General features: G+C 71.0%; 42 protein-coding genes and 10 pseudogenes (1 of these 52 running past the window's edge). 20 read left to right on the forward strand and 32 right to left on the reverse strand.

Translation table 11 applies throughout. The annotated features are described in order from the left end of the window. The 5 genes and pseudogenes from ACZ3IG_RS24500 to ACZ3IG_RS24520 form a co-directional block, all read left to right on the forward strand. Window positions 1–595: pseudogene (locus ACZ3IG_RS24500) on the forward strand (IS5 family transposase); the annotation flags it as partial. A gap of 19 nt (window positions 596–614) precedes the next feature. Beyond that, window positions 615–980: pseudogene (locus tag ACZ3IG_RS24505) on the forward strand (transposase); the annotation flags it as partial. Window positions 981–1106: 126 nt separating this feature from the next. Next, window positions 1107–1331 (forward strand): annotated as a pseudogene (locus ACZ3IG_RS24510) (Atu4866 domain-containing protein); the annotation flags it as partial. A 159-nt stretch (window positions 1332–1490) separates the two neighbouring features. Next, window positions 1491–2249, forward strand: a complete 759-nt coding sequence (locus ACZ3IG_RS24515) for an SDR family NAD(P)-dependent oxidoreductase (protein ID WP_467434926.1) — start codon at window positions 1491–1493, stop codon at window positions 2247–2249. Window positions 2250–2418: 169 nt separating this feature from the next. Continuing rightward, window positions 2419–3186 carry an SDR family NAD(P)-dependent oxidoreductase gene (locus ACZ3IG_RS24520; RefSeq protein WP_467434675.1) on the forward strand — a complete coding sequence of 256 codons (768 nt, stop codon included), beginning with the start codon at window positions 2419–2421 and terminating at the stop codon, window positions 3184–3186. 224 nt (window positions 3187–3410) lie between these two features. Here ACZ3IG_RS24520 and ACZ3IG_RS24525 read toward each other — a convergent pair. Together ACZ3IG_RS24525 and ACZ3IG_RS24530 are read right to left on the reverse strand one after the other, a co-directional pair. After that, a pseudogene (locus ACZ3IG_RS24525) lies at window positions 3411–3745 on the reverse strand (Tn3 family transposase). A gap of 53 nt (window positions 3746–3798) precedes the next feature. Then, complete coding sequence (locus ACZ3IG_RS24530) at window positions 3799–4365, reverse strand: TetR/AcrR family transcriptional regulator (RefSeq protein WP_467434676.1); 567 nt, start codon at window positions 4363–4365, stop codon at window positions 3799–3801. A 143-nt stretch (window positions 4366–4508) separates the two neighbouring features. On the opposite strand from ACZ3IG_RS24530, the gene ACZ3IG_RS24535 reads away from it, so the two are divergent. Continuing rightward, window positions 4509–5456 (forward strand): TIGR03564 family F420-dependent LLM class oxidoreductase, encoded by a 948-nt coding sequence (locus tag ACZ3IG_RS24535; protein WP_467434677.1) that lies wholly within the window; start codon window positions 4509–4511, stop codon window positions 5454–5456. A 294-nt stretch (window positions 5457–5750) separates the two neighbouring features. Next, complete coding sequence (locus ACZ3IG_RS24540) at window positions 5751–6143, forward strand: VOC family protein (protein WP_467434679.1); 393 nt, start codon at window positions 5751–5753, stop codon at window positions 6141–6143. Between the two features lie 479 nt (window positions 6144–6622). On the opposite strand, the gene ACZ3IG_RS24545 is transcribed toward ACZ3IG_RS24540, so the two are convergent. Then, window positions 6623–7576, reverse strand: a complete 954-nt coding sequence (locus tag ACZ3IG_RS24545; protein ID WP_467434680.1) for a zinc-binding dehydrogenase — start codon at window positions 7574–7576, stop codon at window positions 6623–6625. A gap of 64 nt (window positions 7577–7640) precedes the next feature. Here ACZ3IG_RS24545 and ACZ3IG_RS24550 point away from each other — a divergent pair. Beyond that, window positions 7641–7820, forward strand: a pseudogene (locus tag ACZ3IG_RS24550) (TetR family transcriptional regulator); the annotation flags it as partial. Between the two features lie 292 nt (window positions 7821–8112). Further along, a complete protein-coding gene (locus tag ACZ3IG_RS24555; protein WP_467434927.1) occupies window positions 8113–8376 on the forward strand; it encodes a TetR family transcriptional regulator C-terminal domain-containing protein in 264 nt (87 codons plus the stop codon). A 263-nt stretch (window positions 8377–8639) separates the two neighbouring features. Here ACZ3IG_RS24555 and ACZ3IG_RS24560 read toward each other — a convergent pair whose 3' ends face one another. Beyond that, window positions 8640–9434, reverse strand: a complete 795-nt coding sequence (locus tag ACZ3IG_RS24560; protein WP_467434681.1) for an SDR family NAD(P)-dependent oxidoreductase — start codon at window positions 9432–9434, stop codon at window positions 8640–8642. An 85-nt stretch (window positions 9435–9519) separates the two neighbouring features. Here ACZ3IG_RS24560 and ACZ3IG_RS24565 point away from each other — a divergent pair, with 85 nt between their 5' ends. After that, the gene (locus tag ACZ3IG_RS24565; RefSeq protein ID WP_467434682.1) at window positions 9520–10371 is read left to right on the forward strand and encodes a helix-turn-helix transcriptional regulator; all 852 of its coding nucleotides are present in this window, start codon (window positions 9520–9522) and stop codon (window positions 10369–10371) included. A gap of 75 nt (window positions 10372–10446) precedes the next feature. Next, window positions 10447–10632: pseudogene (locus ACZ3IG_RS24570) on the forward strand (IS5/IS1182 family transposase); the annotation flags it as partial. A 155-nt stretch (window positions 10633–10787) separates the two neighbouring features. Here ACZ3IG_RS24570 and ACZ3IG_RS24575 read toward each other — a convergent pair. From ACZ3IG_RS24575 to ACZ3IG_RS24595, 5 genes and pseudogenes are all read right to left on the reverse strand, one after another. After that, a pseudogene (locus tag ACZ3IG_RS24575) lies at window positions 10788–11432 on the reverse strand (alpha/beta fold hydrolase); the annotation flags it as partial. A gap of 42 nt (window positions 11433–11474) precedes the next feature. Further along, window positions 11475–11831: a hypothetical protein gene (locus ACZ3IG_RS24580; RefSeq protein ID WP_467434683.1), complete on the reverse strand. Its 357-nt coding sequence runs from the start codon at window positions 11829–11831 to the stop codon at window positions 11475–11477. Then, window positions 11828–11950, reverse strand: a complete 123-nt coding sequence (locus tag ACZ3IG_RS24585; protein ID WP_467434684.1) for a hypothetical protein — start codon at window positions 11948–11950, stop codon at window positions 11828–11830. Before ACZ3IG_RS24585 ends, ACZ3IG_RS24580 begins: the two co-directional genes overlap by 4 nt. Before the next feature lie 266 nt (window positions 11951–12216). Beyond that, window positions 12217–12657, reverse strand: coding sequence for a RidA family protein (locus tag ACZ3IG_RS24590; RefSeq protein WP_467434686.1), 441 nt, complete (start codon window positions 12655–12657; stop codon window positions 12217–12219). A gap of 2 nt (window positions 12658–12659) precedes the next feature. Continuing rightward, window positions 12660–14183, reverse strand: coding sequence for a monooxygenase (locus ACZ3IG_RS24595; RefSeq protein ID WP_467434687.1), 1524 nt, complete (start codon window positions 14181–14183; stop codon window positions 12660–12662). Between the two features lie 65 nt (window positions 14184–14248). Here ACZ3IG_RS24595 and ACZ3IG_RS24600 point away from each other — a divergent pair, with 65 nt between their 5' ends. Next, window positions 14249–14917, forward strand: a complete 669-nt coding sequence (locus tag ACZ3IG_RS24600) for a TetR/AcrR family transcriptional regulator (protein ID WP_467434688.1) — start codon at window positions 14249–14251, stop codon at window positions 14915–14917. 938 nt (window positions 14918–15855) lie between these two features. Here the strand turns inward: ACZ3IG_RS24600 and ACZ3IG_RS24605 are convergent. The 4 genes from ACZ3IG_RS24605 to ACZ3IG_RS24620 all read right to left on the reverse strand — a co-directional run bounded on the left by ACZ3IG_RS24605 (window position 15856) and on the right by ACZ3IG_RS24620 (window position 18493). Then, the gene (locus ACZ3IG_RS24605; protein ID WP_467434689.1) at window positions 15856–16452 is read right to left on the reverse strand and encodes a transposase family protein; all 597 of its coding nucleotides are present in this window, start codon (window positions 16450–16452) and stop codon (window positions 15856–15858) included. A 32-nt stretch (window positions 16453–16484) separates the two neighbouring features. Beyond that, window positions 16485–16724, reverse strand: coding sequence for a transposase family protein (locus ACZ3IG_RS24610; RefSeq protein WP_467434690.1), 240 nt, complete (start codon window positions 16722–16724; stop codon window positions 16485–16487). A gap of 629 nt (window positions 16725–17353) precedes the next feature. Beyond that, complete coding sequence (locus tag ACZ3IG_RS24615) at window positions 17354–17542, reverse strand: hypothetical protein (protein ID WP_467434691.1); 189 nt, start codon at window positions 17540–17542, stop codon at window positions 17354–17356. Between the two features lie 39 nt (window positions 17543–17581). Next, window positions 17582–18493 carry a tyrosine-type recombinase/integrase gene (locus ACZ3IG_RS24620; protein ID WP_467434693.1) on the reverse strand — a complete coding sequence of 304 codons (912 nt, stop codon included), beginning with the start codon at window positions 18491–18493 and terminating at the stop codon, window positions 17582–17584. 106 nt (window positions 18494–18599) lie between these two features. On the opposite strand from ACZ3IG_RS24620, the pseudogene ACZ3IG_RS24625 reads away from it, so the two are divergent. Further along, window positions 18600–18749 (forward strand): annotated as a pseudogene (locus tag ACZ3IG_RS24625) (pirin family protein); the annotation flags it as partial. A 95-nt stretch (window positions 18750–18844) separates the two neighbouring features. On the opposite strand, the pseudogene ACZ3IG_RS24630 reads toward ACZ3IG_RS24625, so the two are convergent. The 10 genes and pseudogenes from ACZ3IG_RS24630 to ACZ3IG_RS24675 all read right to left on the reverse strand — a co-directional run. Beyond that, window positions 18845–19021 (reverse strand): annotated as a pseudogene (locus ACZ3IG_RS24630) (transposase); the annotation flags it as partial. Between the two features lie 934 nt (window positions 19022–19955). Continuing rightward, a complete protein-coding gene (locus tag ACZ3IG_RS24635; protein WP_467434694.1) occupies window positions 19956–21023 on the reverse strand; it encodes a serine hydrolase domain-containing protein in 1068 nt (355 codons plus the stop codon). Between the two features lie 82 nt (window positions 21024–21105). After that, complete coding sequence (locus ACZ3IG_RS24640; RefSeq protein WP_467434695.1) at window positions 21106–22044, reverse strand: DUF6895 family protein; 939 nt, start codon at window positions 22042–22044, stop codon at window positions 21106–21108. Continuing rightward, complete coding sequence (locus tag ACZ3IG_RS24645) at window positions 22041–22769, reverse strand: hypothetical protein (RefSeq protein WP_467434697.1); 729 nt, start codon at window positions 22767–22769, stop codon at window positions 22041–22043. The genes ACZ3IG_RS24640 and ACZ3IG_RS24645 overlap by 4 nt, the downstream gene beginning before the upstream one ends. Before the next feature lie 63 nt (window positions 22770–22832). After that, window positions 22833–23027 (reverse strand): hypothetical protein, encoded by a 195-nt coding sequence (locus ACZ3IG_RS24650; protein WP_467434698.1) that lies wholly within the window; start codon window positions 23025–23027, stop codon window positions 22833–22835. Between the two features lie 121 nt (window positions 23028–23148). After that, a complete protein-coding gene (locus ACZ3IG_RS24655; protein WP_467434699.1) occupies window positions 23149–23610 on the reverse strand; it encodes an RICIN domain-containing protein in 462 nt (153 codons plus the stop codon). Window positions 23611–24168: 558 nt separating this feature from the next. Then, on the reverse strand, window positions 24169–24627 hold the full coding sequence (locus ACZ3IG_RS24660) for a MaoC family dehydratase (protein ID WP_467434701.1): 459 nt from the start codon (window positions 24625–24627) through the stop codon (window positions 24169–24171). A 33-nt stretch (window positions 24628–24660) separates the two neighbouring features. Continuing rightward, window positions 24661–26205, reverse strand: coding sequence for an acyl-CoA synthetase (locus tag ACZ3IG_RS24665; protein ID WP_467434702.1), 1545 nt, complete (start codon window positions 26203–26205; stop codon window positions 24661–24663). An 11-nt stretch (window positions 26206–26216) separates the two neighbouring features. After that, the gene (locus tag ACZ3IG_RS24670; protein ID WP_467434703.1) at window positions 26217–27104 is read right to left on the reverse strand and encodes an amidohydrolase family protein; all 888 of its coding nucleotides are present in this window, start codon (window positions 27102–27104) and stop codon (window positions 26217–26219) included. Window position 27105: 1 nt separating this feature from the next. Beyond that, window positions 27106–28017 (reverse strand): SDR family oxidoreductase, encoded by a 912-nt coding sequence (locus ACZ3IG_RS24675; RefSeq protein WP_467434704.1) that lies wholly within the window; start codon window positions 28015–28017, stop codon window positions 27106–27108. Between the two features lie 165 nt (window positions 28018–28182). Between ACZ3IG_RS24675 and ACZ3IG_RS24680 the strand changes: the two genes are divergently transcribed. Both ACZ3IG_RS24680 and ACZ3IG_RS24685 read left to right on the forward strand, forming a co-directional pair. Continuing rightward, the gene (locus tag ACZ3IG_RS24680; RefSeq protein WP_467434706.1) at window positions 28183–28638 is read left to right on the forward strand and encodes a MarR family winged helix-turn-helix transcriptional regulator; all 456 of its coding nucleotides are present in this window, start codon (window positions 28183–28185) and stop codon (window positions 28636–28638) included. Between the two features lie 203 nt (window positions 28639–28841). Beyond that, a complete protein-coding gene (locus ACZ3IG_RS24685; RefSeq protein WP_467434707.1) occupies window positions 28842–29711 on the forward strand; it encodes a PaaX family transcriptional regulator in 870 nt (289 codons plus the stop codon). Between the two features lie 7 nt (window positions 29712–29718). On the opposite strand, the gene ACZ3IG_RS24690 is transcribed toward ACZ3IG_RS24685, so the two are convergent. Continuing rightward, on the reverse strand, window positions 29719–29850 hold the full coding sequence (locus ACZ3IG_RS24690; protein WP_467434708.1) for a hypothetical protein: 132 nt from the start codon (window positions 29848–29850) through the stop codon (window positions 29719–29721). A 1164-nt stretch (window positions 29851–31014) separates the two neighbouring features. Beyond that, window positions 31015–32321, reverse strand: a pseudogene (locus ACZ3IG_RS24695) (MFS transporter). Window positions 32322–33102: 781 nt separating this feature from the next. Between ACZ3IG_RS24695 and ACZ3IG_RS24700 the strand changes: the two are divergent. Both ACZ3IG_RS24700 and ACZ3IG_RS24705 read left to right on the forward strand, forming a co-directional pair. Then, the gene (locus ACZ3IG_RS24700; protein ID WP_467434710.1) at window positions 33103–34125 is read left to right on the forward strand and encodes a zinc-dependent alcohol dehydrogenase family protein; all 1023 of its coding nucleotides are present in this window, start codon (window positions 33103–33105) and stop codon (window positions 34123–34125) included. A gap of 197 nt (window positions 34126–34322) precedes the next feature. Beyond that, the gene (locus ACZ3IG_RS24705) at window positions 34323–35360 is read left to right on the forward strand and encodes a 3-dehydroquinate synthase family protein (protein ID WP_467434711.1); all 1038 of its coding nucleotides are present in this window, start codon (window positions 34323–34325) and stop codon (window positions 35358–35360) included. A 1-nt stretch (window position 35361) separates the two neighbouring features. Here the strand turns inward: ACZ3IG_RS24705 and ACZ3IG_RS24710 are convergent, their stop codons facing one another. Both ACZ3IG_RS24710 and ACZ3IG_RS24715 read right to left on the reverse strand, forming a co-directional pair. Continuing rightward, window positions 35362–36273 carry an ROK family protein gene (locus ACZ3IG_RS24710; protein WP_467434928.1) on the reverse strand — a complete coding sequence of 304 codons (912 nt, stop codon included), beginning with the start codon at window positions 36271–36273 and terminating at the stop codon, window positions 35362–35364. After that, on the reverse strand, window positions 36270–36704 hold the full coding sequence (locus ACZ3IG_RS24715; protein WP_215166779.1) for a type II 3-dehydroquinate dehydratase: 435 nt from the start codon (window positions 36702–36704) through the stop codon (window positions 36270–36272). Before ACZ3IG_RS24715 ends, ACZ3IG_RS24710 begins: the two co-directional genes overlap by 4 nt. A 218-nt stretch (window positions 36705–36922) precedes the next feature. Between ACZ3IG_RS24715 and ACZ3IG_RS24720 the strand changes: the two genes are divergently transcribed. The 3 genes from ACZ3IG_RS24720 to ACZ3IG_RS24730 all read left to right on the forward strand — a co-directional run bounded on the left by ACZ3IG_RS24720 (window position 36923) and on the right by ACZ3IG_RS24730 (window position 39997). Beyond that, window positions 36923–38089, forward strand: coding sequence for a DegT/DnrJ/EryC1/StrS family aminotransferase (locus ACZ3IG_RS24720; protein ID WP_467434930.1), 1167 nt, complete (start codon window positions 36923–36925; stop codon window positions 38087–38089). Then, on the forward strand, window positions 38086–39228 hold the full coding sequence (locus ACZ3IG_RS24725; protein ID WP_467434712.1) for a Gfo/Idh/MocA family protein: 1143 nt from the start codon (window positions 38086–38088) through the stop codon (window positions 39226–39228). The genes ACZ3IG_RS24720 and ACZ3IG_RS24725 overlap by 4 nt, the downstream gene beginning before the upstream one ends. 139 nt (window positions 39229–39367) lie before the next feature. Further along, complete coding sequence (locus ACZ3IG_RS24730; protein ID WP_467434714.1) at window positions 39368–39997, forward strand: HAD-IA family hydrolase; 630 nt, start codon at window positions 39368–39370, stop codon at window positions 39995–39997. Window positions 39998–40070: 73 nt separating this feature from the next. Here ACZ3IG_RS24730 and ACZ3IG_RS24735 read toward each other — a convergent pair whose 3' ends face one another. The 5 genes from ACZ3IG_RS24735 to ACZ3IG_RS24755 all read right to left on the reverse strand — a co-directional run. Further along, complete coding sequence (locus ACZ3IG_RS24735; protein ID WP_467434715.1) at window positions 40071–41255, reverse strand: cytochrome P450; 1185 nt, start codon at window positions 41253–41255, stop codon at window positions 40071–40073. Between the two features lie 69 nt (window positions 41256–41324). After that, window positions 41325–42560, reverse strand: a complete 1236-nt coding sequence (locus ACZ3IG_RS24740) for an LLM class flavin-dependent oxidoreductase (protein ID WP_467434716.1) — start codon at window positions 42558–42560, stop codon at window positions 41325–41327. 84 nt (window positions 42561–42644) lie between these two features. Next, window positions 42645–43403: an arylamine N-acetyltransferase family protein gene (locus ACZ3IG_RS24745; protein ID WP_467434717.1), complete on the reverse strand. Its 759-nt coding sequence runs from the start codon at window positions 43401–43403 to the stop codon at window positions 42645–42647. Window positions 43404–43479: 76 nt separating this feature from the next. Further along, entirely contained in the window at window positions 43480–51858 is an 8379-nt protein-coding gene (locus ACZ3IG_RS24750; protein ID WP_467434718.1) for a type I polyketide synthase, read from the reverse strand. Then, window positions 51855–57671, reverse strand: partial view of an SDR family NAD(P)-dependent oxidoreductase gene (locus ACZ3IG_RS24755; protein ID WP_467434719.1) — the 3' portion only. 627 nt of this gene lie beyond the right edge of the window; only the last 5817 of its 6444 coding nucleotides appear in the window; its start codon lies beyond the right edge, outside the window — the gene reads right to left on this strand; its stop codon occupies window positions 51855–51857. The genes ACZ3IG_RS24750 and ACZ3IG_RS24755 overlap by 4 nt, the downstream gene beginning before the upstream one ends.

The following is a 57671-nucleotide window of genomic DNA, read 5'->3' on the forward strand; positions in this document are numbered from 1 at the left end:
GCACGGACGAAGACGTCAGCTGGGCCGTGTCGGTGGACTCCACCATCGTGCGCGCTCACCAGCACGCTGCCGGGGCCCGCAAAAAGGGGCCCCGGCCGGCGAACCGGACGACCACGCCATCGGCCGGTCCCGCGGCGGACTGACCACGAAGATCCACCTCGTGGCCGACGGACGGTGCCGGCCGCTGGCGTTCCACCTCACCGCCGGTCAGGCCGGTGACGCACCCGCCTTCACCGACGTCATGGCCCGCCTGCGCGTTCCCCGTCGGCGAGGACGGCCCCGCACCAGGCCGGACCTGGTCCTGGCCGACAAGGCGTACTCCTCCCGCGCGATCCGCGGCCACCTGCGCCGACGCGGCATCCGGGCGGTGATCCCCGTCCCCGCAGACCAGCGCGGACACCGGCTACGTCGGGGCAGCCGCGGCGGCAGACCACCGGCCTTCGACCGCGAGACCTACAAGCAGCGCAACACCGTCGAGCGGTGCATCAACCGCCTGAAGCAGTGGCGGGGTATCGCCACCCGCTACGAGAAGACCGCGACCATCTACCTCGCCGGACTCCACATCGCGGGCATCTTCCTCTGGTCAGCGCGGTGATCCAAACGAAACTGCCTAGTTCCTGATCACACTCGACCAGGAGATACCGGCGGACCTGGACGTGCACCTGGTGCTGGACACCTACGCCACCCACAAGACCCCAGCTGTCAAGACCTGGCTGCTGGCTCACCCCCGCTTCTACCTGCACTTCACGCCCACCGGCTCGTCCTGGCTCAACCTGGTCGAGCGGTGGTTCGCCGAGCTGACGAACAAGCAGCTACGGCGAGGCGTCCACAGAAGCGTCCAGGCGCTGGAGAAGGACTTCCGGACCAGGATCGCCGCATGGAACACCGATCCCAAGCCCTACGTCTGGACGAAGACCGCAGACGAAATCCTCGAACGCCTCGCCAGCTATCTGAACAGGATTCCTGACTCAGAAGACTAGGAGGCGTGCCGGTGGGCTGCCCGGGTGTGGTGCACCCAGGGTGCATGCGTCCTGGTTGGTCATCGCTGATCTGCGCAGACTCGGTGGAGCGGGGAGGGACCGCACCGTTCGAGGGAGGGGGCCGCCATGGCCGCGATCGAGGCCGGCAACTGGGATGTGGTCGGTGCGTGGTGACTGAGGACGAGCACCTCCCGCAGGAGCTGCTGCCGGACGGCCGTTACGACAAGGCGCGCGGCAAGCGGGCCAGTGCGTACACCGGCCGTTACACGGTCACCGGTAGTCGCTGCACTACGTCTGCGACACCGGGTTCATTCCCGCAGGGGTATCCGCGACGGAGTGCTCCACCGGGAGCAGGGGTCATCGTTGCGGGCGACGAGCGTAGCGGGACAACGGGGTTCGGACAACAGCCGCTCCGGCCAGGGAGACCCACTCCTCGTGGGAGCGGACTGGCTGCCGAGACGGGCAGCAGTAGCGGGCAAACATGTCAAGCGCAAGGAAAGGACCGCATTCATGATCGGTGCACGTCTTGAGGGCAAGGTGTCCCTGATCACGGGAGCGACCGGGGGGATAGGTGCGGCGACCGCGGAACTCTTCGCCCGGGAGGGCGCGCGGCTGGTGATCACCGATGTAAGGCGGGAACCCCTCGAGAAGCTGGCGCGGCGCATTGAGGCGGGTGGCGCCGAGGTGACCACCATCCCCCTCGATGTCTCCTCCGCGCGGGAATGGGAGGAGGTGACGGCCCTCGTACGCGATCGTTTCGGAGTGCTGGACGTGCTGGTGAACCTCGCCGGAATCCTGGGCTGGCCGGGTATCGAGGACACGCGGGAGGAGGTGTGGGACCGCGTGATCGACGTGAACCAGAAGGGCACCTGGCTCGGTATGAGGGCGGCGATGCCGCTGCTGCGAGCGAGTGGCAACGCGTCGGTGATCAACACCTCGTCGGTGCTCGGCCTGGTGGGCAGCGGCGCGGCCGCGGCCTATCAGGCATCGAAGGGCGCTGTGCGCCTGCTGAGCAAGACGGCCGCGGTCGAGTACGCACGGCAGGGCATACGGGTCAACTCGATACATCCCGGAGTGATCGCCACACCGATGATCCAGGATCTGCTGGACGAGCAGGGCGACCAGCAACCGGACATCCAGCGCACCCCCATGCGCCGAGCCGGCCGCGCCGATGAGATCGCCTCCGCGATGCTCTTCCTCGCCAGCGACGACTCCTCCTTCGTCACTGGCTCGGAACTCGTCGTCGACGGCGGCCTCACCGCACACTGAACGACCCGCGCGCCGGGTCTCCACGACGTCTCACGCCTCCCGTGCCCACGCACGACACGCGCGCTCAACGCCTGTGCCGTCTGCCTCGTGGGTGCGTGCCCCCACAGCAGCCCGGACAGCCGGCGCGGAAAACTGCGCGCGACCCCGATCTTTACGAGAGGACCTCATCATGACGCCCACCGCCCCGTCTGCCGAAGCATCCGAGTTCGCCGGGAAGACCGCCCTGGTCACCGGGGCCGCGCGCGGCGTAGGCAAGGAGACCGTGGCACTGCTCCATGCCCGTGGTGCCCGCGTCATCGCCGTCGACTTGCGTCCCGACGTCACGATCCTGCAGGACGAATTCCCCGGCGTACTCGCGATGCGGGGCGACATCACGCGAGAGGAGACCGCCGTCCACGCGGTCCGCTCGGCGCTGGACACCTTCGGAGGACTGGACATCCTGGTGAACAACGCCGGACGCACCCTGAACAAACCCGTCTCCGAAACCACCGCCGAAAACTGGGACACCGTGATGGCCGTCAACGCCCGCGGATCCTTCCTCTGCGCCCGAGAAGCCTTCCGAGTGATGCAGAGCCGGGGCGGCGGGAGCATCGTGAGCACCGGGTCCTACGCCGGCACGGTCGCCCTGCCCGAAGGCGCCGCCTACAGCGCGTCCAAAGGCGCCCTGGCCCAACTGACCAAGGTGCTCGCCGTCGAAGGCGGACCCTGGGGCATCCGCGCCAACCTCGTCGCCGCTGGCGTGATCGAGACCGACTTCCTCGACGCGATCCGCCCTGACAGCCGCGCCTACCTGGCATCGTTCGCCGATGCCCAGCCCCTGGGCCGAGTCGCACAGCCCGAAGAGATCGCCGAGGTTCTCTGCTTCCTCGCCTCGCCACGCTCCAGCTTCATCACCGGAGCCGTGGTACCCGCAGACGGCGGTTTCACCGCCGTCTGACGTGACGGGGCCGATCAGCCATCGCTCGGACCCACCACCCTGCACGCCGGACGGCGGGTTACCGGAAGTTCGTCATCGCGTGCCCGCACGTGATCGACCGCTGGTGCGTGTCGCGCCACGGGCTCGGGGCACCGTGACCCCGGTTCGGCCAGGACCTGCTGTACCAGCAGGGCGTTGATGTGCATGAGCGCGGACTGGAGCACTGCAGGGCGCGCATCGAAATCTCAGCGTGCTCCTTGTCCTGGCCGGTCAGCGCCCTCCTTCCCGTAGTGGAGCACGGTGTTCGCGCTGTCCCGGTTCTCCGCGACCTGAAGCCCGCCGTGGATGTCGCGGCGCAGGCCAGGACTGGCCAGGTAATCGCAGGTGAACGCCGCACGAACTGCGCGGCCGAGTTCTTCGAGAGCCGGTAGGCCGGGTGCTTGGGGCCACCGCGGGTGAGGCGCCGCAGGACCTGCTCTGCTTCCGCCGTCCCGAGCCAGAGCGCCATGGCGTACTTCACTCTCCGGCCGTACCGCTGCTCGATCAGGTCCCAGCGGATCGGCGGCGTCGCCGACGTCACCCTGACGAGCCGAAGTCAGTAGGCCGCCGCCGTGTCCGCGCTGTTCGGTGACGTCACCAGGTGCGGGCGGTGCGGTGCAGATCGTCAAAGCTTGCGTGGAGGTGTTGCCCGAACGTGCCGTGCTGCGGATCGGCCAGCCACCGGGCTGCGGCACAGTGGTACGCGGTGACGGATACGGCTGCGGTGAGCGTCGCAGCAGGGTCGGGAACGCCCCGTGCGCGCAGTGCGCCGGCGATCGCAGCGGTAAGGGCCGCCAGTTTCGCCCATTCACGCTCCCGAAGGTCAGAGTGTGCGTCGAGGATGTACCTGCGGCGCTGTGCCGCGCTCCGACGCTGGTCGAGCCAGTCACTGCCAGCAGTGAAGACCGCGCGGATCGCGTCGAGCGGAGACTGCTCTGTGGGTGCCCTGCCGAGCGCGTCTCGTACCCCGGCGATGAACGAGTCCTGTCCCGGAAAGAGTACTTCGCGCTTGTCCGCGAAGTGGTTGTAGAAGGTGCGCTCGGTCAGACCTGCGCGCGCCGCGATCTCGGCCACGGTCGTGCGTTCGTAGCCGCGCTCGGTGAACAACTCGATCGCGGCTTCCTGCAGTCGTTCCGGCGTGCCGCCCGGCCATCGTGCCATGACACGCAGAGTAATGACTGCAGAGCCTGCAATCAAGTTGTACAGTGATTGCAGAATCTGTAATCACTACTGTGCGGGACGATGCAGGCCGCGGTGGTGGAGCCGACGGGCCCTGCGGCCCCGACCAGGCGAAGGAGCTGGTGATGAACACTGTCGGGAAAAGGATGGGAGTGTTTCTGGGAGGCACGTTCGCACAGGACCCCGGCCTGACCAACCTCGTGGACCGGGCTGTGGAACTCGCGCACGAGGTGGCCGACGCCGGGATGCGCACGGTGTGGTTCGGGCAGGCGGCGGATTACGACGCGCCCCAACTCGCCGCGCTGGTGGGCCGGGCGGAACCCAGAATCGGCGTAGGCACCTCGGTCGTGCCGACGTACCCTCGCCACCCGCTGTTGCTGGCGGCGGCGGCGAAGACCGCACAGGCGGCTACCGCGGGGCGTTTCCGGCTCGGCGTCGGGCTCGGCGCGCGCACGGTGCTCGAGCCGCAGTTCGGCCTGCCGTATCCGCCGCAGATCCAGCACCTGCGCGAGTACCTCATCGCGCTGCGTCCACTGCTGGACGGCGACGACGCCGCCTTCGTGGGACAGACGCTGTCGTCGCGCCCGGCCGGCCCGACGGCCGTGGCCGGGGCCGTGCCGCAAGTCCCGGTCCTGGTGGCCGCGATGGGGCCGCGGGCCCTCGCAGCGGCGGGAGAGCTGGCCGAGGGGACGATTCCCTTCCTCGCCGGGCCCCGCACCCTGGCCGAACAGATCGTGCCGGCCATCACCGAAGCCGCAGCAGCGGCCGGACGGCCGGCCCCGCAGATCGTGGCCGGCGTGCCCGCGGTGGTCACCGACGACGCCGCGGCCGCTCGCAGCCGCGTCTCGGCCGCCCTCGGCTTCTACGACAGCATCCCGTCCTACCAGAAAGTCATCGCAACCGAAGGACTGTCCAGCGCGGCGGACCTGCTGATCGCCGGCGACGAGGACACCGTCACCGCCGGTCTGCGCCGCTACTTCGACGCCGGGGCCACTGAAGTCATGATCACCCATACCGACCTCTTCAGCGCCCAGGACCGTGCTCGCACCTGGGCCACCGCCCGGAACCTGTGACCCGGGACCACATCGTCCCTACCTCTCCCGCTGCGATCGCCGTACGGTCCCTGGCCACCAGCCCACCGCGCCCGTGGGAAGGCAAAGGCACACCGACCCGGCTCCGCTTCGGGCCCGGACTGGCGGCAGTTCACTCGACCATCGCCGACACGATGCCGGCTTGATCGGGAACGGCCCCAACGATGCCGATCCCCGGCATCGCCCCGCGCAACCAGCCGGGAAGCAATCTGTGCACCGGCCCACCAGCAAGACCATCAAGGGCGCTGTTCCGCTCACGTTCCCCAAGGAGGCAAAATGCCCAATGAGCTGAACCACATCATCGTCCACTGCCGTGACCGGCGGGAGTCCGCCGCGTTCCTGGCGAAGTTGTTGGGAGGACCATCCCCGCGCGACTGGGGTCTGTTCACCCAAGTGGATACAGCGAACAACGTCGGCATCGACTTCGCCGACGCCTTGGTCCCGCCGGACCGCATCAACGAGAGCCACCTCGCTTTTCTCGTGGCCGACGACGAGTTCGACGGCATCCTGGCGCGCCTGAAAGATCAGGCAATCACGTACTGGGCAGACCCACAGAAGTCCGAAGAGGGCGAGATAAACCATTTGTCCGGCGGACGCGGGGTCTATGCACTCGATCCCGGCGGCACGGTTCTGACTGAATTCATCACGGCCCCCTACCCCTACTGCTGACTGAGGGCTTCCACACCATCTGTCGAGCCGCGAGAGTGACGAATGGAGCGATCTCAAAAGTGCTCTGATCGTCGGGCCGGCACCGCATGCTGGCGTCGGCAGGGCCAAGACGTCGCCTTCGGCGCGCGCCCGCATCCTGCGACCGGTGCCGGCGGAGTCGGCGCCCTCGTCCAGGACATGGACGAGGGCCAGCGGCGGGCTCACTGCGTTCAGCGCGCCTGCGAGCGTCCTGTTGTCGCAGCACCCGGTCGACTGGAGTCCGCCGCGGCTTCGCCACACCCAGCACATGGCCGCCCGCATCGGTCACTGGCTCAGGTGACACGAAGACGACCACTACTTTCTCCAAGACATCGCCGACCTCGAAGGAACGAGCCTGGCCACCGTGCGTCTCGCGCTGCTCACGTACGGCTTCCCGCTGGGAACCTCCGTGCCTCGGACAGGTCGTCCGAGCAGGAGACCCCGAGCCGGCGGCGGGCGTGTTACAGGAGGATGACGGTGCGTTCGCCGGGTGCGTCCTGGTGGGCCCAGGCCGCCTCGACCTGGTCGAGCGGGAAAGGGTGCGGGCGCACGGCCATGCTTCCCGCGGCGATCGCGGCGACGAGTTCGGTGAGCTCCCGCTGCATGACGTCGATAGGAACCGCTCCGATGCCGCTGCCCAGGACGCGGAATGCGTTGGAGCGCATGGCGTGTCCGGACAGCATGATGGTGTCGCCACCCATGCCGCCGATCTGCACCCGGTCGAGCAGACGGGTGTGCTGGGTACGCGCCTCGAGGACGGCACGCATGGCGAGTTCGGTGGGCGGCCCCCACACGTAGTCGAGAACCACGTCGACCTCCGCGGCGGCTTCGGCGAGTGCGGCCGCGGTGGCCTCCTCGCCGGGGACGAGTTGCACGGTGGCGTCCGCGCCCTGGTCCAGGAGTTCGTCGAGGCGGGCGCGGTTGCGACCGGCGGCGATCACGCGATCGGCTCCAAGGTGCTTGGCGACCTTGACGGCCATCGATCCGGCGTTGCCGGTCGCGCCGTGCACGAGGACCGACTGCCCGGCCCGAAAAGTCACCCGGGTGCGCAGCGCGGCCCACGAAGGCAGGGCCGGGTTCATGGTGGCGACCAGGAGCGCGGGATCGGCTCCGGCTGGGACGGGGATGGCGGTGGCCGGGTCGATGGCGATGCGCTCGGCCAGAGAGCCCGCGCCCATTGGCATGACGAAGGCGAGGCTGCCGTCGGCCCGGCGGACTACGGCGTCGGCGCCGGCCAGGGCAGGCAGTGTCTTGGGGCTGGTGTAGTGCTTGCCCGCGGCGATTCCCTTGGTGGCACGGTGCACGCCGACAGCGAGGACGTCCACCATTTCCTGACCCGGAGCGGCCTCGGGTGCGGGGATGGAGCGGAAGTGCGGCGGCTCGTCGAATGACTCCACGAGCGCGGCATTGATCATGGATGTGCGCGTTTCCCTTGCTTGACACACAGCGCCGGTAAGATACGCAAGCGGATCCAACAGCATGGCCAAAGCCCATGAAAATCGACATACAGGGGTGCCGGCGAGCGAGCAGCGTGGAGAAGGCACCCCCACCCGGCGCAGGGGCGCCACCCTGGAGAACGCGATCACCGATGCCGCCTGGGACGTACTCGTCGAGCACGGCTACAACGGCTTCACCTACGAGGCCATCGCAGCCTGCGCCAGAACCAGCAAACCGGTGCTCTACCGGCGCTGGCCGCAGCGCGAGGACCTCCTCATCGCCACACTCACCCGGTACTGGCGCCCCCTCGGCATCCCCGACACCGGCAGCCTGCGCCAAGACGCCCTCACCCTCCTACGTACGGTCAACGCCGAGCGGGCTCGCACGGTGATACTCCTGCGCATCCAACTGGCGGACTACTTCCGCGAGACCGGCACCACCTTCCAAGACCTGCGCAGCCGCCTCCACCCCACGGACCAGCAGCCCCCCCTTCGCGACGCTCGTCGACCGCGCCATCGAACGAGGCGAGCTTACGGACGTACCGCGACCCGATCGCGTGGTGCACCTGCCCTTCGACCTGGTGCGCCACGACATGCTGATGACCATGGGCGCGTTGCCGGACGAGAAGATCGTCGAAATCGTGGACAAGGCGTGGCTCCCCCTGCTCGGCCTATCACCCCACGCCACGCACGCGGGACGTCAAGCCCACAAAGGCGACTCGTCGTCTGGTTCGACAACTATGCCCGCTGCCGCCCTCACCCTGGAGCGTCAACGCTGAGAACGCTCAGTCCACGGCCAGACGCGTACCTCGTCCAGGCCGAGGTTCTGCCGGGCGGTCGACTGCTGGTCCGTCGAGACCCGCTTGGAGACCAGGTTCGCCACCGAGGGGCGTACAGCTGCCGCCCGGCAGTGCCCGGCCTGGGGGCTGAGGGCGCAGGTCTGCGCGTCGCGGAGCCCGCTGGGGTTGCTGGGCGGTTCTTGCGGAGTGACGGCTCGGGGCCGTGAGGGTGGGCCTCGGCGGGTGGCGTCGGGCTGTCCTGGTCAGGCGCCGGCGCCGCCGTCGACCGGCAGGATCGCGCCGGTCACGTACGAGGCGCGGTCGCTGAGCAGCCATGCGGCCGCCTCGGCGATCTGCCGGGGCTCGCCCATCTGACCGAGCGGGATCGACTTGGTCATCTGCTCGACGATGCCGGGGGTCGCCGTCTCCCAGGTGTCGATCATCTCCGTGGCGGTGCCGCCGGGGGTGATGCCGTTGACCCGGATACGGTCACCGGCCCAGTTCACCGCGGCGGTCTCGGTGAGGCTGTTGAGCGCGCGCTTCATGGCGCCGTAGGCGGGCAGGGCCGGGTTCGCGCGGCGGCTGCCGATGCTGGAGGTGTTGACGATCGCCCCGCCGCCGTGCTTGCGCATGAGAGCGGCCTCGGCGTTCATGGCGGTCCAGTGCGCGCGGAAGTTCACGGCGAACTGCTCGTCGATGTCCTCGTCGCTGGTGGTGTGGACCGGGCCGAACTGCTGCTGGGGGACCGCGCCGTTGTTGAAGGCGCCATCCAGCCGTCCGTGGAGCTTTTCGACCTGGGCCACGGCGGTGCGGATGCTCGCGCTGTCGGCGAGGTCCAGGGTGACGGCGTCGGCAGTACCGCCGTCGGCGCGGATCTCCTTCACGATAGTCTCCAGGGCGTCGGTGCTGCGGGCGGCGAGCACGACGGCGGCGCCCTCGACGGCGAAGAGCCGGGCCGCGGCCGCCCCGATGCCACGGCTGGCGCCGGTGATGAAGACGACCTTGCCGGTGAGCAGGCCGACGGGAGCGATCTCAGGGGTGTTCGTGTTGTTCGTCATGGCAACAGCGTCCGGCCGGCCGCCGACCGGATACAGGCACAACCAGTACTACGATCCGCCGCCGGGTGGCGCGCACACTAGCCGTATGGACAAACAGGAACTCGGGGCGTTCCTTCGCAGCCGCCGCGAGCGGCTCCGCCCGCAGGACGTGGGCCTCCCCGCCGGCCCGCGACGCCGCACCCCAGGTCTGCGCCGCGAGGAAGTGGCCGTCCTCGCGCACATCTCCACCGAGTACTACATCCGCCTCGAACAGGGCAGGGCGCCGCGCCCCTCAGGCGACGTCCTGGCCGCGATCGCCGACGCCCTGCGGCTCACCGACGCCGAGTCCGGCCACCTCCACGTCCTCGCCGACACCGCGCCGAACCGCACCGGACTGCACCGGCGCGACGTCCGCCCCAGCATCCTCGCGCTCCTCGAACGAATGCCGCAGACAGCTGGTTTTGTGATGTCCGCCGCCTGTGAGGTCCTCGCCTGGAACGATCTCGCGGCCGCCCTCATGGAGGACTTCGCCCCGCTCACCCCCGACGAGCGCAACCTCGCTCGCCGGGCCTTCTCCGGACCGCAGCACGCCGATGAAACGCTCTACGGAATCTCCGACGCCGCCGACTTCCGGGCGAACGTCGTGATGCAGCTCCACACCACCCTCGCCCGCTACCCCACCGATTCCGCGGTCACCGGCCTCGTCGACGAACTCCGCGACACCAGTCCCGACTTCGCCCGGCTCTGGGACCGCCACGACGTACAGCCCGCACCGACGCTCACCAAGACCTTCCGCCACCCCGTCGTCGGTGACGTCACCGTCGACTGCGACACCCTTACCCTCACCGACCGCGACCAGCACCTCGTCCTCTACAGCGCCCCGCCGGGATCCCCCGGCGCCGAGACGCTGGCTCTTCTCAACGTCCTCGGAACCCGGGCGAGCGACTACCTGCCCTGAAGGGTGTCGCAGAAGGCCGTGAACTGAGCATCGCCGTTGCGTATGCCTGGGGTGTTGAGGGCCGAACGGGTGTGAGTGGCAACGTTCACCGGCCGATGGGTGGATCAGTCCGCTCGGCTGCTGAAAGCAGTGCAGGAACGCGGTGGCGAGGGGTGTGGGTGAGGCCGACCGTGGCGGCTTCCGCTGGCCAAGCGGGTGCTGCTGGTGGGCGTGCGCTACCGCACGAACCTCACCATGCGGCAGTTCGCGATTCGACCGGCCGTGAGGGGCTGCGGCGGTCGTACAGCGGCGCCACGGCCCAGGCGCTCCGTCCTGTGCGGGGTGAGGATGGCCCGTCGGCGCGGACGGTCTTCCTGACGGTGCGGGCGGGGTCCGCCAAGACGACGGACCCCGCACCCTGACGAGGGGCTGACTCCTCAGCCGGTCCGGCCGAGCACGGCCATACGCGCTCGGGGTCGGTGACGGGTGCCATATGGGCGGCGCCTTCGACGGTCAGGAGCCGGGCCCCGCGCCGGCGCGCGGTCTTCGCAGTGCCGGCGAAGAAGGGTGACTCTCCGCACCATATGTACGTCGCCGGTGGCCGAGGCCGGCCGTACACCGGGCTCGGCAGGGGTTCCTCGTGGGTGGCCCGGCTCATCGGCCGGGCCTGCGCGCTCACCCACTCCAGGTCGGCCGCCGTGAGACCCATGCATGGTCTCGAAGCCGAAGGGAGGGACCAGCCATGCCTCCTGCTCCGGCCGCAGAGCGGCAGCGGCATCGCAGGCGTCGCGCAGGACGGGGTGGAGGCCGAAGGCCGACTGGCCCGGCGAGGGGAAGAACGCGTCCAGATAGACGAGTTGCCGGACGCGCCGCGGCCGCTCCTGTCCGGCGCCGGTGATGACCATGCCTCCGTAGCTGTGGCCCACGAGGATCACGTCGGTGAGGTCGTGGCGGTCGATCAGGCCGACGATCTCGGCGATGTGGGTGCGCAGTCCGACGCCGGGTTCGGCCGGGGTGAGCGAGGGGCACAGGACGGTGTGGCCGGACGCTCGCAGTCCGGGGGCGACCCGCTCCCAGGCCCAGCCGCCGAGGCCACGAACCGTGCACGAGAACGAAGGTGGTCATCACCCCTCCGCTCCGGCCTTGGCCGCCCAGGCGGAGCGGATGTCCCGCAGCACCCACTTCAGACGGTCGTCGGGGATCAGGAAGCCGCCGACCCCGGACGAGAACAGCACGTCGTAGACGCGCTGGGACACCTCGGTGAGCCGCTCCTCGAAATCCTCGCCGTGCTCCGGTTCCGCGGGGAGCAGGATGACGACGGTGTCCTCCCGCTGTTCCACTGCTTCGACGGCGAAGTCCTCGCGCGGGTGGTGGCCCGACTCCTCGCACAGCACCGCTTTCGGGTCGGCGAGGAGCCTCTCCCGGTAGGAGCTGTCGTTGACGAGCCGGAGGGTGTGGCGGGTGCCAGCGTCGTGTTTCATGTGCTGCTCCGTGTCGTATCGGTGGCGGTCCGGGCCTCGTAGAAACCTCGGCGCATGGCCGGGAGTTCGGTCTTGAGCCGCTCGGGCAGCAGCCAGACGAAGTTGTCCCCGCTGGTCACAGGTCCATGAGGTTCACGGGCTCACTGCGGTCCGGCTCCTCCGGTCGTTTCGAGGGTGGGAGGACGTAGTACAGCGTGGCGCGTCTCTGTAGCCTGACCTGCACCTTGACCCCCGGGGCCGGGCGCACCCCCATCGACGCCAGGGCCTCCAGGGGCTCGCGTTCCAGTCGCGCGGCGAAAGACGGGTCTTCCCAGGCCCGGCGGGTGAGTGCCGTTTCGAGATCCTGGTCCCCGTCCGTCTCGTGTGCCCTGGCGGGCTCGCCCGCCTAGGTGCCGGCGTCGGCCGGTACGGCCCGGTCCTGGCTCCCCTGCCCGGGGAGCGCGGCGACCACCTTGACCTCCAGGAGGAACCCCGGTGCGAAGAGCGCGGACACGCCCACCAGCGTGCTCGCGGGTGCTTCCGCGACACCGGCCCGCAGCGGCCCGAAGATCGCGGGCAGCAGCTCCGGGGTGTAGTCGACGACGTAGATGGTCTCGTCGACGATGTCGTCACGGGTGGCGCCGACCGCGGCGAGCGCGGCGTCGAGGTTACGGGCGATCTGTGCCGCCTGGGCCCCGTGGTCACCGAGTCCCACGGGCCGTCCTCGCTCATCCCAGGCGACCTGCCCGGAGAGATGCACGAGCCGCCTTCCGTCGATGGTGACGACCTGGGTGATCTGGCCGGACGGGTTGTGCACGGACGGTGGACTGACGCGGGTCACCGACATGATCAGCTCCTCGAGGAGGGCGTACCCGCCCAGGCGGTCAGCGCCTGGGCCCGCTCGTCGCGGCGCGTGGCGTGGTCGGCGGTCCGGGTGGCCCACGCGACGTGCCCGTCGGGGCGTACAAGCACTTCGGCGACCCCGTCGAGGTCGGCGTGCTCGTCGTACTTGTCGACGGATACGGCCGTGACCCGGGAGGCCCGGTCCGCGCCGACGGCCTCCCGCAGGAAGGGGCCCTTCGCCAGAGCGAGCAGAACGAAGCGGCCGCGGGCGAGGAGTTCGTAGACCCGTGTCGCCGTCGAACCGGCGGCGGTCAGTCCCACATCGGGCATACGCCGTCCCACCAGCGGGTCGGCACCCGGGTCCGCCGGCGGGTAGTGGGTGCCGAGCGCGGAGACCTGATCGGCGAGCCGGTGGTTGACCTCCGCCATGCCCAGCAGCTGGTCGAGAAGCGACCGCAGGGCCGCAGCCGGGCGCTGATACCCCGAGATCAGCGTCAGTTCCGCCAACAGCGTCTGGACCTCGGTGTTCTCGGTCACCGACTGGCCGGCCGGTCGGCGCTCCGCGTCGTAACTGTCCAGCAGCCCGGGCGGGGCCCAGCCGTGCACCGCGGCGGCCAGTTTCCACCCCAGGTTCATGGCGTCCTGGAGCCCGGTGTTGAGCCCCTGGCCCGCCGCGGGGAAGTGGATGTGGGCGGCGTCGCCCGCCAGCAGGATCCGTCCTGAGCGGTAGCTCTCCGCGAGCCGCGTGGCATTGCCGAAACGCGACAGCCAGTCGGGCTCGGCGACCCCGCAGTCGGAGCCGGTGATCCGGGTGAGCGACGTACGGAACTCCTCCAGGGTCACCGGCTCCCGGGACGGGACCCGCATCCGCTCCGGATCCAGGCAGACGAACCGGGTGAGCCCGCCCTCCAGCGGCGCGACGATCACGCCGCGGGCCCGTGCCGCATCGAGGGCGCCGGGCCGCGGGTCGACGACCGCGAAGTCCCCGAGTATCCCCGTCAGGGTCTCGTCCGTGCCGGGGAAGCCGATCCCAGCGGTCCGCCGTACGAGGCTGCGCCCGCCGTCGCATCCGACCGCGTACAGGGCATGTACGGTCTCGGTGCCGCCGCCGGGAACGCGGGTCTCCACCTCGACCCCGTCGCCGTCCTGGCTCATGCCGAGAATCTCGTGTCCCCGGCCGATCTCCACCCCCAGCTCGTGTGCCCGCTCCCCGAGGATCGCCTCGGTGCGCGCCTGGGCCAGGAAGAGGGTGTAGCCGTGCCGCGAGTCGAGGGCACCGAAGTTCAGCTGGGTGGGCAATCCCGCGAAGTGCCAGCCCGGCACGGTCCGGCCGAGCGGGAGAAACCGGTCGAGCAGTCCCCGTTGGTCCATCAGTTCCACGCTGCGCGGGTGCAGGCTCAGCGCCCGCGAATGGCGCCGCGGTTCGGTGCGGCGCTCCAGGACCCGGGTCCGTACGCCCGCCAGTGCCAGCTCGCAGGCGAGCATCAGCCCGGTCGGGCCGGCGCCTACGACGATCACGTCGGTGTTCATCAGGGATGACCTCCTTCATTTAGTGAACAGCGTTCACGTGAACGGTGTTCAGTATAGTGAGGCCCATGAGCACACCGTCAAGCCCGGCCAGGGGCCGGCCCGCCCGACTCAACCAGGCCCGCACCGTCCGGACCGCCCTTGACCTGCTGAACGAGTCCGGGCTCGACGCGCTGACCATGCGCAGGCTCGCCGATGCGATGGGCGTCCAGGCCGGTGCGCTGTACCGCTACTTCGCGACCAAACAGGACCTGCTCACCGCCATGGCCGAGCACATGGTCGGCGGCGTCGCCGCCGTCCCCGGCCCGGCCGGGGACGGCGACTGGAGCGAGGGAGTGGCGCGCCTGGCCCGAGCACTGCGCACAGCCCTGCTCGCCCATCGCGACGGCGCCCGCGTCTACGCCGGTACACACTCGACCGGCCCGAACACCCTGGGCTTTGCCGACGGCCTCATCGGGGTGCTGCGTGTGGCGGGCTTCAGCGACGGTGAGGCGGCGCGGGCGCTCTACGCGGTGTCCCACTTCACCGTTGGCCATACCCTGGAGGAACAGGCCGTCCTCCGGCCGGAGGACGGGGGGTCCACCGACGCGGGGGCTCTGCGCGACGCGGTGGTGGAGGCAGGGACGTATCCGCACCTCGCCGCCACCCTGCCGGTGCTCACCAGTACGGACTTCACGGCACACTTCGAGTTCGGGCTGCGGCTGCTCCTGGACGGACTGCGTGCCGTCCGGCGGTGAGCCCGGCGGCGGTGCTCCCCGCCGCGGCCTCCCTGCGGGGAGCGAGCGTCGGGGCCGGCGGATGCTCGTCCAGGAGTCGATGCGGCTCCTACACGGTGACAGGCCGATCGGACTGCGGATAGGCGGCCCGCTCCATCGAGGCGCACGGTCGCAGCAGCCCCGACCTCAAGTCACCTCTCCCTGCGTTGCCCTGCAGAACGTGCCGAGCCCTTCATATGGTTGACCTGCCCAGGAGTGCCGGGTGTGGCTATCAATCCTCTGCTACTTGTGGCTTGCGCCGATCGGCCGCCCGGCACCCCACGACGACCCGGTTGCCAGTTAGGAATTGCGAATGATCGCTCCGTAGGGAATCGACAGCGAGGTCGTCCGTGGGAGGTACCAGCACCAACATCACGGAGGCACCAGCATGGTCTCGATGGGCCGGAATCGACGCGAGAAGGCCCCACCACCACTATGTGCCGATCGACGAGAGCGGCCGCCGACTGCTGCCCCGGCGCATCGCCAATGACGAGCCCGAATCGCTCACACTTCTCGCCGATGTTCAGTCCCTGGGTGACGAGGTGGCGTGGAGGACGGCGTGCCCAGGCCCATGCCGAAGCGAGGAGTTCGTGCGCCGGGCTCCGCCGCCGTGAACGACTCACCCCCGGCCGCCCGACCTCGCGCAGCCGGGGCAACGTCGACCAGCGCCGCCGCGACCTGCGCGGCCAGCTGCGCCCCGAGCCGCTGAGACAATGCAACACACACTGCGAGCCGATGGTCCGATCGCTGGCCGCACAGCGGTTCTTCGACTTCCTCGACGACCACGTCGGCCTAACCAACTCCTGACGTATCCACACTCTGCGCCGCACCCACGGAACCCTGACCATCCGCCGCGCCGGCAGATACCGTGCTGCCCACCGCTGCGGCGGGCAGTGCGGTACGAACCGTCCTCAGGCCGATCACGATCGCGCCAAGGCAGACCTGTCCGGCGTTCCATCGTCCGGCGCTGACGAGTTCGTGCCCGATAGGCGGTGAGACGTCGCCAGGTGGGTGATGCCGTGCTCGACCCGGATCCGGAGTGAGGAGCGTGCCCTGCGCTGGCGTTCGTGCATCTCCTCGTCCCAGTCGGGGGCGTTCTTCTTGAACTTGCGGTGCGGTGGCGTCACCACCCGGCCACCGGTCTGGGCGCCCAGGCCCTGGTAGCCGGCATCGGCGAGGATCTCGACCGCGGGCCCGTCGGGCAGGAGCTTGACCGGTCCTAACTGGCGGGCTTGGGTGATGTCCGCGTAGCTTGCGGGCCGTGCCGGGCTGTACCAGAGCGCGCGGCCTTCGCCGTCTGCGACGACCATGGACTTGACGGCGTTCTGCTTGTTCTTGTCGGGGGTGAACTTGTCGCGGTCCTTGCGTCCGGCGGCCGGGCGGCGAACCCGGATCTCGGTACTGTCGATGACGCCGGTCGTCCCGCTCGAGCCGAGATGGTCGATGACCTCGGCCAGAGACCGCAGTCGCACGTCGAGGCTGACGGTGCAGCCTCGCTCGGCGAGCAGGGGCCGCACCTCGCTGATGACTCGGGTGATGGTGGAGCGGTCTAGCCGAACCAGCAGGCCAGCACGTCGTGGGTGACCCCGCAACGGAATTGGACGAGCGTGGCCAGGAGCCGGTCGACGAACACCAGCCGGTGCCTCGCACCGGCGCCCACGGCCCGCTTACGCGATCGAGCGGCGAGTCTCGCTTGGTGACGCTCCTGACACGAGGGGCCGATCTTTTCGACGAGTTCGGCGATCACTCCGGCTGTCAGACCCGTGATCTGCCGATTGGTGACGGTCACCGCACGCGTTGCGTTCCCCACCACCTGACCATGATCAACCATCCAGGCTCGACGTCTCACCGCCTACCGTGCACGAGCTCCTTAGCCCAGGCATTCCTGGCACAGTCGCCAATCGGCGCCCGCTGGCGAGGCACGGCGAAGCCAAGGCCGGGCGAGTGGTGCAGATACTGCAACCACCACGGGTCCACCGAGACTTTCCCGCCCACCTCGTATGGCTGGTCCGGCTAATGGGACGCGATCGTCCGACTGGCGTCCCCTGCCACTTGTTCTAACCACTCCGGGCCCTACCGATGGTCGAACCCGCGCCGTCTCGCGGGTCGTGCAATGTGCAGCACGGCAGCTGGAGCAACGAAGACCGCGCGGATGCCGCGCCTTCGCTTCGGCCGTATCTGCCAGACCGGTACTCCCCGACCTCTCCCTACGTTGCCTCACGTGACCTTCGCGCCCGCAAGGCCGATACTGCCCCTGTAGAACCCAGGAGATACTCATGAGGATGCTCATCAACGTCCTGCGAACGACTGACAGACGGCCAGCATCTGCATGGACCTGACAGCAGACCACTGTCAGGCCATCTTGCCGTCTCACTGCCCAACCGAGAATCCTCGATGAGGATCCGCTCCCCGAACCTGCTATGCAGTGAGTTGATAATTGAGGACGGCTGCGGCGGTGCTGAGGCTGCCGGGCATGAGGTGTCGGTAGGTCTTGAAGGTGACGTCGATGTTCTTGTGGCCGCCCATCCATTCGGCGACGTCGGTGAAAGGGGTGTTGTGGGTGAGGCAGTTCGAGGCGAAGAAGTGCCGGAAGCTGTAGAGCACCATGCCCTCGGGGATGTCCGCGTCGCCGGCCCTCTTAATGCGTCACCATTGGTTGTTGAGGTAGTAGTGCGGGAACGGCCGGACCGGGTTTTGGGGATGGCGGAGTAGGTAGCCGTCGGTGGTGCCGTGTGTGGCGGCGTACCGCTCGATCGTGTTCCTGACGCGGGCGGGCAGGGGTACGTCGCGGTATGCGCCGGTCTTGCGGTGTTTGAGGCGGGCGCAGTGGCCGGTGGTCTGGTTGACCTGTTCGGTGATGCGGTAGACGTCGTCGGCGACGATGTTGCGGAGGTTGACGGCGGCGGCCTCTGCGTTGCGCATGCCGCAGCCGCTCATCAGGTCGCTGATCAGCCGGAAGCGGTCGTCGCCGGCTGCGCGTATCTGCCGTAGTTGTTCGGGTGAGGGGATGACCGCGCGCTTGGGGTCGTACTGGGGCGGTTTCACGCCCGCCAGGGGATGGTCCTCGAAGAGGCCGAGACGGTGGGCGTCCAGGAGGATCGCCTTGAGTTCGTCGAAGGCGTTGGCCTGGGTGGCGAGCCCGACGCCGGCGCGTTCCATGGACCGGACGAAGCCGTCGACGACCTTGTGGTCGAAGGTGTTCATCCGCCGGCTGCCCAGCAGCGGGAGCATGAGGTGCTCCAGCAGCGAGTCCAGGTGCCTCACCGAGGCCGGGCCGAGGTCACGCTGGCCGGCCTTCCACTCGGCCGCGTACTGGGCGAACCGCATCGCCCCGTAGCGTGAGACCCGCTCCGCCTCCGCCTGCCCCCGCGGCGTGGCCTTCTTCGCCTTGTAGACATCCGTCAGGCGTTCGATGGCATCGTCCTGGGTCGCGAACCCAGACTCCTCCACCTGCCGCCCCGCCACCGACCGGTAACGGATCTTGTAGGAGTGCGGGCACTTCGACCACCGCGACTGCGGATGCTCACACTCCTTGAAGAACGACCGACCCCATCCCACGAACCAACGCATCCCGGCCCATGGCTGACCGACTCCCACGACTGAAGCTGACAGTTTGCTGACGGTCAGGCATCCGACACGCCGTTGAGCTGCTGAAACGTCGGTGAAGCTCGCTATGTGGTGGAACTTCATCGGACGGTCACATGAGGAGATCGTGCAGGCTCGCTTCGGCGAGGTGCACGGCTACGACGGGGCACCGCTGCCCGCGCCGGAACTGCCGAACGCGTCCTTGAAGCCGCGACGAAGGGCGCGCTGACCTGCGGATACGGCGCGCCGCACGTCGACAGGCCGGATCGCTGCTGCGCCTGCTCGGTAACGCGGGAATCCCGCAGCCCCACGTCGGCTCCAGCCGTGTACGTGCCTCTGAAGCTGCCTGCGACTCCCGATGCGTGGGCATCTGTGGGCAGCTCTAGCCGAACACGACTTCCGCCGACCATCCAGCATCAGACCACGCAGATAACACGCACCCCATCGCCGCTGATCCGGCCGCGGCAACGACTCGAACACATCGGCGACGAACTCCGCCAGCTCCCACGAGCCCGCGAGCGGCCGTCGACCGCCTCGGGGTAGCGCGGCGGCCCCGGACGTTGCCCTCCACGGCGACCTGACCTCGCTGGTCAGCGCGGAGCCCGTCGCCTGATCCGCCGGCGGGCGCCGAACCCGCGATACGGCCGTCCGGCGGGACGCCCCCGCATCTGCTCGTGCTCCAGGTGCCGGAACCAGGTGCCCAACGGCCGTACCGGCCGTTCTCCGGGACGGCATGGTGAGGGGACTTCGTGTTCTGGGACGGATCGGGGAGAGTCCGGGCGACGGGTGGGTCCTTCTACGAGGGGCCGCCGCCCCGGATGTCCGAAGGGATTGAGCCGGACGATGGGTACCGTGACGTATCGAGCACCCTGGGCGGCCGGTGGGCGGATCACCGGGGACGCCACAGCGCCCGAGGGGGCCGTGGAGGCCCTCGCAGCCGACGGCATCGCGGCCACGCGGGAACAGGGGGACCTGCCCGCATTCATGCGCCTGCAGATCCGTCCGGCGCCTGGCCCTTGGCCGCGCCGCTGGGCGGGGAATGCCGGCGGGCTCCGGGGGAGCCTGAAATGTGCGACTACGCGCGATGCCTGGCGCTGGCTCTGGCCGCCCCAAGCGGGGACAACCCCTGCCGGTGCCCGCGGTGCGGCACCGCGCACGCCCCGGCGGCGTGACGCGCTCGCACCCCCGAGCCGGGGCGACCGGGTTCACCGGGGCTGGGCAGTCCGGCGTAGGCGATGCTGAGGACCGTGATGGTCCGGGTCTGCTCCCCGATCAGGAGCACGACGGCAAGGCCGCCCGAGGCCCACAGCCTGAGCGCGTCATCCCCCCCAACACCGCCGCCGCTGCCCGAACGTCCCGGTGGAGGTCACGTTCGCTCGGTAGCGGCGGCGGAAGAAGACCGGTCATCGTCGCGTCAGCGGAAACCTCACAGCAGTCACTGCGCGCTGCAGCCCACTGGGCGGTCCAGCAGTTCTCTGAGTGTGTCGTAAGCGCTTTGTGTGAACGTGCTGCGTGCCGAGGGCGCGGTGTTGGCGAGTGCGGCGAGTGCGGTGTGTCTCTCGGGAGCGAAGCCGGTGAAGCATACGAAGCCGCGGGTGGCTCCGGAGTGGAAGTACAGGGTGTAGTCCTCGAAGCTGCGGGTGTTCCAGATCAGGGCTTTGCGGGTGCTGCCGCGGGGTTGTTCGGGGTGATGGCGCACTGTGTGCAGGGCGTTGGTCAGGGTGGTGTGGCGGGGGTCGAGATGGGCGTCGAGGTAGCGCAGCAGGTCCTGGGGTGTGCTGTGGATGCCGGTGGCGGCGCTCAGGCCGATGGACCGCATCGGGGGTGTGGGCCGGCGTCGGTAGTGGCCCTGGGCGAGATGGTGGGGGATTGGACGGTTCGTGGGGGTGGGCTTGGGGCTGGGTGCCGGTGCTGCTGTGGTGTGGGTCAGTGCCAGGGGTTGGCAGATACGGCTGCGTACGAGCTCGGCGTACGGGACGTCGGCGGCGCGGGCCAGGAGTTCGCCGAGGAGTCCGACGCCGAAGTTGGAGTAGCGCGTGCGGCGGCCGGGGGCGGGATGTGGCCGCGTGTACACGGCGGCGTGCAAAAGGTGCTCGGTGGTGTAGGCGGCGTAGGGGGCGGTGAACCAGCGTGGCAGCGCTGTCAGGTAGAGGTTGCGTGGCAGCCGCGGCAGGCCGGAGGTGTGGGTGGCCAGGTGCCACAGGGTGATGTCGGCGGTTGCCCGGTGGCGGGTGGGGTGCGAGGCGGGCAGGTAGCGGATGACGGGATCCGAGAGAGCCACCTCCCCGGCTTCGTGCATGTCCGCCAGCAACAGGCCGGTGAAGGTTTTGCTGAGGGAGCCGATCTCGAAACGCGTGAGGGGGCTCGTCGGTAGGGCGTCGTGAGCTTGGCTGAGCCGGCCATGGCAGGCAAGGGCATAGTGGGGGCCTTGGATGGCCACGATGGCCATGGCTGTCGCCGATCGCGCCGTCGACGTTCGCGCTCTTGCCGCGAAACCGTCCATGCGGCGTGTCAGCTCGGGTGAGGGTCGGCGCCCGTCTGCCACCGGTGACGGCGCCTGACGGTCTGCCGGGGGCGGGGCGGTGTCAGGGGCCGGGGGCGTGAGCACGGGTACCGTCCAGGGCGCGGGAAAGGGCGACGGTGCCTGCCATGACAGCCACGACGGCGGTGTGGCAGTGGTCTTCGTAAGCCGTGCGCGGGTCCTGTGACACCGGCTGGTTGTCGAAGGGCACGAGTCCGTCGCTGCGCTGGGCCGCGCACAAGGGCAGCCAGCTGGCGGCCGTGCACGCTGGTTCGGGCAGGCAGGCGTCGGTGAGCAGCAATTCACCCACGAGGTCCCATTGTTCGACTTCGCTCCAGACCTCGGTCCACACCGGGAGCCAGCGGTGCAGGTAGGCTTGTAGCTCTTCAGGCAGGTCATCGGGACGGGCGCCCCAGTCGGTGAGGTGGAAGACGGTGTGCGTGACGTCGTAGGCGCCCAGCCAGTCCAGCACCCACGGTTCAGGAGTGGAACCGAGCCAGGTGGCCGTGGTGGCGTCACGGCGGTCGTCACGGGTCGCGATGCCGACGACCCGGGCGGCATTGGCCACGCCGAGCCTGCGGTTGGGGAGCAGTTCGGCCGCGCGGACGGAACGCATCCCGAGCAGGTGCGCCAGGAGGCGTTCCAGTGCGGGGTGCCGATATCCGCCGGCACGCTTGAACGGCGCGTACGCTTCCAGCGGGTCGGTCAGCAAGGGATGACGCAGCTGCCGTTCGTACAGCAGGTCGCCATGGTCGAACTGCTCCCATGCGTGGCCGAGCAGGGTGCGTGCGGCCGCGGTCTCTTCCACACCGCACACGCCTTCGCGCAGCACGATCGAGGCGGCGAGAGCGAGTTCCGCGAGGGGTTTGTATTCCTTGTCCGGTTCCGGCAGCGAGGCGGTGGCCGGTGCGGTGAAGGACCCGTGAGCGTGATGAGCTTGCAGCCATCGCAATGCTCGTGACGTCAAAGTCTGGAGGCTGCCGAGAGCCGGCGGGTCGTTCACGCCTTGCTGCTTTCCGCCAGCGAGGTCCGTCTGGCCATTTCGAACTCCAGGGCGGTGCGGACGTCGGCGGTGCTGTTGAACACTGACAGGTGCTCAAGCACCGGTTCGGTCTCAAGCGCCAGGGCCACGCCCGCTGCCTCCAGGTACACCAGCCAGCGTACGAGACGGGTGGCGACGGCGTAGTCCCGGCGCAACATGGCCCACGTCGTGCCGCGCGCCAGGGCGAGGGCGCCCTCGCGGGCTGCTGCGTGCACGGGGCAGTCGAGACCTGGTGCGACGAGGCACGACAACTGCGCCATTGCCGTGCACCAGAACTGCCAGGCGGCTGCGTGGTCGAACGAGCGCGGTCCGGTGTTCCGTGGCATGGGGCACTCAGGCGCGGATCGGTCGGCCCGGCGCAGGAGTTCGTGGGTGGCCCAGTCGCGCCACCCAGCGGCACCGGCCGCCCATGTGTTGTGTTCGGCGAGTGCGGCTCGCGGGAATCGGTGCAGGGAGTCGATGACGGCCTGGACACCGTCGTGGCTCAGCGGCGCGCCGGCCAGTGCGAAGGGTGCCAGCGCGTCCGGACCAAGGATGCGTACGGCCGCCAGAGCGGCCGTACTGTCCAGGGACCGGCTGACGAACTGGGCGAGCGGATCGGCGCCCTGCGGTTCCTGGAGGGCGTTCAGAAGCTGGAGCGCGAGTTCCTCGGCAGCCTGCGCGTAGCGCGCACGTACCGTGCTCATGCTGGCCGCACCTGCCTTACCCTCGGCAGCCGGACTCTCTTACGTGCCTCAGTCACCGGGACGTCAGACCTTCTTCGGCTTCTTCGGCTCCTTGGGCTCCTTGGGCGCCGCTACGATCAGGCCCAGGAGCAGCCCTTTGGACGCCATCCGGGGCGTGAACAACGGAGCGTCACTGACCGGGCTCACCTGGCAGGTCATCAGCTGTGCCACGGCCTCCTGCTCGGCAGGTCCGGCCGCAGTCTGCAGTGTTTGTGTCACCAATTTCTTCCTCCTTGATTCTTTGATTCCTTGGGAAACCGGCCGCTGAGCCGGATACATTCCGGCACTCGGGCGTCAATCATCAAGATCAGCTGTCGCCATGGGGTGTGCCGGGAAAACGTCAGCCCGTTTCAGGCGGGTCCTCGGTCGACCACTGCTGCCTTTTGTCCAGCGGGTTGGTTCGCAACAGGACAGCAGGATTGTTGTTCCCCGAGGCTGCGAGCGCGTAGTCGCGGTACTTGTCGTTCTCGAGGAAGGCGTAGGTGTTCTCGACCAGTGACACGTGCCATTTCTGCGAAGTCCGGCCACTGCATGGCTGCAATCGGATCACGTATCCGTCCCCCTTCGCCTCCGCGGTCATACACAGGTTGGGGGAGGCGATGCTGCGCAGGCTGATACTGCCGTCTGTCTGCGGTACGGCGATCCATTGCTGGTTCTTCTGACCGTTTCGCGCATAGGTCTGGACGGGTTTGCCGGCGCTGGCATCGTTCTCGGTGACGTCGAGGTATTGACCGTTTCCCTGGTTCTTGATCAGGATGTTCGTCGGTTCCTCGGCGTTGGCCGGCGACGCTGTGAGCAACATGAGTGACACCAGCACGGGTACCGCAGTGGAAATGCTCCACGGATGTGAGCGAGGCATGCATAGCCCCTTTCATTTGGTGAGAGCGGGCTGCGACGGTCTGAAGGCGGCGACTTCGCAGCGCTGCGTCAAATACTGCCAGAGCGGCTCGGATACCGCATGCGGCGCATACGGTGCGGGTGCTCAGCATGCCGTGTGGGAGCTGGGCGGCAGGGAAGCGGAAGAAGATCAAACTCTGCAGTCAATTCCAATGAGCGTCGTCGGGAGCCTCCAGCCGGGAATGGCGTCACGGCTAGGCACTGACAGGATGCACAGCTGGTCGCCGAGAGCAGGGCGGGCAGGACGGTGTCAGTGCCGTAGACGTGATTCACCCCAGCGGCCGTACCAGGAGCCGTCGTCCTCCTGCTCGCGCAGCAGGCAGTTGACGCCCGCCCAGGTGGCTGGGACCCGGGCACCGCCGCGTCCCAGCCGTGGTGGATGCGCCCCAGGTCCGGCGACCGTCGCGCCGGGACGGTCGGCCGGACGGTCGGCGCGGCATCCCGGCGCCCTGCGGGATACCACTCAGGCGTAGTGCCGGTAGACGGCCTGGGCCACGCAGGCGGGCTTGCCGCCGCCCTCGACTTCGACGGTGAAGGTCAGCCCCATCTGGACACCGTCGCCCTTGACCTCCTCGACCGAGTCGACCAGGCCGTGCAGGCGGATCTTGGCGCCGACCGGCACCGGGCTGGGGAAACGGACCTTCTCCAGTCCGTAGTTCACGCTCATGGACGCGCCCTCGATCCGCAGCAGCTCACCGAACATGGGGATGATCAGCGAGAGGGTGAGATAACCATGGGCGATGGGGCCTCCGAACGGCCCTTGCTTCGCCTTCCGCGGGTCGGTGTGGATCCACTGGTGGTCTCCGGTGGCGTCGGCGAAGGTGTTGACGCGTTCCTGTGTGACCTCCAGCCAGTCGGTGCGGCCGAGGTCCCGGCCGGCGAGGGAGAGGAGCCCATCGAGGCCCTGGACGGTGGTCGGCATGGGGGTCCGCCTTTCGTGGGACGCTGGTGATCGTCAGTTGCCGGAGGGGGCGCCGGGACCGGACGCGTAGATCCTGCGCACGGCGGACTTGATGATCTTTCCGGAGGCCGTCCGGGGCAGTGCCCCGGCGACGGTGACGGTTTTCGGGATCTTGTACTTGGCGAGCTTGCCGTGCAGGTGCGCGAGGAGCTCCAGGCCGTCGGCGGGGCGGGCGGTGTCCAGTACGACGACCGCGTGTCCGACCTCGCCCCACACCGGGTCCGGTACTCCGACGACCGCGCATTCGACGACGGCGGGATGGCTCATCAGGGCGTTCTCGACCTCGGCCGGGTAGACGTTCTCACCGCCCGAGACGAACATGTCCTTGACGCGGTCGACGATGTAGGCGTAGCCGTCCTCGTCCGTGCGGGCGACGTCACCGGTGCGCAGCCAGCCGTCGGCGGTGAAGGCGTCGGCCGTGTCCTGGGGACGGTCCCAGTACCCGGTCATGACGTTGGGTCCCCGCACGAGGACCTCGCCGCTCTGGCCGGGGCCGGCGGTCCGGCCGTCGGGCAGTGCCACCCGGGTGTCCGTGAAGAAGTGCGGTACTCCGGCGGAACCCGCCTTGGCGGAGACCTGCTCCCGGTCCAGGAAGAGCACGCCGGGGGACGCCTCCGTCATGCCGTAGCCCTGGCTGAAGGCCAGGCCGCGAGCGAGGTAGGTGTCGATGGTGCGCCTCGGTACCGGGGCCCCGCCGCAGCTCACGGAGCGCAGACTGGACAGGTCGGTGTCCGGCCACCGCGGCTGGGCGGCCATCGCGTCGTACATCGTGGGCACGCCGAACATGTACGTCACCCGCCGGCTCTCGATGGTCTCCAGCACCCGCCCGGCGTCGAAGGCCTCCATCAGCACCACCCGGCCGCCCTTCAGCAGGGTCGGCAGACAGGTCATGTTCAGCCCGGCGGTGTGGAACAGCGGGGCCACCACGAGCGTCACCTCGTCGCTGGTGAGGTCGGTGTCCACGAGGACGTTGACGCTGTTCCAGGTGATGTTGGCGTGGGAGAGCACGGCGCCCTTGGGCCGGCCGGTGGTCCCCGAGGTGTACATGATCATGCAGGGGTCGTCCGGGGCGACGGGCTCGTCCAGGGGCTCGCGTCCACCGCCCGTGACCAGGTCCTCGTGGGCGAGCGCGCCGGCACCCGCCGGACCGAGGGTGATGCGGTGGCGTACGGCGGCGTCCGCGCAGGCGGTCGTGGCCGTCTCGGCGTGTGCGGTGCTGTACACCACTACGGTGCTGCCGGAGTCGGAGAGGTTGTACGCCAACTCGGGCGCGGACAGCCGGTTGTTCAACGGTACGAAGACGGCGCCGAGTGCCCCGGTCGCGAACAGCGTCTCCAGGAAGGCCGGATGGTTCGGGCCCAGATAGGCCACGCGGTCGCCGCGCCCGACGCCGAGGGAGCGCAGCGCGTGGGACAGGCCCAGCACACGGTCGTGCAGGTCCCGGTAGGTGAGTTCGGTGTCCTGGTGGACGACCGCGGTGCGCTCCGGTGTCTTGCGGGCCCGGCGTGCGGGCCAGGAGCCGATGCCTTGGTTCAACACGGCGATTCCCCTCAGTCCTCCAGCAGGCCGAGCAGCCGGACGGCGTTGTCCTTGAGGATCTTGGGTCGGATCTCGGGCTTGATGTCCAGTTTCCCGAAGTCGGCCAGCCACCGGTCGGGGGTGATGACCGGGTAGTCGGAACCGAAGAGCACCTTGTCCTGGAGCAGCGAGTTGGCGTACCGCACGAGTTGAGGCGGGAAGTACTTCGGTGACCAGCCCGACAGGTCGATGTACACGTGCGGCTTGTGCGTGGCGACGGCCAGGGCCTCGTCCTGCCAGGGGAAGGAGGGGTGGGCCAGGATGATCCGCAGCTCGGGGAAGTCCACGGCCACGTCGTCGACGAGCATGGGGTCGGAGTACTTCAGCCGGATGCCGCCGCCTCCGGGCAGGCCGGCGCCGATGCCGGTCTGCCCGGTGTGGAACAGCGCGGGCACGCCCAGTTCCTCGATCGCCTCGTAGAGCGGGTACGCCATGCGGTCGTCGGGCGAGAACGCCTGGACGCTCGGGTGGAACTTGAATCCCCGCACGCCGTGCTCCCGTACCAGGCGCCGGGCCTCCCGGACGCCGGCCCGGCCCTTGTGCGGGTCGACGCTCGCGAACGGGATCAGGACGTCGGCGTGCGCGGCGCAGCTCTCGGCGACCTCCTCGTTGGCGATGCGGGGGTGGCCGGTGGCGTGCTCGGCGTCCACGGTGAAGACCACGGCGGCCATCCGGCGTTCCCGGTAGTACGCGGCCATCTCGTCGATGGTGGGCTGCCGGTGGCCGTGTACCTTGAAATACTCTTCGGAGGCGCCGAAGAGCTCCGGGCTCAGCGCGCCGTGGCCGTCCTTGGAGATCTCGGCGTGGGTGTGGACGTCGAGGGCGGTGAGCGCGGCGACGTCGAGGGCCAGGTCGCTCATCTCAGGCCCCCGGTGCCTTCGGCGCGGGGATGCCGTACGTCTCGGGCTCCGCCCCGACGCCGTCGTGCCACCGCTCCGCGATCGCGTCGGCGCTCCAGCCGCCGTCGGCGAAGGCGACCGCCTTCTCCGCGGGGTGGGACCACAGCGCGAGGCGGTCACCGCCGACGCCGATGGCCTGCCCGGTGACGTCCCCGGCGGCGTCCGAGGCGAGGAAGGTGATGAGTCCCGCCACGTCCTCCACGGTGCCGAGGCCCTCGTCCTTGCGCAGCCAGTCGGGCAGCGGCGCGCCGGTGCGCTCGGCCTCCTCGATGGCCGGGGCGAACGCCGGGATGGTCTTGGTCATCTCGGTGGCCGCGACCGGGACGACCGCGTTCACGGTGATGCCCGCCCGGGACAGTTCCATGGCCCAGGTGCGGGCCATCGCCACGATGCCGGCCTTCGCGGCGGCGTAGTTGGTCTGGCCGAAGTTGCCGCGCTGGCCGGCGGGGGAGGAGATCAGGACGATGCGGCCGCCCTCGCCCTGCTCCCGCATCCGGACCGCGGCGGCGCGGGCGCACGTGAAGGTGCCGCGCAGGTGGACCTCGACGACCGCGTCGAAGTCGTCGTCGGTCATCTTCCACAGCACCCGGTCGCGCAGGATGCCGGCGTTGGTGACCAGGACGTCCAGCCGCCCGAACTCCCGTACCGCGGTGTCGGTCAGCAGCTGGGCGGCCTCGCTGTCACCCACGGCGGCCACCGCGCCGACCGCTGTGCCGCCGGCCGAGGTGATCGAGGCGACCGCGGCGTCGACCACGCCCGCGTCGATGTCGTTGACGACGACACGAGCTCCGGCCGCGGCGAGGGCCCGGGCGTACGCGAGCCCCAGTCCACGTCCGCTTCCGGTGACGACGGCGGCCTTTCCATGCAGATCCATGACTGCGCCTCTTCCTGTGAGCAGCGGTTCCTACAGGGCGTCACCCACGAGAGAACAACAGGAATCCTGTCGATTGGCTCAGTGTTCTGGTCAACAGGATTCCTGTCAATGACTTAGGGTGGTCGAGACAAGGGCAGGGTGACGGGTCGCCGGTGGAGGCGTGGCGTGACGAAGGCGGCGGGTCCGGTGGCCGAGGGCGGGACGGAGACGGGGCCCTCGCTGCTCTATCTGCTGAAGAGGGCGGAACTCGTCGTCCGGGCCCGGCTGGAGGAACTCCTCAAGCCCGCGGGGGTCACCGCCTTGCAGTACACCGCGCTGACCGTGCTGGAGCGGCATGACGGAGTGTCCGCCGCGCAACTGGCGCGGGACTCGTTCGTCACCGCCCAGTCCATGGCCGACATGGTGCGCGCGCTGGAGAACCGGGGCCTCGTCCGGCGCGAACCCCATCCGCGCAACCGGCGGGAGAAGGTCATCCGGCTCGCCGAGGCCGGGCGTCGGCTGCTGGCCGAATACGCCGAGCCCGCCCGCGAACTGGAAGAGCGCATGGTGCGGGACATCCGGCCCGCCGACGTCGAGCGTTTCCGCAACGCGCTGAAGAGCGCGCACCGGTCGCTGTCCTGACGCGCGGCCGGCGTCGGCCGACATGGCCGTCGCCGCGCCGAAGGCCGCCGTGACCCCGGGCGCGTTCCCCGGCCGCGCGCATGCGCTACGAGCCGGTGCCGGCCGGCCTGACGGCACGGGCCGCCGCCCCCGATGTCGGGCGGTCGTGCGACCGGCAGGCGGGGAAGTGCCGGACGTCCGGGGCGGGACCTAGACTGAACCGGGTGACCGGCGGACACGAAGACGTGGTGATGAGGGACGAGGAGGGCGCCGCGGCGCCCGTGCGACCGCAGTCGTTGATGCTCAGTTTCCTGGGCCTCTACGTCCTGGACCGCGGCAGCGCGGTGTACTCCGGCAGTGTCATCGACGTGTTCGCGCGGATGGGGGTCTCCGAGGAGGCGGTGCGCTCCACCCTGACCCGGATGGTCAAGCGGGACCTGCTGGTCCGCCACCGGCGCGGTCGCCGGATGTACTTCGGGCTCACCCCGCGCTCCAGTGAGGTCCTCCGGGACGGACACGACCGGATCTGGGGCGCCGGCGCCGTCAACCGCGACTGGGACGGGTCGTGGACCCTGGTCGCCTTCTCCATGCCCGAGGCGTGGCACAGCCAGCGGCACGACCTGCGCTCACGTCTGATGTGGGCGGGGTTCGGCTCCCTGCAGAACGGACTGTGGATCGCGCCCGGCCGGATCGACGTCCCCGCCGCGGTCGCCGGGCTGGGTCTGGAGGACCACCTCAACGTGATGTACGCCCACGCGGCGCGGCCGACGGAGGCCGCCCAGTTGATGAGCAGGGCGTTCGACACGGCGAGCATCGCCGCGCGCTACCGCGCCTTCCTCGGCCGGTGGGACCGTCCGCGGCCGGTGCCGGAGGCGTCCGACGACCTCGCCCGGCAACTGCTGCTGCACACGGACTGGCTGCAACTGGTCCGCTCCGATCCCCGGCTGCCGGCGCGGCACCTCCCCGACGACTGGCCCGCGATCCGCGCCGAGCAGGTCTTCCGTACGCTGTCCGCCCGGTACGACGCCTCGGCGAAGGAACTCGCGGACGCCGTGCTCGACACCGTCCCCGCGCGGACGGAGACCGATCGGTGAACGGAGGTCAGCCGGGCGGGAGTCCGGTCGGGTTCTCCAAGGTGTCGAGCAGGCGGATCTGGAAGGCTCCGTCCCGGGCCGCGGGGTGGGGTGCCTGTGTCCGCCTGCGGTACCAGTAGCCGCCGCTGCCGGGAACCATGTCGCGGGTGGCGAGCCGCAGCTGGGCGAGACCGTCGCCGCCCTCCGCCCCTTGGAAGGCCGCCTGGCCACCGGCCGTTGGTCCACCGGTCCCGGCGTCCTCGACGCCCGCGCCCGCACGACGGATGCGACGGCCGAGCCGCGCTTCAATCCGCTGTCACCCGGCCCAGCCCTGGCCCTACGACCTCGCCCGCCCCGGCGGCACCCGGCGCTGACACGACTGGAGACGCCCGGATCGCACCGACCTCATGGCACTGATCCTGGTGACCGGGGCGTCCAGCGGGCTCGGCCGCGACACGGCGCGGGCCCTGCCCGACGAGGAGCACGACGCGGTCGGCCACGTCCGCGATCCCGCCCGCCGCACCGCGTGTCAGGTGTCCGGCGCGCGGATCGTCCGGACCGTCGGCGCCGCCCGTGCGAGTGGAGACCCAGCCGGAGGCGACGGCATGACTGGCGGTCCCGTCCCACCGGTCGGCGAAGGCGAGCGCGAGAGTGGTGACCCACAGCTCGGTGTCGCTGTAGGGCGCCCGGACGCGGCGCGTCGGTACGCGCTCTCGGCGGGCGCGGGAACGAGGGCGTCGCCGGTGGTGTGGAGGGTGAGCTGAGGGCCGGTGAGCCGGCCGGTCAGGACGCTGGTGTCGCGCATCCGGCGGACCGCCTCGCGGTCGGCGGAGATCCGCGGTGTCCGGGCGAGGGGCGGCCAGGCCGGCGGAAGGTGACAGTCCGGCGTCCTAGTACGGCAGCGTACTGGTCGGCTTGCTGGGTGTCCCAGTCGGCGGGCGAGGGCCGGGGCCGGGCGCCCGTGGACCGCTGGGCGGCGGTGACTCCCGTACCGAGGGCGCTCGCGGCCGCCTGGGCCTGGGCCGGGTCGGTGAAGCCGGTGAGGGGGGATGTCCTTTCCGGTCGCCGGCCGGGCCTTCAGCGCGAGGACCGGGCCGAGGGTGTCGTTCCAGTCGGCGACACCGCCTTGCAGCAGTCCGCACATCGACAGGGAGCCGTCGAAACGGCCGGCGTGACATTCGGCGAGCACGGTGGTGACGAGTCCGCCGTACGAGGTCCCGGGAGAGTGTCCGCCGTGCGGTGCCGAACCGCCGTGCCACCGCTGCCTGGGCGGGCAGCGCGCCGGAGGACGGCGGGGCCAAGGCCGGCAGGAAGGTTCTGGCTCTCACCGGGGGGTCCCTTCGGGGGCGGGCGTCGGGGTGCCGGGCACGGAGGCGTCGAGTGTGTTGGTCCGGGTCTCGTTCAGGCGCCATACGGTGAGTGCGGTGATCGCGGCGCCGCAGCACAACAGCAGGGCGACCGGTGTGCCGCCACCGCCGTTCGAGGCGAGGAGGCCGCTCGCGATGAGCGGGGAGAAGCCCGCGCCGATCAGGGTCGCGCTCTGGTAGCCGAGGGAGGCGCCGGTATAGCGGACCCCGGTGCCGAACATCTCGGTGAGCAGGGCGCCGAGCGGTGCGTACATCGTGGACTGGGCGACGCCGTGGCCGAGCACGAGCGCGAGGATCAGCAAGCCGGGGGAGCCGGAGTCCACCAGGGCCAGCACCGGGAAGGCGAGCGCCGCCGAGGCGATCGCTCCGGCCAGCACCACGGGACGCCGTCCGAGCCGGTCGGACAGCGCGGAGGCCGCGGGCAGCGCGAACAGGGCGACGCACGAGGCGGCGGTCACCGCGGTGAGAACCTGCGACCGGCTGTAACCCTGGTCGACGGCGTAGGAGATCATGAAGCTGGACAGCAGTGACTGGGCGGTGAACGCGCCGATGCCCACTCCCGCGGCGCGCAGCACCGCGACCGGGCGGCGCAGCACCTCCACGATCGGCGGCGGCGCGGCAGGCTCCGGCTTCGCCCGTTCGAACAGGGGGCTCTCCGTGACCTTGAGGCGGACGAACAGGCCGACGGCCAGCAGCAGGAGGCTGAGCAGGAACGGCACCCGCCAGCCCCAGGTACGGAAGCTGTCGTCGGGCAGTGCGGACACCAGCGTGACCACGCCGGTGGAAAGGACCGAGCCGAGCGGGGCGCCGAGTGGGTGGCGCTCGACCACAGGCCACGCCGGGAGCCCTGGGCCCGCTCGGCGTGTTCCACGACCATGAGCGTGGCGCCGCCCCACTCGCCGCCGATGGCCAGCCCCTGGATCACGCGCAGGGCGACGAGCAGGACCGGCGCCCACACACCGATCGTGTCGTAGGTCGGGAGCAGACCGATGAGGAAGCTGCCACCGCCCATCAGGGCCATGGTCAGCAGCATCATCGACTTGCGGCCGGTGCGGTCGCCGAAGTGGCCGAAGAGGATACCCCCGAGAGGGCGGGCCACATAGCCGGCGGCGAAGGTGCCGAAGGCCGCGATGGTGCCGACGGCGGGATCGGCGCGGGGGAAGAACAGGTCACCGAAGACGAGGGCGGCGACCGTGCCGTACACGAGGAAGTCGTAGAACTCGACGGCGGTGCCGAGCAGGCCCGACAGGGCCACGCGACGCAACTGCCGGTTGTCGGGCGAGGGCTGACCGGCGGGGGAAGGCGAGGAGGACAGCTGCACGATGGGCTCCTGACGCTGTTGCCGATGGACGAGGAACCTAGGCGGGACTGTCACGACCGTCAATAATCTGCACAACATCAGAGGGTCTCCCCGGCCGGTGAACCCGGGCCGGCCCTCGCCGTCCACACGGCCGAGCCCCGGCTCGCCCTCCGCCGGGGGGCGAGCCTGCCATCCTCCTGGGCCGGGAGGCGGCCCGGGGAGCCGGACGTCCGACCGCCGATCGACCCGCCACCCGCTCGGTCGGCACCGATCGGCGCGGCTGGTCCGTGGCCCGGCCGCCGTGTGCCGGGTCGGCCGCCCAGCCGGCCAGGAGCCGCAGCTGCTCGTCGGAGGGGGCGCCCGGTCCGAAGGCGTTCTTCGTCACCGGTGCCGGACGCGGCAGGGGGCCGCATTTCGCGCAGGAGGCGCACACCGCCGCCGGACATCATGTCGCGGACACGGACCGCCCCGGGCGGGCGCGGCCAACTGCCACCTGGGCCACTTCGAGCGGAACTGTCCCCGCGGCAGTTCCAGGAACAGCTGACCACCGACCTCGTCAGGCCGATGAACGTCACCCGGGCCGTCCCGCCCGTCATGCGCCGCCGGCCGGGGAGTCCGGCGGACCGGTCGCCCGCCGGTCCGCCTGACTGTCCGGGCAGCCGAGGGTTACCCGACCGGAACGGTTTCTTCCGTTCATCCGGGCGGCGGAGACCGCCGCCCCCCCACAAGGCAAGGAGCAGAACTGATGCGTGGTGTCATGATGCACGCCCCCGGCGACGTGCGGGTGGAGGAACGGCAGGACCCGAAGATCGTCGAGCCGACGGACGCGGTGATCCGTCTGTCGGCGAGCTGCGTCTGTGGCTCGGACCTGTGGCCCTACCGCGGTGTCGAGGAGGTCACGAGCGCCGTTCCGATGGGCCACGAGTACGTCGGCGTCGTCGAGGAGGCCGGCGGCGAGGTGACGACCGTCCGGCCCGGCCAGTTCGTGGTCGGCTCCTTCTGGGCCTCCGACAACACCTGTGAGAACTGCCGGGCCGGCTACCAGAGCGCCTGCGTCCACCGCACCCTGATGGGCACGCTCGGCGCACAGGCCGAACGCCTGCGCGTCCCGCTCGCCGACGGTACGCTCGTCGCCACCCCCGACACACCCCCACAGGACCTGGTCCCCAGCCTGCTGGCCGCCTCCGACGTGCTGGGCACCGGCTGGTTCGGGGCCGTCGCGGCGCAGGCCGGGCCGGGCAGGACCGTGGTGGTCGTCGGGGACGGCGCGGTCGGCCTGTGCGCGGTGACCGCCGCCCGGCAACTGGGCGCCGAGCGCATCATCGCGATGAGCCGCCACGAGCCCCGGCAGAGGCTGGCCCGGGAGTTCGGCGCCACCGACATCGTCACCGAGCGCGGCGACGAGGGCGTGGCCCGGATCAAGGACCTCACCGGCGGCCTCGGCGCGCACTCCACCGTCGAGGCGGTGGGCACCGAGCAGTCCATGACCCAGGCCGTCCGCGCCACCCGGCCCGGCGGACACGTGGGCTTCGTCGGCGTCGCCCACGGCGTCGCCCTGCCGATGGAGGAACTCTTCTTCTCCCTCGTCCACCTGCACGGCGGTCCCGCTCCGGTCCGCCAGTACCTGCCCCACCTGATCGACCTCATCTGGAACCGCACGATCGACCCCGGCAAGGTCTTCGACCTCACCCTGCCCCTGGACCAGGCCGCCGAGGGATACCGGGCCATGGACGAACGCCGCGCGATCAAGACGCTGCTGAGCGTCTGAGCCCTTGCTGTGCGTTCCTGGAGCTGTTGACGGCGGCGGCACGGTCGGAAGGGCGTGAGCCGGGACTGTCGTCCGGCTGTCGGCCGGCCGGACACGCACCGGGCGGCGGTTGACCGCCGCGCGCGTCCGGGTAGGCATGATGCCGGGACCGGTGGCGGTGGGCGGCCGGGCATCGTACGAGGAAGGACGGTCAGCGCATGACGGCGTCGGCCCAGCCGCACACCCGTGTCATGGTCGAACTCGGCGAGCGCTCCTACCCCGTGGACATCGGGCCGGGCGTCCGGCACTCGCTGGCCGCGGTCCTCGCCGGGCTCGGTGCGCGGCGGGTGGCGATGGTGTCCGCGCGGCCGGAGGAGTGGCTGCCGGACCCGGGGGTGCCGTCGGTGGTGCTGCGGGCCCGGGACGGCGAGGCGGACAAGACACTGGCGACCGTGGAGGAACTGGGCCGTGCCTTCGTGCGGTTCGGGCTGACCCGTTCCGACGCGGTCGTCTCCTGCGGCGGTGGCACCACCACCGACGTCGTGGGACTGGCCGCCGCGCTGTACCACCGGGGGGTGCCCGTGGTGCACCTGCCGACGTCACTGCTCGCCCAGGTGGACGCCAGCGTGGGCGGCAAGACGGCCGTCAACCTCCCCGAGGGCAAGAACCTGCTGGGCGCCTACTGGCAGCCGGCCGCCGTGCTGTGCGACACCGACCATCTGCGCACGCTGCCCGAGCGGGAGATGCTCAACGGATACGGGGAGATAGCCCGCTGTCACTTCATCGGTGCCGGCGACCTGCGCGGGCTGCCGCTGCCGGAGCAGATCGCGGCGAGCGTGGCACTCAAGGCGTCGGTGGTCGCCGCCGACGAACGGGACTCGGGGCGCCGGCACATCCTCAACTACGGTCACACGCTGGGACACGCCCTGGAGATCGTGACCGACTTCGCGCTGAAGCACGGCGAGGGGGTGGCGGTCGGCACGGTTTTCGCGGGCCGTCTCGCGCTGGCCCTCGGCCGGATCGACGCGGCACGGGCGGCCGAGCACCTTGAGGTGGTGCGCAGTTACGGCCTGCCGACCGCGCTGCCGGCCGGGGCCGACACGCGGCGCCTGATCGAGGTGATGCGGCTGGACAAGAAGGCGACGCACGGGCTGACCTTCGTCCTGGACGGCCCGGACGGCCCCGAGCTGGTGTCCGGGGTGCCCGAGGAGACCGTCGCCTCCGCACTGGCCGGGATGGACCGGACACCGGACTGAACTACCCCGCCGGCAGGCCCCGGGCCAGCAGCACCGCGCCATGCAGGGAGGACAGCCCGCCCAGCAGCGCGGGACGTACCGGGGGCAGCGGGTGCCCGGGGCGTTGCAGGACCGCGGTCCGCTCGGCCACCATCGGCACGAGGTCCGGCACGGCCGCGGCGAAGCCGCCGCCGACGAGGACCAGCGCGGGGCGCGTCAGTTCGCAGATCCCGGCCACGGCCGCGGCGAGCGCGGCGCAGCTCTCCCGCAACGCGGCCACGGCCCACGGCTCGCCGTCGGACACGGCCTGCCGGAAAGCGGTGAACGGCACCTCCGCTCCCCGGTGCCGGGCCGCGCGGCGCAGCGTCGCCGGGCCCGAGGCCGCCGCCTGCACACAGCCGCGCCGTCCGCAGTCGCACAGCGGTCCGTCGCGGTCGACGACGAGGTGGCCGACCTCGCAGGAACCACGCCCCACGCCGGGAACGGGGCGCCCGGCCAGTACGAGACCGCCACCGACACCGGTGCCGACGCCGAGATAGAGGAGGTCCGCGCAGCCGGCCGCGTCCGCCTCGGCGAGGGCGGCCAGGTCACCGTCGTCGGCGCACGCCACCTCGGCGGCACCGAAGAGCGCGGACAGGGCGGCGCCCAGGCCGAACCCGGCCCAGGCGGGGCGGCCCGGCCAGACGGTGACCGTGCCGGCGGCGTCGAGCGTGGCGGGCACGGCGACCCCGACGGCGCGCAGCCCCCGCGGGCGCCCCGCGCACAACTCCCCGGCGTGCCGGGCCAGCAGAGCGAGATCGTCGTCGGGGCGGGAGGCCCGGCCGGCCCACCGGAAGGACGACTCCGCCACGCCACCGTCGTCGTGCTCGACGCGCAACGCCACCTTCGTGCCGCCGATGTCGATGCCCAGCCGCCCGGCGGCTTCGGCGGTCAGGCCGGCACCTTCTCGAGCAGGGCGCGGGCGGCGAGCCGGTACCCCAGCGCGCCGAGCCCGAAGACGACGCCGGACGCCAGCGGCCCGGTCACCGACTCGTGGCGGAACTGCTCACGGGCCCACACATTCGACAGGTGCACTTCGATCCACGGCCGCGGATAGTTCGCCAGGGCGTCACGGAGACCCCAGCCGGCCATCATCAGGGCGGCCGGATTGATGATGGCGCCGACGGTGTCGTAGTTCCCCTGAATGGTGCGGATGATCTCCGCCTCACCGTCGAACTGATAGGAGTCCACTTTCCAGCCGCGCTCCGCGACCTCTGCTCCCACCCAGCGTTCGATGTCCTGCAAGGTATCGGTTCCGTATATCTCGGGCTGGCGGGTTCCGAGTATTCCGAGATTCGGTCCGTTCACCAACAACAGCCTGCTCACAGCGCACCTCACCCGGTTCGTCACGGACTTCCATCTATAGCACGGGCCTCGCGGCGCACGCCCCGCCCGAATGCCCGCCGAATCTCCGGGAGCCGTTTTAAGGGGCTTCTAGGGGGGTGTTGAGGGGGAATGGTGCGGCTGCCGTCGGCCGGTTAGCGTGTTAAAGCGATCTCCTCTGCATATCGCGTCGAGGGAAGTGGGAAAACATGAGCAAAAATATGGGCAAGGGTGTGCGTCTGGAATCCGAGCTGCCCGGCTGGCCGCAGTACGACGACGCGGAACGCGAGGGACTGATACGGGCGCTGGAACAGGGCCAGTGGTGGCGGATCGGCGGCGGCGAGGTGGACGCCTTCGAGACCGAGTTCGCCGCCGCCCACGGCAGTCCGCACGCCCTGGCGGTCACCAACGGCACACACGCGCTGGAACTCGCCCTCGAAGTGCTCGGCGTCGGCGCCGGTTCCGAGGTCATCGTCCCGGCGTTCACCTTCATCTCCTCCTCGCAGGCCGCGCAGCGGCTGGGCGCGGTGGCCGTGCCGGTCGACGTCGACCCGGGTACGTACTGCGTCGACCCGGCGGCGGTCGAGGCCGCGATCGGACCGCGGACCGCGGCCATCATGCCGGTGCACATGGCGGGCCAGATGTGCGACATGGACGCGCTGGGCAAGCTGTCCGCCGACTCGGGCGTACCACTGGTCCAGGACGCGGCCCACGCGCAGGGCGCGCGGTGGCGCGGCCAGCGGGTCGGGGAGCTGGGCTCGGTCGCGGCGTTCAGCTTCCAGAACGGCAAGCTGATGACCGCCGGTGAGGGCGGCGCGGTGCTCTTCCCCGACGCGGAAGGGTACGAGAAGGGCTTCGTGCGGCACAGTTGCGGCCGGCCTCGTACCGACCGCGGCTACTTCCACCGTACGTCCGGTTCCAACTTCCGCCTCAACGAGTTCTCCGCGGCGGTGCTGCGCGCCCAACTCGCCCGGCTCGACGCACAGATCGACACACGCGAGGCACGCTGGCCGGTGCTGAGCCGACTGCTGGCCGAGATCCCCGGCGTCGTCCCGCAGGCCCTCGACGAGCGCGCTGACCGCAATCCGCACTACATGGCGATGTTCCGGGTGCCGGGCATCACCGAGGAGCGGCGCGCACGGGTCGTGGACACCCTCATCGAGCGGGGGCTGCCCGCGTTCGTCGGGTTCCGCGCGGTCTACCGTACCGACGCCTTCTGGGAGGTCGCGGCGCCGGAGCTGAGCGTGGAGGAACTGGCCCGCCGCTGCCCGCACTCCGAGGCACTCACCCGGGACTCCGTGTGGCTGCACCACCGTACGCTGCTGGGCAGCGAGGAGCAGATGCACGAGATCGCCGCCGTCATCGCCGACGTGCTCGCGAGCGCATGAGCGCCCCGTCCCCGGCCCTGCCGCCCGTCCGCACCGCCGTGATCGGCCTGGGCTGGGCCGCCCGCTCGATCTGGCTGCCCCGGCTGCTCGGCAGCCCCGCCTTCACCGTGACCGCCGCCGTCGACCCCGACGAGCGCGGCCGGGCCGCCGTCGCCGGCTCCCAGGGGGCGGACACGGCCGGGCTGTCGGTGCTGGCGGCCGTCGCCGACCTCGACCCCGCCGAGGTGGACCTCGCGGTCGTCGCGGTCCCCAACCACCTGCACTGCGCCGTCGCCTGCGAACTGCTCACCAAGGGCATCCCGGTGTTCCTGGAGAAGCCGGTCTGCCTGACCTCCGAGGAGGCGGAACGGCTGGCCGCCGCCGAACGCGCGGGCGGCACGGTACTGCTGGCCGGCAGCGCGGCCCGCCACCGCGCCGACGTACGCGGCCTGTACCGGGCCGCCGAACGCCTGGGCGAGGTCCGGCACGTCGAACTGGCCTGGGTACGGGCGCGCGGGGTGCCCGACCGGGGCGGCTGGTTCACCCAGCGGTCGCTCGCGGGCGGCGGCGCGCTGGTCGACCTCGGCTGGCACCTCCTCGACATCGCCGTACCGCTGCTGGGCACCGCCGCCTTCCGGCACGCCATCGGCACCGTCTCCGCCGACTTCATCGGCCAGGCGTCCTCCCGGGCCGCCTGGCGCGACGCCGACAACGGTGCCGAAGGCGACGGCGACGCGGCCGGGGGCGGCGGCACCGATGTCGAGGACACCGCGCGCGGCTTCCTCGTCACCGACGACGGCCGGTCCGTCGTCCTGCACGCGAGCTGGGCCTCGCACGAGGCGGTGGACACCACCCGCGTCACCGTCGACGGCAGCGCGGGCAGCGCGACCCTGCGCTGCACCTTCGGTTTCAGCCCCAACCGCCTCGGGGAGTCCGTGCTGACCCGCACCGCCGACGGCACCACGCGCCAGCTCGCCGTGCCCACGGAACGCGTCGGCGCCGAGTACGACCGGCAGCTCGCCCTGCTGCCCGGCCTGTTGCACGACCCGGCCGCACGGGGCCGGGCGATCGGCGAGGCGCGCCGCACCATCGGCGCCATCGAGCGGGTCTACACCTCGGCCCGCACCGTCCAGGAGGTCCGGGAGTCCGCGCCGGTGTGACCGCACCGGTGTGCGCCGTGACCACGTTCCACGGGAGTCCCCGATGAACAGCCAGTCCGTTCCCTTCAGTTCTTCTGTTCCTTCTACTCCTTCTACTCCTTCTGTTCCTTCTGCTCCTCCCCCTTCCGGCGTCACGTCGGTGGTCTTCGACCTCGACGGCGTCCTCGTCGACAGCTTCGCGGTGATGCGCGAGGCGTTCACCCTGGCCTACGCGGAGGTCGTCGGCCCGGGCGAGCCGCCGTTCGAGGAGTACAACCGGCACCTGGGCCGCTACTTCCCCGACATCATGCGCATCATGGGGCTTCCGCTGGAGATGGAGGAACCCTTCGTCCGCGAGAGCTACCGGCTCGCCCACCTGGTGGAGGTGTTCGACGGCGTGCCGGAGCTGCTGGGGGAGCTGCGCCGCCGGGGGGTACGGCTGGCCGTGGCCACCGGCAAGAGCGGCCCGCGGGCCCGTTCGCTGCTGGACACGATCGGTCTCCGCGACCGGTTCGACGCCGTCCTCGGCTCGGACGAGGTGGCGCGGGCCAAGCCGGCGCCCGACATCGTGCTCAAGGCGATGGACCTGCTGGGCGCCGACCCCGGGCGGACGGTGATGGTCGGTGACGCCGTCACCGACCTCGCCAGCGCCCGCGGCGCGGGTGTCACCGCGGTGGCCGCGCTGTGGGGCGAGACGGACGAGGCGACGCTGCTCGCCGCGGACCCCGATGTCGTCCTGCGTCACCCGGCGGAACTCCTGGCGCTGTGCCCGGCGGTGCCGGTGTCCTGACACCCCGGACACGTCGGCGGCGGTGCGGAGGGAGGCCCGAACCGGCAGCCCCGCGCACCGCCGTCACCTGTGCTCACCGGGGAGCGAACTCCACCGGCAGGGACGTCAGGGAGCGGATGAACGGGTTGGGCTTTGCGCCCACCTCGGCGGCCGGTACGGCCAGGCGCAGGTCGGGGAAGCGCCGGAACAGGCTCTCCAGCGCGGTCTGCGCCTCCACGCGGGCCAGCGGTGCGCCGATGCAGTAGTGCACGCCCTGACCGAACTGGAGGTGCATCACGTTGCCCCGCGTGAGGTCCAGCCGCTCTCCGTCGGTGACGTGCGCGGGGTCGCGATGGGCGGCGTCCATGTCCAGCAGCACCTGCTCGCCCGCGGCTATCGTGACGCCGCCGATCTCGACGTCCTCGTTGGCGAAGCGCACGACGAGGACGCCGGGCCCGGCGTGCCGCAGCAGCTCGTCAAGGTTCCGGCCGGCCAGCCCGGGGTCCGCGCGCAGCAGGTCGAGCTGGTCCGGCCGGGTCAGCAGCGAGAAGACGGCGTTGCTGATGAAGCTGCCGGTCAGTTCGTAGCCGGCGATCAGCATCATGCGGGCGGTGGAGACCACCTCGCGGTGGCTGAGCCGGTCGTCCTCGTGCGCCGACATCAGCGCGCTGATCAGGTCGTCCCTGGGGTCCTCGCGCCGCTCCTCGGCCAGGTTCTCCACGTACGACCACAGTTTCGCGGAGGCGTCCGCGGAGCGGGCGGCGGACTCCGGGTCGAAGGGCGGCAGCAGCATCAGGTCGGCCCACTGGTGGAACTCGGTGCGGTCGGCGATGGGCACGCCGAGCAGCTCGCAGATCACCTGCATGGGCAGCGGGACGGCCAGCGCGGAGACCAGGTCCGCCCGGCCGTCGGCGGCGACGGCGTCCAGCAGGCTGTCGGTGATCTCCTGTACGCGCGGCCGCAGGGCCTCCACCCGGCGCGCCGTGAACGCCGTGCCCAGCAGCCGGCGCAGCCGGGTGTGCTCGGGCGGGTTGGTGCCCATCAGCGTGTCCTCGAACAGCCCGCTCACCGGGGTCGTCTGCCCCTGTGAGGCGGCGTAGGCGGCGGCCGGGCTCATCCTGGGATGCGCGAGGCACTCACGTACCTCGTCGAACCGGGACACGAGCCAGGCGGCGGTGCCGTGCATCTCGATCCGCCGCGGCGGGCCGTTCCTGCGCAGTTCCTCGGCGACGCTCTGCGGGTCGAGGATGCGCATCTCTTCTTCCGGTGTCTGAGCCATGGCGTTACGCGATCTCCTCGTGAGTAAGCGGGTCGGTCAGCGGGGTGGGTCAGCGGGGCGGTGAGCGGGTCAGGGGGCAGGGTTGGGGCTGCGGGCGGGGATGACGTAGGCGGGATCGGCTGTGCGGGGCGGTTCGCGCCGGGCCAGGGCGGCGTCGAGGGCGGGCCGCAGCCGGGCGGCCTTCGCCTGCTCGGCGCGCTCGTGCCGCTCCTTGAACTCGGGCATCACCTCGCGGGCGAACAGCTCCAGAGACTCGCAGACATGCTCGTGCCGGGTACCGCCGCCCTGCACCAGGAAGATCGCCTGGTCGAGGCCGGCCTCCTCGTGCTGCCGCAGGAACCGCCGGATCTGCTCCGGGGTGCCCACCGCGCCGCGCGCCGGGTTGCCCAGCGGCATACCGGGCTTGCCGAAGGCGGCCCGGCCCATGCCGTAGCGGTCGCGGTCGCGCTGGAACGTCTCCCACAGCCGGGTCCGGCCGGGGGCGGCGGCGCCGAAACCGGCGTAGAAACCGAGTCCGAAGTTGAAGAACTGGACGCCGTCGGCGCCGCGTTCCACGGCCGTCGCCTCGTCCTGGTGGCAGAACATCGGGATGGTCGCGGAGACCTGCGCGTTGACCGCGAACCCGGCGGGCACGCAGTCCGCGGACTCGATGCCCTCGTAATAGGCGTCGACCCACTTCTTGGTCTCGGCCGGGCCGAAGAAGGAGAAGTTGAGCGCGCCGAGCCCCTTGGCGGCAGCGAGCCGGATGGCATCCCGGTTGCCGCAGGCCATCCACATCGGCGGGTGCGGCTTCTGCCGGGTCTTGGGCAGCACGTTGCGGACCGGCGCCGAGACGTACTTGCCCTCGTACCCGGCGAACGGCTCCTCCACGAACATGCGGGCCACGGCGTCCACCGCCTCCGCCCACTGGTCCCGCTTGACGGCACGCTCCACACCGAACCCTGCCAGCTCGGTGGGGGTGGTGGACTCGCCGGTGCCGAACTCCACGCGTCCCCCGGACAGCAGGTCCAGCGTGGCGATCCGCTCGGCGATCCGCGCGGTCGGGTTGAAACCCGGCGGCATCAGGGCGACGGCGTGCCCGATCCGGATACGGCTGGTGCGCTGGCTGACCGCGCCGAGGAACACCTCCGGCCCGGACATGTGCGAGTACTCCTCCAGGAAGTGGTGCTCGGGACACCACACATGGTCGAAGCCCAGCCGGTCGGCCAGTTCGATCTCCGCCAGCATGTCGTGGAAGAGCCGGTATTCGGAGTCCTCGGTCCAGGGACGGGGCAGCTGGGCACCGTACAACAGGCCGAACTTCATAAGGCATCACTTTCCTCTGCCGGCGGTCGGCCGGGAACGGGGACGGAGGCGTTGCGGGGCGGGCGGGCGACGGCACCGGACGGGTCAGTCGCGGCCTTCCCAGTAGGTGGCGATCACCTCGGCACGCTGTGCGGGGTCGACGAGGACGGAGACCTTCTCGTGGCCGTCCTCGACGGTCGTGAACATGTTGCTGGTGAGGAACACCTGTCCCCGCTCGGTGGCACGTCGGCGCCGGCGCATCGCGGCGAGGATGGCGGGCCCGTTGCCGCCGCCGACGCCCTCCCAGGCGTCGTAGGTCCGGGGCGCGGTGGTGAAACGGTAGGTGGTGCGCCAGTCGTGTCCCAGCGTCTTGGCCTGGAGCACGAGGAACCCGTCCCGTCGCACCAGCCGGAACGCGCAGCCGTACTGCCACTGCGGCTCGTCCTCCACCAGACGCAGCGGCTCGGTGAAGCAGAGCCCGGCGTGTCCGACGTCGGCCAGCCACTCCTCGCCGTCGATCCGGACGAGCATCAGCATGTGCTCCGGGTCGGGCGCGAAGGTGTCACCGGGCAGGTAGGTGCCGCCGCTGAGCACGTCCAGGTCGTAGCCCAGTTCGCGCAGGAGCCGGGCGAACAGGGTGTTCAGCTCCAGGCACATGCCGCCGGCGCCGGTCGGCACGATGGCCTCGAAGGCCTTGTCGACGTCGATGTCCGCCATGTTCACCGCGCTGAGCCGGTGTGTGTGCGCGGTGTCGTAGGGGACGGACGTGAGGTGACTGCGGTGCAGCCGCCGCAGGTTCACCAGGGTGGGCGCGGGTGGCCGGTCGAATCCCAGCCGCGCCAGGTAGGCGTCGGTGCTGAACATGGGCGATCCCCTTCTCGTTCGCTGCGCGCTCGTGTGGCGCTCTCGTGGCGCTCTCGTGGCGCTCGCATCGCGCTCGCTATGAGTTCGCGTTCGTGTCCGCGTTCGTGTCCGCGTTCGGAACGCTCAGTTCGTCCCGCAGCTGCCGGGCCAGCAGCCGCAGGGTCGGGTGGTCGAACACGAAGCTGGGCGGCAGCCGCAGCGCCGTGTGCCGGGCCAGGCGGTCGCGGAGTTCCACCGCCGTCAGGGAGTCCAGGCCGATCTCGGTGAACACCACGTCCGGGTCGAGGCCGGTGGCCGCCGTGGACGCCGTGTGCCCGAGGACCTGCCCCGCCTCCCGTAGCACCAGGTCGAGCAGTACGGCCTCCCGCTCCTCCGCGTCCAGACCGGCCAGTCGCGCGGACACCGGTTCCTCCTCGGCGGCGACCGCCGGCGTCCGTCGTGCCGGCGGCACCAGGGTCCGCATCGGCGGGGCGACGGGTCCGGTGGCGGCCTGGGCGCGCAGGGCGGCGAGGTCCAGTTTCATCGGCACCACCACGGGCAGGCCGCTGCGCAGCGCGGCGTCGAAGAGCCGCATTCCCTCGGCGGGTGCCAGCGCGGCGACGCCGCCCCGTGTCGTCCGGTGCCGCTCGGGCCGCTCGGTGGCCGCGAGCCGCCCGGTCATACCGGTCCCGGCGGCCTGTTCCCACATGCCCCACGCCAGCGACACGGCGGGCAGGCCCGCGGCGCGGCGCCGGTGCGCGAGCGCGTCGAGGTAGGCGTTGGCGGCGGCGTAGTTGCCCTGCCCCGGGTTGCCCAGGACACCGGCGGCGGAGGAGAACAGGACGAACGCGGCGAGTCCGCAGTCCCGGGTCAGCTCGTCCAGGTGGCGCGCGCCGTCGGCCTTGGCCCGCAGCACCGTGTCGAGCCGCTCCGGCGTCAGGGCGGTCAGCACCCCGTCGTCCAGCACACCCGCCGCGTGCACTACGGCGGTCAGCGGCGCGTCGGCGGGTATCTCGCCCAGCAGCGCCGCCACGGCGTCCCGATCCGCGACGTCGCACGCCGTGACGCGTACCCGGGCTCCCGCCGCCGCCAGTTCCGCCGCGAGTCCGGCGGCACCGGGGGCCTTCTCCCCGCGCCGCCCGGCCAGCACCAGACTCCGCACCCCGTGCACCGCCACCAGGTGCCGGGCCACGACCGCGCCGAGGGCACCGGTGCCGCCGGTGACGAGGACGGTGCCGTCGCCCAGACCGGCGTCCGGCACGCCATCCGCCGCCGCTCGTACGAGCCGCCGGGTGAACCACCGCCCGTCACGCAGGGCCAACTGCGGCTCGTCGGCGGCAGGAAGCTGAGCGAGCGCCCCGGTGCCCCAGTCGGTGTCGATGTCGGTATCTGTGTCGGCGTCGGTGTCGGTGTCGGTGTCGGTGTCGAGGAGGAGGACACGCCCCGGGTTCTCCGCCTGCGCGGAGGCCATCAGACCCCACACCGCGGACGTTGCCGGGTCGGCCGGCTCGCCCTCCCGGACGGCGACGGCGCCCCGCGTCACCACGACCAGCCGGCTGGACAGCAGCGACGGCTCGGCCAGCCACGCCCGCGCCACCCGCAACGCCCGTCCGGTCACCTCCCGCACATCGGCTGCCGCGTCGCGGAGGTCCAGCAGCAGAGTGTCCGGTGTCTCGGGCGCGGCGGACAGCCGGTGCACGTCGCCGGCGTCGGCCACCGGCACCGGGCGCAGGGCCCGGGACTCGCCCCGTGCCGGCACCTCGGCCCAGGCGACGCGGAACATCCGGTCCGCCGTGTCCGCAGTCCCGGTGAGCTGACCGGGGTCGACCGGCCGGGACACCACCGACCCGAGCGACGCGATCGGGGCACCGGTACTGTCGGCCAGTTCGAGGGTCATGGTGTGCGTGCCGTTCAGGGTCACCCGGACCCGCAACGCCGAGGCGCCGGACGCGTGCAGCGTCACGTCACGGTAGGCGAAGGGCAGTACCAGCTGTGGCTCGGACTCGTCACGCTCGTGGAAGGCCAGGGTGTGCATGGCGGCGTCGAGGAGCGCGGGGTGCAGCCCGAACGCCGCCGCCAGGTCACGGTGCTCGTCCGCGAGGGCCACTTCCGCGTACACGGCGCCGTCACCGCGCCAGGCCGCCCGCAGCCCCTGGAACACGGGCCCGTACCGGTACCCGGCCTGCTCCAGACCGTCGTACAGCCCCTCGACGTCCGCCGGGTCCACGGCCACCGCGCCGGCCGGCGGCCAGACCGTCAGGCCGGTCATCGACGCGGCCGTGGCCGCGACTGTGTCCGTGTCGTCCGCAGGCCGCAGCGTGCCGGAGGCGTGCCGCGTCCACGGCGTTCCCAGCCCGGCGTCCTCGGTACGGGAGTGGACGCGCACGGCGCGACGGCCGGTACCGTCGTCAGCCGCGACGCTGACACGCACCTGCGCGGCGGCGCCCTCCGCGAGGACCAGGGGAGCCTCCATCACCAGTTCCTCGACGGCCCCGCAGCCGACCTCGTCACCGGCGCGCAACGCCAGCTCCACGAAGGCCGCACCGGGCAGCAGTACCGCCCCGGCCGCGACGTGGTCGGCCAGCCACGGGTGCGTGGCGAGCGACAGGCGCGAGGTGAACAGCACCTCACCCGACTCCGGTACTTCGACCACCGCGCCCAGCAGCGGATGCCCGAGGCCGTCCACCCCGGCGGCCGACACCTCACCGGGGGCACCGGGGCCGCCCTCGCCGGTCAGCCAGTAGTGCGCGCGCTGGAAGGCGTAGGTCGGCAGTTCGGGCATGAGCGGGGGACGGGCCGTGGTGCCGTGGAGGGCGCCGAGGTCGACGGGGACGCCGGTGATGTGGAGGTGGGCGAGGGCGGAGGTGAGGGTGCGGGTTTCGTCGCCGTCGCGGCGCAGTGCGGGGATGAGGGTGGTGTCGCTGTCGGGGTCCAGGTTCTCGCGGGCCAGGGCGGTGAGGGTGCTGTCGGGGCCGAGTTCGAGGTAGGTGGTGACGCCGTGTGCGGCGAGGGCTTGGATGCCGTCGGCGAAGCGAACGGTTGTGCGTATGTGGTGGACCCAGTAGTCGGGGGCGCACAGGGTCTCGGGGTCGGCGAGTTGTCCGGTGGTGTTGGAGAGGAGGGGGAGGGTGGGGCTGTTGAAGGTCAGTCCTTCCAGTACGCGTCGAAATTCATCCAGCATCGGTTCCATGCGGGCGGAGTGGAAGGCGTGGGAGACGGTGAGGCGTCGGGTGCGTACGCCTTGTGCGGCGAGTTCCTGTGCGATTTCCAGTACGGGGTCTTCGTCGCCGGAGAGGACGACGGAGGTGGGGCCGTTGACTGCCGCGATGTCCACACCCGGCCATGCGGGGACGTCCTGTTCGGCCGCGGCGACGGCGATCATGGCGCCGCCTTCGGGCAGTGCTTGCATCAGGCGTCCGCGAGCGGTGACCAGGGTCGCCGCGTCCCGCAGGGACAGTACGCCTGCTATGTGTGCGGCGGTGACTTCGCCGATGGAGTGTCCGCCGACGGCGTCCGGTGTGATGCCCCAGGATGTCATGAGCCGGTAGAGGGCGACTTCCAGGGCGAACAGTGCCGCCTGTGTGTACCTGGTCTGGTTGAGGCGGTCGGGGTCGTCACCGAAGACGACGTCGCGTGTCTCATCGCCGAGGGCGGCGCATGCCTCGTCGAATGCTTCACGGTACACGGGAAACGCTTCGTACAACTCACGTCCCATTCCGAGCCGTTGGGAGCCCTGGCCGGTGAAGAGCACAGCCAGCCGTCCGCGTGTCGCGGTGCCCGTCACGACGCCGGGCGCTGTCTCGCCTCGTGCCAGCGCGTCCAGACCTGTCAGTGCCTCGTCGCGGCCGCCGGCCAGGATCACCGCGCGGTCCGGCAGCGCGGCCCGGCCCAGGGCCAGCGCGGCGCCCAGCTCGGGCAGGTCCAGTTCGGGTTGCCGCACGAGGAAGGACAGCAGTCGCTGTGCCTGCGCGCGCAGGGCCGTCGCGCCGCGGCCGGACAGCGGCAGGGGTACGGGAACGTCCTTCGGCCAGGTCGATGTCGTGTCGACGGCAGCGGGCTCCGCCTGTTCGAGGATGATGTGGGCGTTGGTGCCGCTGACGCCGAACGCGGAGACGCCGGCGCGGCGCGGCCGTTCGACCTCGGGCCAGGGCTGCTGTTCCGTCAGCAGGTCCACCGCGCCGGCCGACCAGTCGACCTGCGGGGTGGGGGCGTCGATGTGCAGGGTGCGCGGCAGGATTCCGTGCTGGAGGGCCAGTACCGTCTTGATGACGCCCGCGACCCCTGCGGCGGCCTGGGCGTGTCCGATGTTGGACTTCAACGATCCGAGCAGCAGCGGGCGTTCGCGGTCCTGGCCGTAGGTGGCCAGCAGGGCCTGGGCCTCGATGGGGTCGCCCAGTGCCGTACCCGTCCCGTGTGCCTCGACCGCGTCCACGTCACCCGGCTTCAGCCCCGCCTCCGCCAACGCCCGCCGGATCACCCGCTGTTGGGAGGGACCGTTGGGAGCGGTCAGGCCATTGGAGGCGCCGTCCTGGTTGACGGCCGAGCCACGCACCACCGCCAACACCTGGTGGCCGTTGCGCCGGGCGTCCGAGAGCCGTTCCAGTGCCAGCACGCCCACGCCCTCGGCCCATCCCGTGCCGTCGGCAGACGCCGCGAAGGACTTGCAGCGGCCGTCGACCGACATGCCGCGTTGCCGCGAGAAGGCTATGAAGATGCCGGGCGTCGGCATCACCGTGACACCACCGGCCAGCGCGATCGAGCACTCTCCCGCCCGCAGGGCCTGGCTGGCCAGGTGCAGTGCCACGAGAGAGGAGGAGCAGGCGGTGTCCACGGCGACCGACGGGCCCTCGAAGCCGAGCGCGTACGACACCCGGCCCGACAGCACACTGGCCGAGGCACCGAGACCGAGCATGCCCTCCAGCTCTGCGGGCACGGGTTCCACCCCTGACCCGTAGTTGTGGTAGGTCACGCCGGAGAAGACACCGACGTCCGTGCCGCGCAGGGCGGTGGGGTCCAGACCGGCCCGTTCCAGCGCCTCCCACGACGTCTCCAGCATGAGCCGCTGCTGCGGGTCCGTGGCCAGGGCCTCGCGGGGCGAAATGCCGAAGAACCCCGCGTCGAACTCACCCGCGTCGTGCAGGAAGCCGCCTTGCTCGGCGTAGCTGGTGCCGGTGTGGTCCGGGTCGGGGTGGAAGAGGGAGTCCAGGTCCCAGCCTCGGTCCGTCGGGAAGCCACTGACGCCGTCACGGCCGTCGAGTACGAGGTCCCACAGCTCCTCGGGCGTGGTCACGCCACCCGGCAGCCGGCACGCCATGCCGACGATTGCTATCGGCTCGTCCGTCGTCGCCGAGGCGGCCGTCGGCACCGCGGTCGCGGGGGCCGGCAGGTCGTCGACCAGCTCTTCCAGCAGGAAGGCGGTGAGGGCCTGTGGTGTCGGGTAGTCGAAGAGGAGCGTGGTCGGCAGGGTACGGCCGGTGAGGGCGTTGAGACGGTTGCGCAGTTGGACGGCGGTGGCCGAGTCGAAGCCGATCTGGTTGAACACCATGTCCGGTTCGATGTCGTCCGCCGAGGAGAACCCCAGGACGGCCGCGGTCTCCCGGCGGATGGTGGCCAGCAGGATGCGTTCCTGTTCCGGTGCGGACTGTCCGGCGAGGCCGGCGGTGAGGACGCCGGTGTCCGACGGCGGTTCCGCGAGGCCCGGCAACTGGTCGGTCACTGAACCGACGGTGTCGGTGGCTGCGGTGCTTCTGAGCCAGTAGTGCTGGTGTTGGAAGGGGTAGGTGGGGAGATTCCAGGCGGCGCCTCGGCCGAGGTGGGTGGTCCAGTTGATGGGGAGGCCGCGGGTCCATGCGTGGCCGAGGGAGGTGAGGAGTTGTCGGGTGTCGCCGTGTTCTCGGCGGAGGGTGCCGGTGATGAGGACGGGTCCCGATTCGGTGTGTTCGGCTGTGGCTTCGATGCTTGGGGTGAGGACGGGGTGTGGGCTGATTTCGATGTAGGTGGTGAAGCCTTGGGTGAGGAGGTGGTGGATGGCGGGAGCGAAGCGGACGGTGTTGCGGAGGTTGCGGTACCAGTAGGTGGCGTCGAGGTGGGTGGTGTCGAGCCAGTCGGCTGTGACGGTGGAGTAGAAGGGGGTGTGTGAGGGGGTGGGGGTGATGTCGGCGAGGATCTCGGTGAGGTGTTCTTGGATGGTTTCGACGTGGGTGGTGTGTGAGGCGTAGTCGACGTCGATGGTGCGGGCGCGGATGCCGGCTTGGTTGCAGGTGGTGGCGAGTTCGGTGAGGGCTTGTGGTTCGCCTGCGACGACGACGGAGGCTGGTCCGTTGAGGGCGGCTGTCTGGATGCGGTGGCCGTAGGGGGCGGTGAGTTCCTGGGCTTGGGGCGGGGTGAGGGCGAGGGACATCATGGCGCCGTGGCCGGAGAGGTGGGCGGCGATGGCCTGGCTGCGGCGGACGACGATGGTGGTGGCGTCCGTGAGGGTGAGTGCGCCGGCGATGTGGGCTGCCGCGATTTCGCCCTGGGAGTGTCCTATGACTGCTGAGGGCTTGACGCCTGTGGCCTCCCATATGCGGGCGAGGCCGATCATGACGGCGAAGGAGACGGGCTGGATGATGTCGACGCGGTCGAGGGGGAGGTGTCCGTGGATGGTGTCGAGGAGGGACCAGCCGGTCAGTTCGTCCATGATCGCCGCGCATTCGTTCAGTGCTTGGGCGAAGACGGGGGAGGTGTCGGCGAGTTCGGCGCCCATGCCCTGCCACTGGGTGCCCTGACCGGGGAAGACGAACGCCACCCTTCCTTGTACGTCCACCCGGCCGCCGCTGGTGCCTTCGGCCACGGCTTCGAGCCCGGCCAGTGCTTCGGCCCGGTCGCCGGCCACCACCACCGCACGGTCCGGCAGTGCCGCGCGGCCGTTCATCAGTCCCGCGGCGATCGCATCCAGACCCAGCTCAGGACGTGTCCGTACGAACTCGGCCAACTGCCGTGCCTGCGCCCGCAGTCCCGCTCCGCCACGCCCCGACACCAACAGCGGCACCACACCTCCCGGCCCGTGTACTGCGACCGGTTCCTCCGCCACTCCCTCCAGGATCACGTGGGCGTTGGTGCCGCTGACGCCGAAGCCCGACACCCCCGCCCGCCTGGGGCGTCCCGTCTCCGGCCACTCCTGTTCCTCGGTGAGCAGTTCCACCGCGCCCGCCGACCAGTCCACCTGGGACGACGGCGCATCCACGTGCAACGTTCGCGGCAGGAGGCCGTGCCGCATCGCCATGACCATCTTGATGATGCCGGCCACTCCGGCGGCGGCCTGCGCGTGCCCGATGTTCGACTTCAGCGAGCCGAGCCACAGAGGCTGTTCGCGATTCTGACCGTACGTGGCCAGCAGGGCCTGTGCCTCGATCGGGTCGCCCAGTGCTGTGCCGGTGCCGTGTGCTTCCACCGCGTCGATGTCGGCCGGGGTCAGGCCCGCGCCGGCCAGTGCCTGGCGGATGACGCGTTGCTGAGAGGGGCCGTTGGGGGCGGTGAGGCCGTTGGAGGCGCCGTCCTGGTTGACGGCGCTGCCGCGCACCACCGCCAGTACCCGGTGCCCCAGCCGTTCCGCGTCCGACAGGCGCTCCACCAGCAGCACGCCCGCGCCCTCGGAGAAGCCGGTGCCGTCCGCCGACGCGGCGAACGCCTTGCACCGGCCGTCGGCCGACAGGCCCCGCTGCCGGGAGAAGCCGACGAAGATGCCGGGGTTGGCCATGACGGTGACGCCGCCGGCCAGTGCCATCGAGCACTCCCCGGCCCGCAGCGCCTGGACGGCCAGGTGCAGGGCGACCAGCGACGACGAGCACGCCGTGTCCACCGCGACCGACGGGCCCTCGAAGCCGAGCACGTAGGAGACGCGGCCGGACAGGACGCTGGCCGAGGTGCCCGTGCCCATGACCGCCTCGAGTTCTTCGGGGACGCGGGCTCCGGAGCCGTAACTGTGGTAGGTGACGCCGGTGAAGACGCCGACGTCCGTGCCACGCAGCGCGGTCGGGTCGATGCCGGCGCGTTCGAAGACCTCCCAGGAGGTCTCCAGCATGAGCCGTTGCTGCGGGTCCATGGCGAGGGCCTCGCGCGGGGAGATGCCGAAGAAGGCCGCGTCGAAGTCGCCCGCGTCGTGGAGGAAGCCGCCCTGGCGGACGTAGCTGGTGCCGGGGTGGTCAGGGTCCGGGTCGAAGAGGTGGTCCAGGTCCCAGCCACGGTCCGTCGGGAAGTCACCGATGGCGTCGCCGCCGGTGGCGACGAGGTTCCACAGCTCCTCCGGGGAGGTCACGCCGCCCGGCAGACGGCAGGCCATGCCGACGATCGCGACGGGTTCCGACAGCCCTCGGCGGATGTCGGCGTTCTCCCGTTCCAGCCGCTCGTTCTCCATGAGCGTGACACGCAGCGCTTCGACGACCTTCGCGTCGGGAGTGGTCATCCCGGCCTCCGCCTTCTTCCCCATCGTCATCACTTACCGGCCTTGCTCATGGCGCGTTGCACCAGGTCGTCGACGCCCATGTCGGCTATCGCCGTCTCCCGCTCCTGCGCCGGGAGTTCCTCCGCGTCCGCTCCCCCCGCCGCTTCCCCTTCCTCGGTGAGCGTCATGAGGGCGTCGAGGACGCCCAGTTCCCGCAGGCGGCTCAGCGGTGTCCTGGCCAGGACACGGCGCAGGTTCTCCTCGCTGTCCGGCGCGGCGGGAGCGGGGGTCTCGTCCAAGCCGAGTGTCGCGCGCAGGTGGCGCATGAGGGCGACGGGTGTCGGATAGTCGAAAACGAGGGTGGTCGGCAGCCGGACCCCGGTGTGGTTGGCGAGCCGGTTGCGCAGTTCGACCGCCGTGAGAGAGTCGAAGCCCAGCTCGTTGAAGGCCAGGTCGGGGCCGATGGCGTGGGCGGTGGCGTGGCCCAGTACCCGGGCGGCCTCCTCCCGGACCAGGCCGAGCAGGAGCTGTTCCTGTTCCTCGGCGGGGGCACGGCTGAGGCGCTGGGTGAAGGCACCGGCGTCGGCGGCCGTGCCCGCCGTGCGCCGGGTCTGCCGGACCAGACCGCGCAGCAGCGGCGGCACCGGCCCCGTGGCGGCCTGCGCCCGCAGCGCGCCGAAGTCCAGTTTCATCGGCAGCAGCACCGGCTGGGGCAGGCGCAGCGCGGTGTCGAACAGTGCCGCGCCCTCGTCCTCCGAGAGCCCGATGACTCCGCCACGTGCCATCCGCTGCTGGTCGGCGCCGGTGAGGTGACCGGTCAGGCCGGTCCCCGCGCCCTGCGACCACAGGCCCCAGGCCAGCGAGACGGCGGGGAGGCCTTGGGCTCGGCGCTGGTGGGCGAGGGCGTCCAGACAGGCGTTGGCGGCGACGTAGCCGCCCTGTCCGGAACTGCCGAGGGTGCCGGCGGCCGAGGAGAACAGGACGAACAGTGCCAGGTCCATGTGCCGGGTCAGTTCGTGCAGGTGGTGTGCGGCGTCGGCCTTGGAGGCGAGGACGGTGTCCAGTCGTTCGGCGGTCAGGGCGGTGAGTACGCCGTCGTCCAGGGCGCCGGCGCTGTGCACCACACCGTTCAGCGGGGCGTCCGGGGAGACGGTCGACAGCAGCGCGGCCACGGCGTCCCGGTCGGACACGTCGCAGGCGGCGATGCGGACCCTCGCCCCGAGGGCGGTCAGTTCGCGTTCCAGCTCGGCGGCGCCGTCGGCCCGGGGGCCGCTGCGGCTGGTCAGCAGCAGGTTGCGTACGCCGTGCTCGGTCACCAGGCGGCGGGCCGCCACCTTGCCGAGTGCTCCGGTACCGCCGGTGACCAGGACGGTGCCCCGCGGGTCGGGCCGGCGCGGCAGCGTGAACACGTTCTTGCCGATGTGCCGGCCCTGGCTCATGAACCGGAAGGCGGCCGGAGCGTGCCGGATGTCCCAGACGGTGAGCGGCGGCGGGGTCAGCACGCCCTGGTCGAAGAGGGCGACCAGCTCGGTCAGCATCCGCTCGATGCGTTCGCCGCCCGCGTCGGCCAGGTCGAAGGCCCGGTAGGTGACGCCCGGATGCCGGGCGCCGACCTCGGTGGCGTCGCGAATGTCGGTCTTGCCCATTTCGATGAACCGGCCGCCCCTGGGCAGCAGGCGCAGCGAGGCGTCCACGAAGTCACCGGCGAGCGCGTCCAGGACGACGTCGAAGCCCCGTCCGCCGGTCAGGTCGAGGAACTGCCGCTCGAAGTCCAGGGTGCGGGAGTTGGCGAGCCGCCCGTCGGGTACGCCGGCGGCGCGCGCCGCGTCCCACTTGGCCGGACTGGCGGTGCCGTAGACCTCGGCGCCCCAGTGCCGGGCGAGCTGCACGGCGGCCATGCCGACACCACCGGCGGCGGCGTGGATCAGCACCGACTCGCCGCGCTCCAGCCCCGCCAGGTCCCGTAGTCCGAACCAGGCGGTGAGGTACACGCAGGGTACCGAGGCCGCCTGTTCGAAGGTCCAGCCCTTCGGCATGGGCGCGAGTGTGCGGCAGTCGGCCACGGACACGGGGCCGCCCGCGCCCTCGAAGAGGCCCATGACCCGGTCGCCCGGGGCGAAGCGGGTGACGCCGGGACCGACCTCCGTGACCACACCGGCGCCTTCGTTGCCGATGCTGATCTCACCCGGGTACATGCCCAGCGCCATCAGTACGTCACGGAAGTTGAGGCCCGCGGCGCGCGTCTCGATCCGGACGTGTCCGGGAGGCAGTGCCGCCCGTGCCTCCGGCGCCGGCAGGAGGGCCAGGCCGTCCAGCGTGCCCGGGGCCCGCGTGCCCAGCTCCCACGCGGGCTCACCCGCCGGTGCCGTCAGGACTTCGTCGGCGCCGGCCCGGGTGAGACGCCGCTGGTGGCAGACTCCGTCCCGCAGGGCGAGCTGTGGTTCGTCACCGTCGAGCAGGGCGGCCAGGAGAGTGGGGAGCGTGTCGGCGGAGGCCGCCGTGGCGTCCGTGTCGAGGAGCAGGACGCGGCCGGGGTGCTCCGACTGCGCTGTGGCCACGAGGCCCCACGCCGCGGCCACCGCCGGGTTCAGCCGGTCACCGTCCCGCACGCTCACGGCACCCCTGGTCAGCACCACCAGGCGGGTCTGTTCCAGTGCGGGTGCGCCGAGCCACGCCTGGAGCACCTCCAGGGTGCGGTGGGTGACGTGGTGCACGTCGGTGCCCTCGGGTTCGTACAGCAGGACCGCCGTCGGCCCGGTCACCCGCGTCACGTCCTCCACGGTCCGCACGGAGACCGTCTCCACGGGGGCGGCGGGAGCGACCCGCAGCTCCTCCCAGCCCACGAGGAACATCTGCTCCAGCGGCGTCTGTCCGCCGGCGGCGGACAGCCCGCCCGTCGGCACCGGCCGCGACACCAGTGACTCGATCACCGCGACCGGCGCGCCGTTCGGGTCGGCCAGCCGGACACCCACCCCGTCCTTTCCGGAAGGCGTGATCCGTACCCGCAGTGCCGACGCGCCGGAAGCGTGCAGCGACACCCCTCGGTAGGCGAAGGGCAGCGCGGGGCCCGCGTCGCCGCCGGTGCGGTCGCGGAAGGCGGTGGCGTGCAGGGCCGCGTCGAGCAGCGCGGGGTGCAGGCCGAACGCGGCGGCCTCGGCGGCCAGTTCCTCGGGCAGGGCGACCTCCGCGTAGATCTCGTCGCCCCGCGTCCACGCCGCGCGCAGGCCGCGGAAAGCGGGACCGTACCCGTATCCGTCCGCCGCCAACTCCTCGTAGACACCGCGCACCCGGTCCTCCGGGACCGGTACCGCCCCGACGGGCGGCCACCGTGTCAGGTCCTGTGCGTCCGGCTCGACACTGCCGCCGGCCGGGTCGCTCGCCGGGCTCAGCGTGCCACTGACGTGCCGCACCCAGGCCGCCTCCTGGCGACGCGAGTGCACCGACACCTGACGCCGCCCGGACCCGTCCGGCGCGTCCACGGTCACCCGCACCTGTACGCCCTCGTGTTCGGGGAGCGGCAGCGGCGCCTCCACCACCAGTTCCTCGACGGCACCGCAGCCGACCTCGTCCCCGGCGCGCACCGCCAGCTCCACGAACGCCGCCCCCGGCAACAGCACCGTCCCCGCCGCCGCGTGGTCCGCCAGCCACGGATGCGTACGCAGCGACAGCCGCGAGGTGAACAGCAGACCGCCGGACCCCGGCAGCTCCGTCACCGCACCCAGCAGCGGGTGCCCGGCCTGCGCCAGTCCCAACGCCGCGGCGTCAGCCGTGCCACCGCCTCGGCCCAGCCAATACCGCTGGTGTTGGAAGGGGTAGGTGGGGAGGTTGGAGGCGGTGTGTGGGGGTGTTTGGGTGAGGTGGGTGGTCCAGTTGATGGGGAGGCCGCGGGTCCATGCGTGGCCGAGGGAGGTGAGGAGTTGTCGGGTGTTGCCGTGTTCTCGGCGGAGGGTGCCGGTGATGAGGAGGGGTTCTGGTTGGGTGTGTTGTTCGGCTGTGGCTTCGATGCTGGTGGTGAGGACGGGGTGGGGGCTGATTTCGATGTAGGTGGTGAAGCCTTGGGTGAGGAGGTGGTGGATGGCGGGAGTGAATTGGACGGTGTTGCGGAGGTTGCGGTACCAGTAGGTGGCGTCGAGGTGGGTGGTGTCGAGCCAGTCGGCTGTGACGGTGGAGTAGAAGGGGGTGTGGGAGGTGGTGGGGGTGATGTGGGCGAGGGCGTGTGCGAGTTCGTCTTTGATGGTTTCGACGTGGGTGGTGTGTGAGGCGTAGTCGACGTCGATGGTGCGGGCGCGGATGCCGGCTGTGTTGCAGGTGGTGGCGAGTTCGGTGAGGGCTTGTGGTTCGCCTGCGACGACGACGGAGGCTGGTCCGTTGAGGGCGGCTGTCTGGATGCGGTGGCCGTAGGGGGCGGTGAGTTCTTGGGCTTGGGGTGGGGTGAGGGCGAGGGACATCATGGCGCCGTGGCCGGAGAGGTGGGCGGCGATGGCCTGGCTGCGGCGGACGACGATGGTGGTGGCGTCCGTGAGGGTGAGTGCGCCGGCGATGTGGGCTGCCGCGATTTCCCCCTGGCTGTGTCCTATGACTGCTGATGGTTTGATGCCTGCGGTTTCCCATATGCGGGCGAGGCCGATCATGACGGCGAAGGAGACGGGCTGGATGATGTCGACGCGGTCGAGGGGGAGGTGTCCGTGGATGGTGTCGAGGAGGGACCAGCCGGTCAGTTCGTCCATGACCGCCGCGCATTCGTTCAGTGCTTGGGCGAAGACGGGGGAGGTGTCGGCGAGTTCGGCGCCCATGCCCTGCCACTGGGTGCCCTGGCCGGGGAAGACGAACGCCACCCTTCCTTGTACGTCCGCCCGGTTGCTTCCGGTGCCGTCGGCTATGGCTTCGAGTCCGGCGAGTGCTTCGGCCCGGTCGCCGGCCACCACGACCGCACGGTCCGGCAGTCCGGCGCGTGTGTGGGCCAGGAGTCCGGCCAGCCGGTTCAGGTCCATGTCGGGCTGGCGTTGCAGGAAGTCGGCGAGTTGTCGTGCCTGGGCGCGGGTGCCCTGGTCGTCGGCCCCGGAGATCAGCAGGGGGAGAGGGCCGTCGGAGGGCGGGACGGGGGTGTGGGGCGGTTCGGGGACGTGTTCGAGGATCACGTGGGCGTTGGTCCCGCTGACGCCGAACCCCGACACCCCCGCCCGCCTAGGGTGTCCTGTCTCGGGCCAGTCTCGTTCCTCGGTGAGCAGTTCCACCGCGCCCGCCGACCAGTCCACCTGAGGGCTGGGGGTGTCGACGTGCAGAGTGCGGGGCAGGACGCCGTGCCGCATCGCCATGACCATCTTGATGACGCCGGCCACGCCGGCGGCCGCCTGCGCATGCCCGATGTTCGACTTCAGCGAACCGAGCCACAGGGGCTTCTCGCGGCCCTGCCCGTACGTCGCCATCAGGGCCTGCACCTCGATCGGATCGCCGAGTCGGGTGCCGGTGCCGTGGCCTTCGACCGCGTCGATGTCCGAGGGAGCGAGGTGGGCGGCGTTCAGGGCGTCGTGGATGACGCGTTGCTGGGACGGTCCGTTGGGGGCGGTGAGGCCATTGGAGGCGCCGTCCTGGTTGACGGCGCTGCCGCGCACCACCGCCAGTACCCGGTGCCCCAGCCGTTCCGCGTCCGACAGGCGCTCCAGGACCAGTACGCCCACGCCCTCCGCCCAGCCCGTGCCGTCCGCCGCCGCGCCGTACGCCTTGCAACGGCCGTCCTCGGCCATGCCGCGCTGCCGGGAGAATCCGACGAAGACGCTGGGCGTCGACATGACGGTGGCGCCGCCCGCCAGGGCCATGGAACACTCGCCCGACCGGAGGGCCTGGGCCGCCAGGTGCAGGCACACCAG

It is taken from the genome of Streptomyces sp. NPDC016677, assembly GCF_055562815.1.

Excerpts from the sequence above, each read along its gene's own strand:
- ACZ3IG_RS24515 (WP_467434926.1), top strand. The coding sequence starts at position 1,491 with ATGATCGGTGCACGTCTTGAGGGCAAGGTGTCCCTGATCACGGGAGCG.
- ACZ3IG_RS24520 (WP_467434675.1), top strand. The coding sequence starts at position 2,419 with ATGACGCCCACCGCCCCGTCTGCCGAAGCATCCGAGTTCGCCGGGAAG.
- ACZ3IG_RS24530 (WP_467434676.1), bottom strand. The coding sequence starts at position 4,365 with ATGGCACGATGGCCGGGCGGCACGCCGGAACGACTGCAGGAAGCCGCG.
- ACZ3IG_RS24535 (WP_467434677.1), top strand. The coding sequence starts at position 4,509 with ATGAACACTGTCGGGAAAAGGATGGGAGTGTTTCTGGGAGGCACGTTC.
- ACZ3IG_RS24540 (WP_467434679.1), top strand. The coding sequence starts at position 5,751 with ATGCCCAATGAGCTGAACCACATCATCGTCCACTGCCGTGACCGGCGG.
- ACZ3IG_RS24545 (WP_467434680.1), bottom strand. The coding sequence starts at position 7,576 with ATGATCAATGCCGCGCTCGTGGAGTCATTCGACGAGCCGCCGCACTTC.
- ACZ3IG_RS24560 (WP_467434681.1), bottom strand. The coding sequence starts at position 9,434 with ATGACGAACAACACGAACACCCCTGAGATCGCTCCCGTCGGCCTGCTC.
- ACZ3IG_RS24565 (WP_467434682.1), top strand. The coding sequence starts at position 9,520 with ATGGACAAACAGGAACTCGGGGCGTTCCTTCGCAGCCGCCGCGAGCGG.
- ACZ3IG_RS24580 (WP_467434683.1), bottom strand. The coding sequence starts at position 11,831 with ATGAAACACGACGCTGGCACCCGCCACACCCTCCGGCTCGTCAACGAC.
- ACZ3IG_RS24590 (WP_467434686.1), bottom strand. The coding sequence starts at position 12,657 with ATGTCGGTGACCCGCGTCAGTCCACCGTCCGTGCACAACCCGTCCGGC.
- ACZ3IG_RS24595 (WP_467434687.1), bottom strand. The coding sequence starts at position 14,183 with ATGAACACCGACGTGATCGTCGTAGGCGCCGGCCCGACCGGGCTGATG.
- ACZ3IG_RS24600 (WP_467434688.1), top strand. The coding sequence starts at position 14,249 with ATGAGCACACCGTCAAGCCCGGCCAGGGGCCGGCCCGCCCGACTCAAC.
- ACZ3IG_RS24615 (WP_467434691.1), bottom strand. The coding sequence starts at position 17,542 with ATGGTGCTCTACAGCTTCCGGCACTTCTTCGCCTCGAACTGCCTCACC.
- ACZ3IG_RS24635 (WP_467434694.1), bottom strand. The coding sequence starts at position 21,023 with ATGGACGGTTTCGCGGCAAGAGCGCGAACGTCGACGGCGCGATCGGCG.
- ACZ3IG_RS24645 (WP_467434697.1), bottom strand. The coding sequence starts at position 22,769 with ATGAGCACGGTACGTGCGCGCTACGCGCAGGCTGCCGAGGAACTCGCG.
- ACZ3IG_RS24655 (WP_467434699.1), bottom strand. The coding sequence starts at position 23,610 with ATGTTGCTCACAGCGTCGCCGGCCAACGCCGAGGAACCGACGAACATC.
- ACZ3IG_RS24660 (WP_467434701.1), bottom strand. The coding sequence starts at position 24,627 with ATGCCGACCACCGTCCAGGGCCTCGATGGGCTCCTCTCCCTCGCCGGC.
- ACZ3IG_RS24670 (WP_467434703.1), bottom strand. The coding sequence starts at position 27,104 with ATGAGCGACCTGGCCCTCGACGTCGCCGCGCTCACCGCCCTCGACGTC.
- ACZ3IG_RS24675 (WP_467434704.1), bottom strand. The coding sequence starts at position 28,017 with ATGGATCTGCATGGAAAGGCCGCCGTCGTCACCGGAAGCGGACGTGGA.
- ACZ3IG_RS24690 (WP_467434708.1), bottom strand. The coding sequence starts at position 29,850 with ATGGTTCCCGGCAGCGGCGGCTACTGGTACCGCAGGCGGACACAGGCA.
- ACZ3IG_RS24700 (WP_467434710.1), top strand. The coding sequence starts at position 33,103 with ATGCGTGGTGTCATGATGCACGCCCCCGGCGACGTGCGGGTGGAGGAA.
- ACZ3IG_RS24705 (WP_467434711.1), top strand. The coding sequence starts at position 34,323 with ATGACGGCGTCGGCCCAGCCGCACACCCGTGTCATGGTCGAACTCGGC.
- ACZ3IG_RS24720 (WP_467434930.1), top strand. The coding sequence starts at position 36,923 with ATGGGCAAGGGTGTGCGTCTGGAATCCGAGCTGCCCGGCTGGCCGCAG.
- ACZ3IG_RS24725 (WP_467434712.1), top strand. The coding sequence starts at position 38,086 with ATGAGCGCCCCGTCCCCGGCCCTGCCGCCCGTCCGCACCGCCGTGATC.
- ACZ3IG_RS24735 (WP_467434715.1), bottom strand. The coding sequence starts at position 41,255 with ATGGCTCAGACACCGGAAGAAGAGATGCGCATCCTCGACCCGCAGAGC.
- ACZ3IG_RS24740 (WP_467434716.1), bottom strand. The coding sequence starts at position 42,560 with ATGAAGTTCGGCCTGTTGTACGGTGCCCAGCTGCCCCGTCCCTGGACC.
- ACZ3IG_RS24745 (WP_467434717.1), bottom strand. The coding sequence starts at position 43,403 with ATGTTCAGCACCGACGCCTACCTGGCGCGGCTGGGATTCGACCGGCCA.